Consider the following 57,671-nt stretch of genomic DNA (forward strand, 5'->3'; position numbering starts at 1 on the left):
CTCGAAAGCGCGTTTTAATTTAAATGATAACCAGTTGCCCGTTTATCGCCCCCGCTTCTTTTAAAGCTTCAAGGATTGCCATTAAATCACCCGGTGCAGCCCCAACTTCATTGATTGCACGCACAAGATCATCAAGATTAACACCTGGATTAAATACAAAAGCACGTGAGTCATCTTCGTTCACATCAATAATGCTTTGATTGGTAACCGTGGTTTCACCATCACTTAAAGCATTTGGCTGAGACACATTTTGCTGCTCAGCAATGGTGACCGTTAAACCACCATGTGTAATCGCCGCTGGCTGTAGCTTCACGTTTTTGCCAATCACTATTGTGCCTGTGCGAGAGTTCACAATAATTTTTGCTGCTGTGTCTGCTGGCTTAAACTCTAAGTTTTCAAGTGTCGACAAATAAGCAACACGTTGAGATGCATCACGCGGTGCTAATACACGCACTGAAGCTGCATCGATTGCCTGAGCACTGTCAGGGCCCACTAAATCATTAATCGTTTGCTCTAGGCGTTTTGCCGTTGTGAAATCTGGGCGATTTAAATTAAAAGTAATGTAGTCACCTTGCATAAATGGGCTCTTAATAGCACGTTCTACAATGGCACCGTTTGGAATACGACCCACTGTGGGTGTGTTAATAATTACACGGCTACCGTCTGCCCCTTCAGCACCTAAACCACCTACGACTAAGCTGCCTTGTGCAATCGCATAGGTATTGCCATCAACCCCTTTTAAGAAGGTTTGTAATAAGGTACCGCCACGTAAACTACCCGCACTACCAATAGACGAAACCGTAATATCAATGGTTTGACCGGGTTTTCTGAATGCCGGTAACTCTGCATGCACAGCCACAGCGGCAACATTTTTAATTTTAGGTTTTAAGCTATCAGGTAAAGTGATACCAAAACCATTCAGCATGGCTTTAAAGCTTTGTTGAGTAAATCGGCTTTGCTCACCTGTGCCGGGCAAACCGACAACCAAACCATAACCCACTAATTGGTTTGAGCGAACACCCTCAACCATAGATACATCTTTGACTCGCTCAGCCTGTGCAGAAAACTGCAGGCTAATTAAGCAAAGAGCGATGATGTATTTAAACCCATTCATGACTTTATTCCTCTAAAATGGGAAAAGCGAACTACTAAAGAAACGAGACAGCCAACCTGCACTTTGCGTTTCTTGAATTTGCCCTTTACCTGAGTATTGAATTCGCGCATTAGCAATACGGTTTGATGTGACCGTGTTATCTGCTTGAACATCTTCAGGACGAACTAAGCCTTCAAGGCGAATAAATTCTTCACCGGTATTCAAAGTGAGCCATTTTTCACCACGAATAACCAAGTTTCCATTAGGTAAAACACGCATCACATTGACAGAAATATCACCAAATAAGCTATTTGATTGGTTAGACTTTGAATCACCTTTAAACGATGCACCAGAACCAATACCAAACTGAATGCTATCACCACCAATATTCACCGGATTGCCACCAAGCCCAATAACAGGGTCTAAACTAGCGTCCGTTTCTTTATCGGTTTCGGTTTTAGCGGCTTTGGTGGCTTGCGTTGATTCTTGCAATTTAACCGTGATGATATCACCAGCGCGCAATGCCTTTTTATCTGAGTACAAGTCATCTGCTGAATAACTATCAAACAACGAACCCGTTGGTACCATTGGCTCTGTTGTTGGCTCCGGATACATAGGCGCATAGTAAGGGTCATCCTGAACCACATGATGATTTTGCGTTGTCATACAACCACCCAGCATTAATGCTGCCGATGTGACTAAGATAATGTTACGCATGCTGCCTCCTACCCATTAAAGCTGTTGATTGATGTAACTAAGCATTTCATCAACCGCTGAAATCACTTTTGAATTCATTTCATAAATTCGTTGCGTTTCGATCAAGTTAACGAGTTCTTCTGTTACATTCACATTAGACGTTTCAAGTGAACCTTGAACCACAGTACCTAAACCATCGATACCTGGGTTCCCTTGCACAGGTGCGCCACTCACAGCGGTTTCTGTGTATAAGTTTTGCCCCATAGGCTCAAGACCTGATGGATTAATAAAGTCACTAATTGTTAGCTGACCAATTACCACGTTCTCTGCTTGTCCTGAAATACGTACCGACACTTCACCGTCTTGCGAAACAGTAATTGATTGTGCGTCGTCTGGTACGTTCATTTCTGGCTGTAATGGAAAACCCGCACCAGAAGTTACAATGCGACCATCTTCGTCAGTGGTGAATTGACCATTACGTGAGTATGCAATGTTGCCATCTGGTAATTGCACTTCAAAAAAGCCAGGACCTGAGATCATCCAGTCCAATGAATTTTCTGTGGTAAGCATGTTACCTTGTGAAAAGTTCTTTTGGTTAGCAACCACTTTTGCACCGGCACCAAGCATTAAACCCGATGGCATTTCAGTGTCTTGCGACGAACGACCACCTGGTTGATTTATATTTTGATATAGTAAATCTTCAAATACGGCGCGGCTTTTTTTGTAACCGACCGTGCTGGCATTTGCGAGATTATTTGAGATCACCGAAATATCGGTTTGCTGGGCGTCAAGCCCGGTTTTACTGATCCATAATGCAGGATTCATAACTCTACCCTCTCAGTCATCTTAAACAATGCGTAACAGCTGATCTTGACGCTCATCGAGCTCTTCGGCTGTTTTCATCAATTTAACTTGTAATTCAAATTGGCGTTGATTGCTGATCATATCGACCATTTCATGCACTGGGTTTACGTTCGACATTTCAAGCGTTCCCGACAGTACTTTTACGTTTGGTGAAATATCACAAAAACCACAAAGGTCATTGACCAACATGTCTTCTTTTGGTCGAAATAAACCGTCATTACCTTTTTCAAGCTGAGTGTTATCAGCCTCAATCACTTTTAAGCGATCAACCACTTCCAAAAAGTTTGCTGGCGCTCCTTGTGGGCGAACCTGAATAGCACCGTCTTCACTAAACTCAACTTTCTCGATAGGTAATGGCAAAATGATTGGACCACCTTCGCCAATTACTTGACGGCCATGGCTAGTGATCAACGCGCCATCTGGAGTAATGTTTAATGTGCCAGTTTTGGTGTACGCCTCATTGCCTGATGCATCTTGTACACTCAACCAACCACGGTCACTCATCGCGATATCAAGCTCGCGGCCAGTTTCAACAAAACCACCCGATTCCATATTAGATCCAGGGCGTTCTTGCATTGCAAACACCCTAGATGGCAGACCTTCACCGAAGGCTTGCATAGAGCGAGCTTGTGCAAAATCAGCTTTAAAGCCAGTGGTGTTAGCATTAGCAAGGTTGTTGGCCTTGAGTTCAAGACCTCGCAAACTTTGCTTAGCACCCGACATGGCAATGTAGACCATTTTGTCCATAACATTGACTCACTAAAAATACGATAACTAAGAAATGCAATAAAAGTGCCAAAGTAAAATTGACGCTAAAATAGAAGAGGAAAATGAATAATTAGAATGAAAAAAGGCTGCCAATAGAGGGAGCAGCCTTCGTGTCGGATTAAGCTTAGAACCGTTAAAATTAACGGATCTGTAGGATGTTTTGCTGTAGTGTTGAGTTAACCTCAAGCGCACGTGAATTTGCTTGGAAGTTACGCTGCGCACTAATCAAGTCAACAAGTTCGTTAGTTAGGTTTACGTTTGATTGTTCAAGCGCAGATGAGTTAATTGAACCCAAGGTACCTGAACCTGGTTCGCCAGCAATAGGCTCACCTGACGTTAAACTCTTCTTCCAAGAAGTATCACCCACTTGTTGTAACCCCTGTGAGTTCGAAAAGCGTACCATGGCAACTTGACCTAAGAATGAAGTGTCACCATTACTGTATGAAGCAACAATTTTACCGTCAGAACCGATATCGATACCTGATAGACGACCTACAGTCGCACCATCTTGTTCAAGTGCTTTTACTTCAAAGTTACTAGCATATTGAGTAGGTACTTTGTTCGCTGTTGCCGCTTCATCACGCCAGTTCATCGTTACATCATCAGGGAAACTAGCACCATTAGATAGTAAGTCAGATAAACCTGTCGCAGCGCCTGCGCCATTTGGTAAAGTTAATGGGTTAAATGATGCATCAGTATTAGCAACACCATCCGTGTTAAGTGGTAAACCACTTGAATCAAATTGGAATGTAGTTAGTGGTGTATAAGGCGTTGTTGTTTGCTCTACACCACTTGCATCAAATGGTTTTTCATCCAGTGTGGCGTATACTTGCCACTCATTGTCATTACCTGTCACAGCTGCATCAGTTTTAACGAAGAAGAACTGTAAAATATGTGGCTCACCTAATGAATCATACACAGTTGTTGATGTTGAACTATTATATGTAGCACTTGATTCAGGATCAAACGGTGTCACTGTTGGCGCAGAGGCACGTGAATCTAGGTTAAATGATGAATAAACATTCGTGGTTGCACGCGGTGAACCTGAGGCATCAGGAATTTGTAACGCCGAAGATGTACTTAAGCTTACAGAAGTGGTATCACCGGTTGCTTCATCAACAGGGAAACCTTGTAAGTAGTTACCGCTTGCATCAACAATGAAGTTATCCTGGTTTAATTTAAACGCACCTGCACGAGTATATGTGAAGTCTTGCGCACCTAGGTCATTCGCCATTGCGAAATAACCTTCACCAGTGATCGCTAAGTCAAGAGAGTTATTTGTGAAAGATAACGAACCTTGGTGGAATTGCTGTGCCACCATTGTCGTTCTTACACCGTCACCATTTTTTGTTTTACCAGAACTAAATACTGATGATGCGTATACATCAGCGAACTCTGCACGAGACTCTTTAAAGCCCGTAGTATTAACGTTAGCAATATTATTTGCTGTAACGTCTAAATCTTTTTGCGCGGCTGCTAAGCCTGTTAATGCAATATTGAAGCTCATAACTCACCTCTAACCTATCTCTTAGCCTAAGCTAACCCAAACCTTTTTTTACTTATGCGATTTCAGCTATATCAGTTAGCCTAACCGCACCCTCTTTTGTATTTACGATAATGCCGCTTGCGCCATTAATATTGACACTCTCAATATTCTTAAAGGTCGCCATAGGCATACTGCTGTAGTCTCCATTGACAAAGCCTTCAGCACTGATGTCATACTCACCTTCTGGAAGTACATTGCCATCGTTATCTTTGCCATCCCACTCAAAACGAAGTGCACCCGCTGATTGCGAACCAAGTTCCATGGTGCGTACTAACTGACCCGATGAATCCGTGATCCTCAACGTTAAAGATTCAACAGCAGTCTCTGCAACCACAGAACCTTTTGCGAGATTTTCACCGTCAAAATCAATGGTGTCAGACTCAAGTAACGCTTGCTTACCAACGAGCGTTGAAGCCTGTAACGCAGAGTTAGATGTCATTGATGCAGTCAGTGATTCAAACTTCTCATTTAAGTTTGAAATACCCTCAGCCATAGTGAAATTCGTCATCTGCGCAATCATTTGATCATTATCAGCTGGCTTGCTTGGGTCTTGAAACGACAACTGTTGTGTTAAAAGTGAGAAGAAGTCTTCTTGCGTTAAAGTATCATCTTTCTCTTCTGTTTTATTTTGATTGTCTTGCCAACGTAAATTATCTAAATACGTGGATGACGCACTGCTGATGTCGTTACTCATAACTTATCCTCGGTTACCGCTGCCCAAGCAACAGTGTTTTACTTAACATTTGCTTAGCTGCATCAGCAACTTGCACATTTGTTTGGTAAGAGCGAGAGGCTGAAATCATATTTGCCATTTCTTCTACAACATTAACGTTAGGTTTGTAGATATAACCATTTTCATCCGCACTTGGGTGGTTCGGGTTATATTCAATTTGAAGAGGTTTATCGCTCTCTACAACACCTAATACTTTAACGCCAACAGAAGAGCCCTGAGGATTGCTTTGTGATGATGACGCTTTAGTCAGCTCTGCAGCAAAAACAGGATGGCGCGCTCGGTATGTCTGATCTTGGCTAGAACTAATCGTATTCGCATTCGAGATATTACTGGCTGTGGTATTTAAGCGAACATTTTGCGCACTCATACCGGTTGCTGAAATATCAAAAACATTATACAAACTCATGATTAAGCTCCTTGACTACCGAGGGCTTTTTTAAGGCCTTTAATTTTACTACTCATAAATTGCAGGCTTGCCTGATACTCTAATGAGTTCTGTACATACAAGTTTCGTTCCACTTGTATATCAACCGAGTTACCATCACCTGTATCTGCTTGATTTGGCGAGCGAAACATTTCTGCACTGCCAACAAAACGACTGCCCCCGGCAATATGTTTAGCATCGGTTCTTACCATGCTATTGCCGCCTTGTTGGTTGCTTTTTGCCGCTTTTAATGCCGAGGCAAAATCGATATCTTTCGCTTTATAGCCCGGCGTATCAGCATTAGCGATATTTGTCGCTAATAACTCAGCGCGTTGTGAACGGATCAACATCGCATGAGGATGAACACCAAATGCTTTATCAAAACTGATAGCCATAACCATCTCCAAAAAATTGACTCTGTAGTGCTTAATGCAAAAGCTAAGCCAAAAATTTAGGAGTGATTTAATTTATATAAGAGACTGAAAAATAGGTAAATTTAGCAACCTAAGAGCTAGGTTGCTAAGGAGAGTTTACTTTTTCTGATAGATGATACCGGGGTTACAACGAACCATATCAAAGCTATCACTTAAGCCCGCCATTGATTCTGACGCACCTAAAAACAGGTAACCTTTCGGGTTTAAAGCTTGAGCAAATTGCGAAATGATTTTAGCTTTTACTTCTGGTGAGAAATAAATCAACACATTACGGCAAAATATAATGTCAAACTTGCCCATTAGGGCATATGAATCGAGTAAGTTTAAGTGTCTAAAGCTCACCATTTTGCGGATAGGGTCAACTACCTGAGCCATTCCATTGCCACTGTCTTTAAAGAACTTTTGACGACGCTCCATCGACAAGCCACGAGCAAGTGCTAGCGAGTCATATTCAGCATTCTTACACATATCAAGCATAGTATTAGAAATGTCAGTGCCAATAATTTGCGCACCCATCTTTAATACACCTGGATTTTTTGACTGGAATTCGGCAACCGACATGGCAATAGAGTATGGCTCTTGTCCTGATGAACTTGCCGCTGACCATATTTTTAGTGGCCTACGTACATCTTTAAGTTCAGGAAAGAGTTTCGTTTTCAATAACTCAAACGGATATTGGTCACGAAACCAAAGCGTTTCATTGGTCGTCATCGCATCAACCACAGCGGCACGAAGCTGCCTCTCATGAGGACTCAGTGTTTTACTTACCAACTGTGATAAAGACTCAACATTAAAACGAGCCATAAGTGGCGCAAGGCGGCTTTTAACTAAATAAAGTTTATTATCGCCTAGCACAATGCCACATTGCTGCTCTAAAAAAGAGCGGAATTGATCGTATTCGCTTTGTTGTAAGTGCTTATTTTCCAAAGTAATACCACCTATAAATAATTAATCACAATGAACCCACTTTTTCACAGCTGTCGCTAATTCATCTGGGTTAAATTTTGCAATAAAATCATCGGCACCCACTTTTTCGATCATTGCTTGGTTAAACACCCCACTTAACGAGGTATGCAAGATCACATGCAGAGGTGATAATTTTGGGTCTGCCTTAATTTCAGCGGTTAGTGTATAACCGTCCATTTCTGGCATTTCTACATCAGATATTAAGAGGCCAACGCGTTCGGTAATATCATTTTGACAATCAAGTTTAGCAATCTCACGTAGGCGTAATAATGCTTCTTTACCGTTTTTAGCAAGCTCAGTCTGAACACCAAGCGGCTCGAGTGCACGCTTGACTTGATTTCGAGCTACCGCAGAGTCGTCAGCAATAAAGACAATACGCTCACCTAAATCACGCTGAATTTCGCCTTCGCCAACTACTTCAGCGCTCACTTCAGTGTTAACCGGGCAAATTTCATTCAAGATTTTTTCTACATCGAGAATTTCAACTAACTCGTTTTCAATTTCAGTGACCGCAGTTAGGTAAGAATAACGTCCGGCTCCCGAAGGCGGCGGCATTATTTTTTCCCAGTTCATATTCACGATGCGTTCAACACCACCAACTAAAAACCCTTGCACTGAACGGTTGTACTCAGCAATGATGATAAAACTGTCTTTGATATTTTCAATTGCAGGGCCACCTACAGCCATCGATAAATCAATAACAGAGATAGTTTGACCGCGGATATGCGCAACACCGCGAATGTACGCATTTGATTTAGGCATGTTAGTAAGTGGTGGACATTGCAGAACCTCTCTTACTTTAAACACGTTTATACCAAAGCGTTGTCGCCCTCTGAGTTTGAATAATAGTAATTCAAGGCGGTTTTGCCCAACCAACTGAGTACGCTGGTTAACTGAGTCTAAAATGCCTGCCATTTCAATCTCCTAAAGATAAACAATCAGAGCTGGAACAATAATTGCCTTCTTTGTGTTAAAGCTACATAAGGTTACAAAGCGTCTGTTTTTTGACGCAAAATATTTATACCTTGTTTTCAACCATAAGCATAGTCGAAACAATATGAGTTTGTTAAAAAAAAGCCGAAGATACAGTGTTTTTTATTTTCTTACTAGCCTGTTGTTTACAACACAACTACGGGCAGAAGTTTATAATACCGAGCAACTTCAACAAATCGCCATCGATTTTGTTAGCGAGCAGATCCCTGATCTGGACACCACACCTCAAATTAGTGCTTTACCATTAGATAGTCGCATTCCTGAGAGGTTATGTGAGTCACCAATTAACAAAGAGTTACCAACAGAGCCTCCTTTTAATCGGCAGGTAACTGTACAACTTAAGTGCCAAGACTTAAATAGTTGGACCCAATACGTTCACGTGCGCATTATTAAACTTGAACCTGTGGTTGTGGTTACTACCAACCTTGCTCGTGGTGAAGTCATTCGCCCAGAACATTTACGCATTGAAATGAAGCCAAAGCAATTTGTTAGAACGCGATACGTACAAGATGAGGCTATACTTATTGGCAGTCGCAGTAAGCGTAACTTGCGTGATGGTAGTCCGATTGTAATGAGCCAGGTTTGTATGGTGTGTAAAGGCGATAACGTAACTATTTTTGCTTCATTACGCGGCTTAAGAATTAAAACCACCGGAATTGCTCTAGAAGATGGCACGTTAGACGAATTAGTACGTGTAAAAAACAAAAAATCAGGTAAAGTATTAAATGCACGTGTGGATGGGGTCGAGTCTGTACAAGTAAATATTTAATTTTTTATATTTATGCTAAAGTATCCGCTGTGCCCGCCGATATAAAGGCATATGTTGGGTAATGTATAGGTCAAAATTATGGTAAGCAATGTCAATAATGGTCAACAACAGCCTTCTGTGTTGACAAATACCAAGCAAAAAAAGCTTGATTTACAAAAAGATAATGCTAATGCAGCCGCTGCAAAATCGGCCGCACCAAAAGCAAGTGCAGATTCTGTGAGCTTAACTCCTCAAGCTAAACAGCTAAAATCTTTGCAAGAAAAAGCAGAGCAATCATCTGGCTTTGATAGCAATAAAGTGGCTGAGCTGAAAAAAGCAATCAGTGAAGGTAAATACCAAATTGATGCTGAAAAGCTAGCAAAGAACATCGCTGCATTCGAGTTTGATGTCTATGGCTGATCATAATCATTTAATAGCTAGCAAATTAACACAACAAGTTTCGTGCTTGGAGTCTATTGCTGCGCTGTTAGATGATGAGTTGACAGCCATTGCTGCAAAGCGTGGTGACGGATTAAAGAGTATTGCCCAACAAAAAATCTCTTTGCTCCAACAAATTCAAACCATTGATAAAGAAGTGCAAAAGCTTGTTGCGCACAACGAATCGCAAGATGACGAAGTAAGTGCACTCATTAAGCAAGTAAATACTCTCCTAGCAAGCTGCAAGAAGAAAAATGATGTAAACGCTCACGCGGCCCATCAAGCACAGTTGAGTGTTAAGCAACTTAAAGATATTTTAATCGGTGCACCATCATCGATGACCTACGACCAAGGTGGCAGCGTGATTCAAGGCGATAAGAAAATCGTTCACAATTTGAAAGCCTAAATACTATTTCATTAAAAAAGCGCGATAACTAAGTTATCGCGCTTTTTTAATGCTTGCAGAATTTGCTGGACTTATGCGGCAAGCCAATAGGTTACAACTAGACTAAGTTGCACCTAATAATATGTTACTTTTTTCACTTGGCGCGGTTTTACTTCGCCGATGTATAAATCGTGCACTCGCTTCATATCAAGCTGTAATTCAGTTGCGTAGGTATCCCCTACTGCATAGGTTTTAATAACCTGTGCACCTTTGATCACACCTTGTACTTGGCTTTGTAATTGATCATTATGAGCAATGCTATTTTGCACTGTAGTGCCTGCGGAAATTCTTTGCCCGTAAACTTGCTCAGCAAGCTCCCGGTAAGCTTCAAGCTTTGAGGCTTTAATCGCAAGTAGAGTACGCTGCGATTCATTGCTACCTGGTTGAGCACTAATTGGCGCATAACCCACGGCTTTTAACACTGGGTAGCTATCTGGCTCAATGTAAGTGTATTCTACATGTTTATCAAAAATACTACTGCAGCCGGTTAATGCTGCGCAGGCAACCAGCCCACCGAATAGAAGTGCTCGCATAATTTGCTTCCGCTTAAAACTCTTTGGCTACAAATATGCACGTTTAATGCCACTGTGGTACAGTCCTTGCTCATTTAGGTTATTCATTGGTTTTAATGCTAGGTGTCAGCATGAAAAATAAAACAATAGCCAGCTTAAAAGGCCTTGGCTTAGCCTTTACAATTTTGTTTTCTAACAATAGCTTAGCTCAGTGGTTTGAATCTACAGGCCATGCAGTTGTAAAAAATAGCGATACGAGCCAAGCCAAATCTGCCGCAATTAAAGACGCCATAACTCAGGCTTTAGTGTTTTCTGGCGCTCGAGTAAGCTCTGTACAGACCTTAGTTGACGGGGTTTTGACGCAAGACCAGCTGAAAATAAGCAGCCATGGTGAAATCCAGAAAATAGAATTGATCAGCGAAGACCGCCATAACGACACCTATGCCATAACTCTTCGCCTCGATATTTTTGCTCAAGCAGAAGAATGCCCTGCAAACCAATACACCAAATTTATTGCCGTGACACAAAGCCAACTCGCCAATCGCGAGCAAGCGCGTATGGGCCAAATTTTTGACGTAAACAAAGCCATTAGTGAACACTTATATGCCAACTTAAGTAATACGCAAATGGCAGCTAAACCGACAGCCTATTACAATATGCCGTTGCGAGTAGATCATTTTTTCACTCAGCAATACGATTACAGTAATGCACTACTTGAAGAGATCACTAGCCGCAGTAACTCGCAATATGTATTACTGAGCCGTATTCGTGATTTATCGGTTAACCATAAGATCAACAACGATTATGCATTTTGGCAAGATGATAGTTTCAAGCGTGCATACAAAGTAGATTACGTCTTATTTGATGGCACCACTTACGAAAAGCTCTGGCAAAAAAGCTACCAAACAGAAGGTATTTGGCCGTATAAAAAGACTGAGATCATCGATGTATATAGCGACCGATTTTGGGCAACTGACTATGGCCAAGCTATTAGCGATATAAACCAAACCCTAACCTATGACTTACAAGCAGCTATGGCTTGCTTACCCACGCAAGGTAAAATACTGCATATAGAAAACGGCAGGCTAATCATCAACTTGGGTAAGGCGCATGGGCTTGAGCAAGGGCAAATTTTAAATATTGCCCATCATAATTACCTAACAGATGCACAGGGTAATAAGCTCCCGCACAAAATCACTACACTTAATCAGGTAAAAGTGACTCAGCTTTATCAGCAATCAGCGGTTGCCATGAGTATAGATAAGCAACCACTGCCTAACATTCAAATTAACGATATTGTTGAATTAGCTGCTAGTGAGTAAATGAGCTTGTAGGCCTTGATGAGCATTTAGCCAACTAGCTAATTGCTCAACGCCTGCTATATGTGGGTAGTGTTTACGAGTTGCAATGACAACTTGGCGTTGCTGATTAGGTGTTATAGCTACGTACTTCACTCCTTCACGTGGTGTACATGCAAGCTTAGGAACAAAGGTTATCCCATCATCCATTGCCACCAACGCGAGTAAGGTTTCAATACTGTTACCTTTATATTGGTTCGAGACTTCAACCCCAGCTGAAAAACAAAATTGCTCTGCTTGCTCTTTAAAGCAATGCCCTTCGTTTAACATTAATAAGTCACATTCATGTAATTGAGCCAACGCAACTTCAGTATGTCTTGCTAAAGCGTGTTGCTCAGAAACTGCAACTAAGAAGTCTTCTTTATAAAGCGGTGACACATAATAAGGCGCTAAATCAGCCACATCAGCAACAATTGCAATATCAATCTCACCATTATCAAGAGCCACCAGCGTTTGCGCTGTTTGCATTTCTATAAATGAAAACTGGGTTTCACTAAAGGCCTGCTTCATAGAAGTTAAGAGTGTTGGCAGTAAATAAGGTGCAATGGTAGGAATAATACCGACATTGATTTTACCCTTTAGTGGGTCATGTGAGCTGGCGGCTATTTCTTTAAGCACTTGGGTTTGATCTAGGATCAGTGTGATCTGCTTAAGAAGTTGTTCACCTTGCACAGTCAACGTGACCTGCTTTGTTGAACGGTCAAAAATAACAACCCCCAGCTCTTGTTCAAGCTTTTTAACTTGCCCGCTTAATGTCGGTTGGCTGACATAGCAAGCATCAGCTGCTTTTCTGAAGTGCTTGTATTGTGCAACCGCTTTTACGTATTCAAAGTCTTTTAAATTCATATCACACCACCAATAGCTTTTACCTATCATACTAATACAAACAAACGATTGGAGCTATCATAAATTAAATCGCATAATGGCACTCAACAAATCAAGAGGAATCAAAACAATGTTAAACAATATCGAAGGCCAAAAAGTACCAAACGTTACATTCGCAACACGTGTAGACGAGCAGTGGAAATCAATGACCACTGACGAAATTTTTAAAGGTAAAACAGTTGTGCTATTTGCATTACCAGGTGCATTTACACCAACATGCTCATCAACTCACTTGCCACGTTATAACGAGCTTGCGGCTGTATTTAAACAAAACGGTGTTGATGACATTGTATGTATTTCTGTAAACGATACCTTCGTAATGAATGCATGGGCACAAAACCAAGAAGCGCAAAATATCACTCTATTACCAGACGGTAATGGCGAATTTACCGACGGCATGGGTATGCTAGTCGATAAAAACGACTTAGGTTTTGGTAAGCGCAGTTGGCGTTATTCTATGCTGGTAAAAGACGGCGTTATCGAAAAAATGTTTATCGAGCCACAAAAGCCTGGCGACCCGTTTGAAGTATCTGATGCAGATACCATGCTCGAATACATTAACCCAGCACAGGTAAAACCAGAATCAGTGAGCATTATCACCAAGCCTAATTGCCCGTTCTGTACAAAAGCTAAAGCGTTACTAGACGCAAAAGGTTATGTGTACGAAGAAATTGTATTAGGTCAACACGCTTCACTAACTAGTTTAAAAGCGATTTCTGGTCGTGAGACAGTGCCGCAAGTATTCATAGGCGGTGAGCACATTGGTGGCTCTGACGATTTAGAAAAACACTTTGCATAATTTTCAAGTTGGGGCTGCTAATTGCAGCCCTTTATTATTTTAAAACCACAACACATTGATTAAATTATAAATTATATAACTGGTCTGCTCTCGCCATCACCCGTATTTATATTCAAAATACCAACATCTTAGTTACCAATTTGTTACATAAAGCAAAGAATGAATCTAAAATGTCTGCAGCTACATTTACTTAAACCGTAACGAAATTAAGATGATTTAATTGGAATATACAATGAAAAAACTAACACAAGGATTGCTCCTTTCCTTGCTATGTTTCGGTGGCCAAGCTCATGCTGCGTCAACTGGTACTATCGATTTACTCACCCACCCTGTTGGCATTATATGCCTTATTATTTTTATCTTTGCTTATGTGCTCGTCATACTCGAAGAAAAAATTCACTTACGCAAATCAAAACCCGTATTGGTTGCAGCCGGGATTATTTGGACCCTTATTGCTTGGCAGTACAGTGCACAAAACTTATCTGATCTTAGCACCGACGCATTTCGTCACGCCTTGTTAGAATTTTCGGAGTTAATGCTATTTTTGCTCGTTGCGATGACCTACATCAACGCCCTAGAAGAGCGTCGTTTATTTGATGGCCTAAGAAGCTGGCTGGTTGCGAGGGGCTTTAGCTACAAACAATTATTTTGGATAAGCGGTGTACTGGCATTTTGTATTTCACCTGTAGCCGATAACTTAACTACCGCCCTACTTTTATGTGCAGTGGTAATGAAGGTAGCAGCAAATGATAACCGCTTCATTGCTATGTCGTGCGTCAATATTGTAATAGCCGCAAATGCCGGTGGCGCATTCAGCCCATTTGGTGACATCACAACACTGATGGTTTGGCAAGCCGATGTTGTTGCCTTTACCGAGTTCTTTGTTTTATTTCTACCGGCTTTAGTCAGCTATATTATCCCTGCATTTGTTATGTCTTTATTTATCAATAACCGTCACCCAGATACGGCCGATGAAGATATTGAACTTAAACGCGGTGCGCTTCGCATATTGTGTTTATTCTTACTGACAATACTCACCGCCGTGGTTCTAAAAACCGCCTTTGGTTTACCGCCGGTTGTGGGCATGATGATGGGCCTTGGCTATTTACAATTTTTTGGTTACTTCTTACGCGTGACACTCCCCGGCTCTCTTGCCAGAAAACGCGCCATGGCAGAGCGTGAAGGTGACAAAGAGCGCTTATCTCGCTTAGGTAATGTTGTTCCTTTTGATGTATTTAGCCGTGTATCGAGAGCCGAATGGGACACGCTCTTGTTCTTCTATGGCATCGTTATTTGTGTTGGAGGCTTAGGGTTTATCGGCTACTTAGCGCTGCTTTCTGACTTACTTTATAACAACTGGTCTGCTACCGGTGCGAACATTATTCTTGGTTTAATGTCAGCGGTAGTCGATAACATTCCAGTGATGTTTGCAGTGTTACAAATGATGCCTGATATGTCGCACGGTCAATGGCTGCTTATCACGCTAACAGCCGGAATTGGTGGTAGCCTGTTATCCATTGGCTCTGCGGCAGGAGTTGCACTAATGGGTCAAGCGCGAGGGATCTACACCTTTAATAGCCACTTAAAATGGTCGCCGGTCATTTTACTAGGTTACTTTGCTGGAGTATTAACTCATTTATATCTCAATACAGCCTACTTCGGCTAAACCTTAATAAAGTAAAAACCCTTATCACTTTGAGGGTTTTTACTTTAAACCTTCCACAATGAGCAGTTTATAAACAGACATGTCGTAATAAGCTGTGTTTTTGTCGTAAAAAGTCAAGATTAAGGCAGGCGCTTTACTTTAGTCTAATAATTCACAAATAAGGTGAATTGAGGACACACATATGAGCCAAATGAATTCTGTTGCCATGCAAAATGGCAAGCTGCATGTAAAACAAATTGATATCCCTACTCCTGGACCCGGCCAAGTACTGGTAAAAAGCCTTGCTTGCGGTATTTGCGGTTCTGATATTCATATAACCCGCCACACCAGCGATGTATTCGATATCTATAAAAACCTTGGCATCATGGCTAAAGATGCAGGCGATGACCAAGAAGTGTTATTAGGCCATGAATACGCGGCAGAAATCGTTAGCTACGGCCCAAATACTAAAGGCGAATTAGCTAAAGGCACCCGCGTAACCTCAGTGCCTATTTTACTTTCTGCTGGCGGCGCTGGCGTAGGTGTAACCCCTGGACTATATGGTGCCTATTCTGAATACTTTATTGTTGATGAAGCCTTGCTATTACCTATTCCTGATGCTGTTCCATCAGAAGCGGCAGCCATTACAGAACCACTTGCTGTTGGCCTGCACGCAGTGAACCGCGCACAAATGCATAATGATGATGTTGCCATTGTGGTTGGTTGTGGCCCAATTGGCCTTGCCGCGATTGCCGCGTTAAAGCTTCAAGGCGTAAAACACATCGTTGCCTCTGATCCACAAGAGAGCAAAAAACAAATTGCCCTTGAATTTGGCGCCACAGAATATGTTAACCCTATGGATGATGATGAAGTTGCTACAGCCGCAGCACTTGCGGGTAACAACAAGGTCGTTATTTTTGAATGTGCCGGTGTAAGCCGCTTATTGAACGACTACATTTTACGTGCACCAGCAAAAGCAAAAATCATTGTAACAGGTGTACATACCGCACCAATCAACGTTAACTTTGCCTATGCCACAGTGAAAGAGTTAGACCTTATTTTCTCTTATTACTACCAGCCAGAAGAGTTTGCACAATCACTTGAGAACATTGCGTCAGGCAAAATTGCATGGCAAAAAATGCGTACTGGTAAAGTCGGCATCGACGGCGTACAAGGTGCGTTTGATACCTTATTTAAACCTAACGACCATATCAAAATCATCATTGAACCATGGCGCACAGGCGAGCTTGAAAAAGTAACAGGTTAATTTAATTGGGGGTTGCTGAACTAACTTGGTAGCCCCTACAGGAATCGAACCTGTAACTGCCCCTTAGGAGGGGGCCGTTATATCCATTTAACTAAGAGGCCACTCAAAAGCTGAGGTAAAGCTTGCAGCTAAAATTATAACGGTCTAAGGCTTTGGTAATCAAGAGAATAAACCAATCGACTTGTTAGTAAGCCGATTGGCAAAGTAATGAGGCTAGTTAACGCGAGCTGTTGCTGATTTGATTGACTCATTCTTTAAGACAAAATAAGGGATCACTTTTTGTGCGCTGGCAATAACCAACTTTGAGTTTAAATTAATTACTCGAGCATTCACTTCAACACCATTTGGGCGGTATATCAGCGTGCCTGTAAGTACATGGCTCGCGATGCGACGCTCGGCTAACTCTTCTACATCTCGAGACATCACAAAATCACCACGTGAGGTCACACTAATGATATCCATCGCTTTAAAATCAACAACGCCAAAGCCAAATTTTTGCAGCTGGTGCATCATTGTTTCAGAGAGTTGATTACCAAGTTGAGAGCTATTTTTTAGGCTCGCATCTAAATCAACAAAGCTAGTTATGGCTATTCCTAACTCGCTTTCTTGTTGCATGGTATCCACTAACTCAAGGGCCATTTGCTCGACATAATTAACAACGGTTTTATGATGTTGATAAGGCACAAATAAACGATGGTTAGCGTTATCCTGCTGCATATCATTTTGTTCAAGCGCTTGTAGCATAGCAACGTAATCGACTTGAGTACTTGCTGATGCAGGTACATTTTGAGCTGTATTTTGCGGCTCTGCTGATTGCTCTGGCAGCAATTGGCAGCCAGATAGTGCGAGCGTTAACGATGCTAAGATAAAATCTTTCATAGCTTACTCACTTGCTTGTTTTAGTGTAATACCATCACTGCGGTTGGTACTATCAAGGGCATCAACCACTGATTGCGGGATAAAACCTTGCGCTGACCCTACAACTGCTTTGCTTGCTAAACCAACAATTCGGGCATTAACGAGCACACCACTTTGATGATTAACCAAAGTACCTGCCAATACATAATTGAAGTTTTGATCTTGGCTTAGCTCTAAATAATCACGACTGAAAACATAGTCACCAGTTGGCGTGACACGCATATAATCAGTGGTTTTAAAATCAATGACAGGTACACCAAATGCGTGAAGCTCATGAATGAAACTTTCGGCAATTTGATTACCTAGCAAATTCGTTGAGTTGTAATCTGCATCAAGGTATATAAAGCTTGAAACAGCAACCGGCGTGCTATCGCTTACATATTGCAAGTTTTCAACAAGATCCTGCATGATGCCACGCACATAGTGATTAATATTCTTACGTGTTGGTGCTGCTGTAAAGGTGCTGTTATTCATCACCGCCTGATTGGTTTGAAACACACTGTCGTTACTATGTGGCGCGGCGACTTCTCTTTGCGCAGCTAACTGAGGATCATTATCGTGTTGTGTTACATCACCAGTTAACATTGATGAGCAACCAAAGCCAAAAGGCAAACATAAAGTTAAAATTAAACGTTTCATTAAATGAGTTCCTCTTAATATTCGCTTCGATACAACTGGCCATCACGTTGCTGAACTTTTTCAGCGCCCCACATCACATTGATAGGGATCTCGGTGCTTGCTGCTGATACTATTCGCAGATCTTTGGTATTTACCAATCGGGCGTTAACTATGTAGGCATGTTGTTGCCGCGTCAGTGTGCCGGTAATAACAAAGTCAATATTCTGACGTTGACGCAAGGTATTTACATCACGACTAAGAACACTATCGGCCGATTGCTGCAAATTTAAAGTCTTTTCTAATCGATACTCTATGGTATGAAAACCAAGCTGAGTAAATTGCGTTAATAAACTTTCTTGAATTTGCTGACTCAAGCCACTGCCCTGATCTTCTGCTAAATCAGTACCTAAGCCATCAGCCATATAGAAACTGGTCACAGCAATACGTGCATTGCCTTTGTAAGGGCCTTGAATACGGCTCAGCTGACTACTTAGATCAGCAACGTATTGATGCACCGTATAAGGTGCCATCGGCGATTTTGGGGTTTCTCTAGGGGGCGCTTTTTGTGGCTCTTCAGTTAAGCTACAACCCACCAACACTAAAAAAACTGAATAAAATAACAGGCGCATAATTGCCATCCTCACTAAACTTAGTAAGTACAAAGCAATAATTATGCCTAAGTATTATTGTTGCTGAGATAAATCAAGCGGATTCTGTACATAATGTGATACCAAGCATGCCACCCCGACTGATGCTAACTTTTTACAATCATTAGCTGCTTGCTGCTTTTGTTGATATGCACCAATTTTCAAACGATGAAAAGTGCTGCCATTCACTGTTACGGACTCTACATTAGCAATAAACTGGCCATTAAATAGCGCCGGCGCTTGTTTTTTAATTTCAGCAAGGCGAGCTGTTAGTCGAGGTAATTCTGTTACAGAAGCAAGTTGTAGTGCAAATTTGGCTGTAGGCTCAGCTATAAACTGAGGTGTGGTTACAGATGACTCTTTAGTCTTTTCAGGCTCAGTTTGCTGCGCATTTAGCAAAGTAAGTTGTTCAGTGAGTAAGGTTAACTCACTTTCTATTGTCAACAAGCGCTCAAGCTCTGGCTTCATCGCTTGGAATTGTTGATGCGACTGCCTCAGCTCTATAAGCTCTTGCTGGCTAATTTTTACTAAGTTTTCTTCACTCACTTGTGGCTCTGACATGCTTTGGCAACCAATGATAGGAGTAACCAGTAAGACTAACCATACTTTCTTCAGATTTTGAAAATTAGTAAAAACCATAATTTGCTCCTTGCTAGTGTTGAGCATGCTGTTCTGTTACATGACATTTAATTGCTTGTGATATTAGCTGCACACATTGCTGCTCAAGCTCGTTTGCAGACTGTGGGTCAAAGCCAATCGCAAGTGTGTAGTTTGCATTTGCTTTATCGTAAATATAAAAAGCGTTCTGTAACCCTTGCTGTAACAAACGCTGTTTCACCAATGAGTAATACACTTTTAATATTTTCAGTGAATTAAACTTGCCAATACTCGCTATATATCCTTGGCGCTTTTCGAGTGGCCGCAAAGTAATATCAACCCCCACCAGCACATCACCTTTAGGCGATAATTGTATTTTGTGTGTTTGAGCACTGGTCAGTGATTTTTGCTCTTGGTATTGCTTATCAACAACCGCTTTATACTTACCGGGTTTAATATCAGTAAACAAGTAATAGCCATCATAAGCCGCTTGCGTAGTAGCTACATCATTACCTTGTTCATCCACTAAAGTAATTTGGGCATAAGGTTGAACATTAGACCCTTGCTCTGTTTGCTGATAAACAGTACCTTCTATTTCGCTGGCATTATTTACTGGGTAATCCATGTACTCAACAAAACCTGCTCGTGGTGTTATGGAGAAACCATCGTGGGCGGGGATCATAAAAGGGTCAGCGAAACTATCACGATCTAGCACTATATCTGTTGTGCGATTAGCTGGCATAGCTGAAAGAATCGCAATACCTTGTTCATCGGTAATAGCTTGGCGATAATTTTGTAAGCCTTTTACTTTAACACCCGCCAAGCCCTTTTCATTGTAGTCTTTAAGGCCATTATCATTTTCATCTAAAAACACATTAACCATCAAACTACCAGTATTGGTCAATGTTCGATTACTCATAAACGGCTGATTATATTGACTATCAAAGCCAAAACTAAATCGACTATTTAAGCGAATCTGCCATTGATCATTGCTGTCGTAATTAACATTACTGCTTAAGTTAATCCTGTCATTTTGCCACGTTAATCCTAATTCGGCAGACTGAACATCGTAATCTAGAGAATCCCTTAAAGTTAGTTCTGTTTGTAAGCTTGGTCCTAAACTTCTGCTAAACTCAGCTTCATAACTCACTATTTCACTAACCGGAGAGAGTCGATAATTAACCCCAAATCGACTATACACTCTACCTAGGCGTGTTTGTAAACGCGTCGTACCATCAACACTTTCTTGCCCAACACTTAAGTCTTGCCACTGCAATAAATTATTTATAGAGACGTTTGCATAGCTGTAATTTAAACGGTTATAAATTTGCTTTAAATCACCACTTTGTGCATGTTGAATCAGAAAGTTGTTCTGATAATTAAGCCGCCCAAAATCATTTTTCACCAGCTCACCAGACATATCAAACTGATAGCTTTTCAGCGTTATATCTCGACCATTCTGGTTATCAGTACGGTTCGTTGCGCTGAATAGCAAAGACTGATCAGCCAATTTAGTTCTTGTTGTTAATTCAAATTCTCTTTGTTGTTGATTGTTTTCTTCATATTCCAGATTAACCAGAAACCTGTCTAACAAGCTAAGGTTCGTTCCAAGAGCAACATGATATAGCTCATCTTGCTCTCGTTTTTGCGCCATGAAGCCTGAATACATGGCAATGTTATCACTCACACCATATTGGTACCGCCCTGCAGCAACCCAGCCCTTGTTGGCACTGTAGTTACTGCTGCCAAGTAACTGCTCACCTTGCTCTGAAACAGATAGCTCATAAACAGCTTCCCCTTGCTCAAGCTGCGTGCCATCAATGTAGTAATATTCAGTTTTTCGCTCTACTTGTCCTTGTGGGCCATAAAAGATTAACTCAAAGCTGTTTTCACCAAACAGTAAATCAATATCAGCAAAAACATAGCGACCATCAGTCAAGCTCAGTTGCTGATCAATTAAAATGCCATTACGATATAATTCAACATCCCAACCTGGCTGTACTGCACCAGTTAGATTCACCCGATTATTATCAATAGCTTGCCCTAGTTGATAATTCGAAATTTTAACCCCGCGACCGTATTGGTTGTTATAACGGCTGCCAACTTGCGTAGCTGTGACATCACCTACTTCAATAAGACTTGCAGCAAGTGGACCTAACAATTGATTATTCACATCTTGCTTGGAGAAAGTTAGCCTTGAGTTATTCAATAAATCACTTTCACGACCCGATAAAAAGTATTCCATCGTTAAATATGCAAAATCTTGCGAGCCAAGTAATGAGTAACTAGCCTGACTGCCATCATTATCTTGGGTGTAATTCAATTGTAAGTCAGCCACAGGGACAGATAAGGCCTGATATGGGCTTGGTTTCCAGGGTAAGGTTGCTTGTTTTTGAGTACTATAGCTTTGCAGTTGTTTTTTATGCCGCTGCGCTTGAGCGATAACCGGATAAACAGAGTCAGTTTCAATATGTAGCTCTAAGCTTGCGTAGTCAGAGCGGTGCTTAAATTCTAAAGCCTCAGCAAGTACTGCTGCCTCAATATAAATATCATCGTCAACACTAATCTGTTGCTCAGTAAGCTGCCACTTTTTGTTATCTGTAATCAGCTCTTTTTGAGCTGTTAATTGAAATGTTTTATTTGTGTTGATGAACCAACCTTCTGCACTCTCGGCTGATAAATCGACATTGATTGCTAATTGTAAGATATCAACTAGCCCTGAAAGCCCCAGCAATATGTCTTGATCAGACTTAAGGGCAAAAACCTCACCGAGGTAATTTTCATTTAAATAAATTGAAAATAGCAAAAACTCCCCAGTCGCAATTCGCTGCTGGGTGTCCAATGTGTCTGCAGAATGGTTGACAGCAGGTGTATGCTTTGATTGTGGAGCATGAAGCTGTTCGCCATTTAGCTTAGCCTTTATGGCATTGAGTCTAGCTAGTACATCCTCTGTACTCACAGTCGAATTAGCAAAGCTGATAGGACTTAATAGCATAAGCCCTAACGCAAATAAGCGATTCATAAATTTTTCGCATTAATCCCTAATGTCGAATAGCAAATGAATATGAGTCAAAAACTATACCTTCATACTCATCAGCACCTTCATATTTAATCTCAATAGGCCCTTTCTTCGGTAGTTTTTTATCGGTAAATAGAGCTAGGTAAGCTGTTGTTTCATTGACTTCAGGGTACAAACTCAAGTTACCAATTTCAGCGATTTTCTCTTGTTTACCCGCTGTATTAGTTACATACGCACTGAGCCGCCCATAACTACTAAAGCCTTGGCTTTCGGTTAACTTAACTGAAAGACTAAGTTTTTTATTAATAGAGTCTTCAACCAGCTTAACGTCCCTAATTTTAACATTCGGTTGTTCGCCTTGCTCACGATATACAACTGGAATACTAAAACTCATTATCATGTTCACTTTAATACCTGGTTTAGTGCTTTTCACTTCATTGGGTAATGCTTGAAACAATAAGTGAGAACGATACTCCCCTTTAGCCAAATTCTTAGGCTTTCTAATCGCTATTTTAACCGTTTGCCTTTCGCCCGGTGCTAAGCGAATTTGCTTTGGGGATAAACGCGTCATTGGTGAAAGGCTGCTTGCTACAGGCTCACTCAATGTTTGATACCCCCCACTAGGAAGCGCTAATTTTTCGCTCCATACCACGCGATATGTTCTATATTCATCTGAGCTATTAATGACGGTGACTTTTGCGCTACGTTGGCGCTCATCAAATGAAACTCGAGTTGGTGAAATAAGTAAATTTGCCGTTGCGTATTGACTGAATAAAACAAAAAAGAGTCCACATAAAAGACGTTTTGCGAACATATCTATCCTTAGTAATCGACTGATATTTCTAAATAAGTTGAAGAAGAGTAATGACCATCTGCGTATGCTTTAGCGCTACGATCTGTTGTTAAAATACCGCCAATAAATACTTTTGCCTCACCAAACTCATTGGTGATCACATATTTAGGAAAACCATTAAGGCGCACAGAAAACTCAGCACTCGTGTTGCCGTCTACATCATGTATTAAGTCAACTGGAGCAACTAGATTCATAGTTAGTTGGGTTCTGGCAGGAAAGTCAGTAAGTAATAATTCTGCAGGGTGGCCATTTTCAAGTACATAAACTGAGCCCTGAGTATTGATACTGCCATCATCTTTGACAATTACAGAGCTGGTATTTGTATTAGCTAAAATAACAAGAGTGCCAAAATCAAGCGCTTGTTGCTCTGTGCTCGCTGCTTGTAGAGGCAAAGAGAAAACAGAAAATAGCACAGTGGCTAAAAGCAAAAAGCGCATAAAAATTACCTAAAATAATTAATAAGCGACTTCGATTTGAAAAGTCCCCGCATAAACACCATCAGCATAAGGCTTTGTGGTAGTACGATCTGATGTATCTAGGCTTGCGCCAATATTGAATGACACAGTACCGTCTTGCGCAACCTGTAAGTTAGGTGTACCAGAATTGTAGTTCGCATTTGCGTTTGGCCCGCTAGTAATAACGAATAACCAATTACCAATTTCAAAGTCAGGACGGTCAGTATCTTGTCCATCTTCAAATTCTAATTGAGTCTGAGTAGGCTCAGTAATCGATAAAATAGCATTTGGAACAGCTTCAGACACAGTAAACGCTGCAGGCTCGCCATCTTCAATGACAGCAAATAAAGCGTTTTCGGTATTATTGCTACTTACTGATATTGGACTAGCATTTGGAGTCGCATTAACTGTAAGTCTTGCTCGATCGGTTCCAGATGGGTCTGCAACAGCACGAACAGTCCCAAAATTAAGGTCACTATCTTTGGTCAAAACAACAGTGTTTTGAACTGTAACTTCAGCACGAAAAGTTTCAGTAGCAGAAAAGGCAGTTGATGAGGCGAAAATAACACTAAGAGAAAGTAAAGAAAGAGGTAATTTCATATTAAGTCCTTATAATTAAATGGCTAAGCCATTTTTCTGTATCTTAAGCTTTATCGACCTCTAGAACAAATACTTTAAGATTAATTACCTAATTTTTAAGAGGAAAGATGCTTAAAGCATCTCTCCAATAAACGGTGCCGTCACACAGGTTTGCCCCATTCTTTTGGCTATCTCACAAAATGCAGTAGCCTGAGTATAATTTGCAAATGGACCAGCCCTTAACCCATACAAGGTTACGCCTTTTTGCTCTCGTGTTTTAAAACGAAAATCAAGGCCATTTAAAACAGCAGGATAATCACGTTTGAGCTTTAAGACCTGATAACTAACTTTTTTCGGCGTTAAATATAAACCTAATTGCACACCCGCTTCAGCGGCTTTGTTTGCTGCAATAATCGCCTCAAGTGAGTCTGTTGATGATGCTTTCAGTACTTGCGTTTGTTCGCTTTGATGAATAATCACATCATTTTGTGGCTCTGCTGATTGCAGCGCAGTTAAATCACTATTAGCTGATAGCACTTCGATTAACAACGCAAGGTCTTTTTCCATGGCTGAAAGGCGCTCAATGCTCGGCTGTTGGTTTTGCCACTCGGCAGCAAATTGCTGTACTTGCTGCTCAGTATAAGCTGGCTGAGTTTGCTCTTGGCTCATCATACATGCTGTCAAAGCAGTTAAGCTGATGGTTATCAGTAGATATTTAGAAAAAATAGAAAAATGCATGGTGACGTCAATTCTAAAAAACAGACTTAAATCTTAGCAATAAAAATGCCACCTTTAGAGTGAATATTTGACGCTAAAAATAAATTCGGTTGTCAGTGTAGTTACTTACCCAGCAATCAATGCCTTGTCGTTTAATCGCTTCACAATCAGCTTTCGCGTTTTTCAAATACTTATAGCCACCAAACTTAAGTCGATAGTAGGTATGCTCATTTACATCAGCGACTTCAACATTAAGTATCGGCTTTCCTTGAAAAATACTGGGTGCTCGTTTAGCCATTTTCTTTAATGTATAAGCAAGACCTTGTTCCGTATTAACAGACGCTAACTGTAGAGCAAACGCATATTCAGGTTTAACAGAGTCTTTAGAGTCGCTTGATAGTGCTTGAGAAGTATCAGCCTGATCTAGCACTGTACTGACAGGTTCACTTTGGGTTTGCGCCAACAAAAATGAGTTTTGCATTAGCGTTACATCGCTAAGGTACTGAACAACATTGAAAACAGGAAGCTTGTTAAAAGAGATATCAGGAAATGCCTTATTACTGCAACCAGACACAGTCAATAACACCAACAGGTATATACTGTAACGCAAAGGTTTTGAGCAATATTTCATAAGTAGGATTCTTAAACGTACCATTAAAAATTTGCTTCTTTTTAAAGAAGTCTATCTGTTAGCACTTACCTATACAAAAACCATAAAAGTGATTTACGACATTGCATAAGAAAACTCTAACACATTATTTGTTATTATAATATTTTCAGTACAGTGCTTAACTAACTGCAATAAAAACTTAATGACACCCTAATACTTAAGTTTTCATATTAGACAACCTAAAGCAATAAAAATCCGTCTTTACATAGGTATTTTTATAAGTATAGCTGAGTTTAACTATCCTACAGGGGTAAATAAGCATCTCACTGATCTTTAATCTTAACAATGCGTTAAGACTTAGGTATATCAGAAAAATCCTTTATTGGGTAATAATCGACAATTGGGAGGAACATGTAAATAACAAAAAAGTGCCATATAGACACTTTTTTTACATAATTTTCAACTAGGTAATTTGAATTGCTTATTTAACCAGCGACTTTATGAAGTCTGTAAGCTCACCTTTGAATTCATCACGACGTAGTGCAAACTCAACTATGGCTTTTAAATAACCAATTTTGCTACCGCAGTCATGGCTTTTACCTTTCATTGAGTAAGCATCAACAATCTCTTTTTCCATGAGCATTGCAATGGCATCTGTTAATTGGATTTCATCGCCTGCACCGGCTGGGGTTTTTGCAAGTAATGGCCAAATATCTTTGCTCAATACATAGCGACCCACAACAGCAAGATTTGATGGTGCTTGATCAACTGGAGGCTTTTCAACCATATTTAAAATAGCTGCGCTTTCACCTTGATTGATTTTTACATCACCTAAGTCGACAACACCGAACTTGTCTACTTCGTTTTGCGGCACAGGCTCAACCATAATTTGGCTCTCGCCGGTGGTTTCAAAACGCTGGATCATTTCAGCTAAGTTATCTTTTTTAAGGTCGCTTGCTACATCATCGATGATCACATCCGGTAAAATAACAACAAACGGTTCATCACCTATGATAGGTGCAGCACAGTTAATCGCATGACCAAGACCTTTCGCTTCACCTTGGCGAACATGAATAATTGTTACATCTTTCGGGCAGATTGATTGTACTTCTGCGAGTAACTGACGTTTAACACGCTTTTCAAGCGTTGCTTCTAACTCAAAACTGGTATCAAAGTGGTTTTCAATTGAGTTTTTACTTGAATGCGTTACTAAAACAATTTCTTTAATTCCTGCTGAAATTGCTTCATTCACAACGTACTGAATCAACGGGCGGTCAACAATAGGAAGCATTTCTTTAGGGATTGCTTTTGTTGCAGGTAACATACGTGTGCCAAGACCAGCAACTGGGATCACTGCTTTCATTGATTTCTCCTTAAATTTTATTGTTCTTAAACTGAAAACGGATACTTAATTGCATCGTGACACTGATAACCTACTACTTCAAAATCGTCTTTTGTAACCCAGGTTTCAATGTCTTCTAGTGATTTAATATTTGGGTTTATTTTTAATTCTGGCGACGCGAATGGCTCACGCTTAAGCTGCACATCACGCATCAACTCAAGTTGGTTTTCATAAATATGCGCATTCGCTATTTTATGATACGCCTTACCCGGTTTGTGGCCGGTGATTTGTGCAACTAAAGCAAGTAACACAAAACATTGAATTTGATTAAAGTTCAAACCCAGCGGCACATCGCAGCTACGTTGGTATGATGTTAAGTATAGAGTATCGCCCAACAAAGAAAAGGTGTGCGTGTGCATACAAGGGCGTAAACAGCCTAACTCAAACTCACCTGGGTTATAAAAAGTGACGATTTCACCGCGATCATCAATCCCTTTTGATAAGTTATCGATAACTTTTTTAAGTTGATCAAGGTGGCTGCCATCCGGACGTTGCCAACTGCGGCCTTGCACACCATACACTCGACCCATATCATCTTCACCACGACGATGTGGGTTTTCTAGCCAAGCTTTGTTTTCGTTTGCGTTAGCATTCCAAGTCATACAGCCGATATCACGAAACTGTGCAGCGCTGTCGTAACCACGTAAATAACCAAGTAACTCCGCTATCGCAGCTTTGTAAAAGCTCTTGCGCGTTGTTATAAGCGGAAACTTATTATTTGCCACATCATATTCAAGATCGGCATTAATAACGGTTAAACACTTGGTACCTGTGCGTTTGTTCTCAACCCACACACCTTCGTCAACAATACGCTGACATAAATCTAAATACTGTTTCATTGATTTGCTCTTGTTATGCTTTGCTTGCCACGCTGTGTTGCGGCTTTTTATAGGCCCATATTAACAAACCAAGGCCACCAATTACCATCGGCAATGACAGTATTTGCCCCATCGAGATAAAGCCTGCGAATAAACCTAAATGAGCATCTGGTTCACGGAAATATTCAACGATAAATCTAAACACGCCATAGCCAAGTAAGAACACCCCTGCAACACTTCCCGCTGGACGCGGCTTTTTGATAAACCATTGTAAGATTAAGAACAGCACCAAACCTTCTAAAAAGGCTTCGTATAACTGTGATGGATGACGAGGCTCTGGGCCACCTGATGGGAAAATAAACGCCCAAGGTACATCAGTCACTCGGCCCCATAGTTCGCCATTAATAAAGTTACCAATACGTCCGGCTAGTAAACCAAGCGGTACGAGTGGCACTACAAAATCGCCCACTTCAAATAATGATTTTTTACGTGTCCAGGCAAAAATAGCAATGGCTGTAATCACACCTAGCGTACCGCCATGGAACGACATTCCACCTTGGTCAATTCTGAATAAGTACAGTGGGTTTTCAATAAAGTAGCTGAACTGATAAAACAATACATAACCAATACGGCCACCTAGTATTACCCCGAGCATGCCGTAAAATAATAAGTCACTAACTTGTTCTTTTGTCCAACCTGAGTTTGGTTTTTCTGCTTGACGATTAGCAAGCCACATCGCCAAAGCAAAACCAATTAAATACATTAAACCGTACCAACGTACGCTGAGCGGGCCTACCGAAAAAATAACCGGATCGATATCTGGAAATTGAAGAGCCATAAAAATAAAAACCTTTAACTAAACACCATTTTAAGCGCAATTATGACAAGTAATAGCGCGAATACTTTTTTTATTGTTGCCACAGGCAAGTAATGCGTGGCTTTGGCACCTATTGGCGCAATGAGCGACGAGGTAACCACAATCCCGACTAACGCAGGTAAATACACAAATCCGGCAAATCCATCACTGAAAGATGTTAATTGCCACCCGGCAGATACGTAACCCACCGAGCCGAACAGCGCAATGACAATACCACATGCAGCAGCACAACCAATGGCCTTTTTAATATCAACAGAAAAATAATGCAGTAGCGGCACAATAAGCGCCCCGCCGCCAATACCAATTAGCCCCGACAGCGCCCCCATTATGGCACATAAAAAGCCAAGAATAGGCCCTGATGGAAGCGGCTTTTCACTGGCGGCTTTTTTTCGTGTCGATAACACCATTCTGAGCGCGATAAACACCACGCTACCGGCAAAAACAAAGCGCAGTAGCTGCTCGGGGATAAAGCTTGCTGCAAAGCCACTGATCAATGCGCCTAGGCCAACGCCAGTCATAACCCATGGGGCAATTTCCCAAGGCACGTTAGCATTACGATGATGAGCAAGGGCTGAAGAAGTCGAGGTAAAAATAATGGATGCTAACGAGGTTGCTATCGCGATAACTAATACATGGCTTGGGTCGGCAACATTGAACGATACTAATAGCGCACTAAGCACCGGTACGATAATAAGACCGCCACCAATGCCTAATAACCCAGCTAAAAATCCAACCACGCTGCCCAAAATTGCGCAGTACACCATTAAAAGTATTACGTCATGCATAGCACACTCATATATTCAATTTGTTATATACATATACTAAACTAATATATAGGTGCTTCACAGCACAATTTTCCCTCATGATTGGCCTTGGCTTGGGGTGTAAAATAGCTCGCCGAGTTGATGTTCAATCATAAAGTTACGCGTTAACCTAAGTACATGTTTTGCAGTGGGTTGTAATAAACACTCTGCAAGTAACTTTTCCATATCACTGACATTTAATCGCCTAAGCACAAACTTAATTTTACTAATCGAAGCGTAGTTCATACTCAAGCTTCGATAACCCATCGCAATAAGCAGTAAAGCGCCTTCAGGGTCGCCCCCTAACTCACCACATAAACTAAATGGCAACTCATGTTGCTGACACTCTTGTGCTATTTTTAATAGCACTCTAAGTACACTTGGGTGATAAGGGTTAAATAGCTCAGCAACACGGGCATTAGAGCGATCAACTGCCAGCATATACTGGGTTAAATCGTTGCTACCTACAGAGCAAAAATCGACCTTTTGCGACCACTCTTCAAGCATAAATACACTCGAAGGTACTTCTAACATCAAGCCGATTTCAGGGCGCTCAATGGCTTGTTCAGGATATTGTTCACTTAACTCAAAGTAGGCTTGTTCGAGCAATTTTAACGACTCATCGACTTCCTCTGAACCACTGATCATCGGCAGCATGATTTTTAAATTACCCAAACCAATATTGGCTTTTAACATTGCCTTGAGCTGATCTAAAAATAGCTCTGGGTGATCTAAGGTAACGCGAATACCACGCCAACCTAAAAATGGATTTTCTTCGGTTATGTTGAAGTAATCTAAAACTTTATCGCCACCAATATCGAGTGTACGCATCACCACAGGATTAGGATGGTAACTAGTGAGCACTTCGCGATACCAGCTTTCTTGTTCTGACTGTGAAGGAAATTGGCCTTTTTGCATAAACCAGGCTTCGGTGCGATAAAGGCCTACCCCATCGCAAAATGGCTTATTGTCATGCTCGGTATTTAATTCAAGACCCGCGTTAAGTAATAAGCTAATGTGTTCGCCATCTTTAGTGACGGCATCTAGGTTTTGCTCTGCCACAAAACGGTCGGTCAATAAGGCTTCTTGATATTTGAGCTGACTGTATTCCTCTTGCAGCATTTGTGAAGGAGAAATATATAAACGCCCTGCATAGGCATCTAAAATCATTTGCTTGCCTTCAAACTGCAATAACGGCACATCTTCAATGCCCCAAATAGCAGGGATCCCCATAGCACGAGTTAATATAGAAGCATGACTATTTGCCGCACCATTAACACTCACAACCCCAGCAAGGTGCCCTTTAGGTACTTCAGCAAGCATTGCAGGGGTTAATGTACCGGCAATTAAAATAGTGTCTTTAGGGTAAGGTTTTGCCGCATGTTCGGTATTTACTAAATGGTGTAATACCCGTAAACCGATATCTTTTACATCAACAGCACGCTCTTTAATATAAGGGTCTTGCATGGCATTGAATTGAGTCACCAATTTCTCAATAACAATTTTCAAGGCACTTTTAGCGTTCCAGCCTTGTTGTAATTGCGCTTCAACATTTTGACCAAGACTTTTGGCATCAAGTAACTGCTGATAAACATCAAATACCGCCAGTGCCTCTTGCGGAATAGAGTCACTCAGTGTCATAGATAAGGTATTAAACTCGTTCCGCGTCGCAGCCACTGCTTGGGTAAATAGCTTACGCTGGGTGCTCACATCATCGTCTTTTTGCAGTTCAATAGAGCTAAAGTCGAGCTTAGGGATCACAACAAAGGCTTCACCTATGGCAATACCTGGTGCACTTGATACCCCTTTTAATACTGAGGTTTGGTGTGAAAACTCATCGACACGTAATATTTCTTTTATTTCTGCATGAGCTAACTGAGAAGCTAGCTGCGCCGAGAGCGTAATTAAGAATGACTCTTCGTCAGGGCTAAAAACACGGGCTAGTTTTTGCTGAACAACAATAACGCCTAAAACTTTTTTCTGGTGCACGACTGGCACAGATAAGAACGCGTTATAGCCTTCTTCATTAACTTCAGGTGAGAGCTTAAAACGTGGGTGAGACTTAGCAAAAGCAATATTGATAGGCTCTTCACGCTGAGCAACAAGACCAACGAGACCTTCGGTAAAACCTATACGAAACTTACCGACCGCATCTGGGTTGAGGCCTTGGGTGGCCATCAATACAAAGTTATCTTGGCTATAATCTGCAAAATAAATCGAGCAGCACTGTGTTTGCATGGCATCTTTTACCATTTGCACAAAACACCCCAGCGCACTGTTTAAGTCCGCCTGTTGCGACACTGCCTCAGCAATTGATCTGAGCGTGGCTAACATGATGCTGCTCCTTTGATTTAAATAAGGTTGCCCTTATCGTTTATGTCGCCAATGATCTTTGTGTTGCTCTCGTTTATTAAACGGCATTGCAAACGGAGCAAACTCTTTCATTACTCGACGATATACATCGCGCTTAAACGAAACAACTTGCCTAACCGGATACCAATAACTCACCCATCGCCAATCATCAAACTCGGGGTGATGAGTTTTAAGTAAATCTACATCTTCATCTTTACAACGAAGTTTCAGTAAAAACCATTTTTGTTTTTGCCCAATACACACAGGACTTGAGTCTCTGCGAATTAAACGCTTGGGTAATTTATAGCGTAACCAATGTTTAGAACTTGCGACGATCTCAACGTCTTCAGGAAGCAAGCCCACTTCTTCGTGTAATTCTCTGTACATGGTTTGCTCTGCTGTTTCGCCGTCATCAACACCACCTTGGGGAAATTGCCAAGAGTGCTGACCATAGCGACGAGCCCAAAATACTTGTCCCTGATTATTGCAAATTACAATTCCGACATTGGCACGAAAACCTTCGGCATCAATCACCTTAGTGCCTCATTTGTAAGTCGATTTTTATTGATTGTTCCACATAACCTGCGATACAGCAAACACTTTACACCTAAGCCTAAATTAGATTGAAAAATTATTTTTTAACAAACATGTTTAATCAAGGTGTTACGAAGTAATTATTATAAAAATGTGCTGTTTGATTAAAATAACTATTTACAACCGTATTTTTATCACCTTACCCACAGCTTGTGCATAACTTTTGTAAACCATGCCTAAATTGCAAACAAATCCACAATCCACAGTTGAAATATCCACTTTCTCCACAGAAACTGTGGATAAACATGTTTATATATCTGTATTTATACAAACAACTGTTTAATTAATGAAATAGAAACAACATAAAAAAACAGTAAAACAATTAAATATCAGTTAGTTAGACTAGAACATCCAAAAGTAAAACTGATTATTTTTAGCCCACACTTAACGTGCGCAAAAAACACCCAAACACAAAGATATCCACTAAGGCACGCATTTGCTATCATGATACGGTTAATTAGACAATCAAATAAACGCCTTATGCGACCAATAAAACCCGCAACTATAAACGAATTAATGCAACGCGTTGATGCTATTGCTGGCCTCACCCTAGGGCAGCTAGCCGAGCAATATCAGTTTAAAACCCCTGACGATTTACTACGTGAAAAAGGCTGGACCGGGCAACTTATCGAATATGTACTTGGTGCAACAGCAGGCTCAAAGCCAACACCTGATTTTGAAGAGTTAGGCATTGAGCTAAAAACCCTACCTATTTCATTTAAAGGCAAACCCCTCGAAACAACCTTTGTTTCGGTAACACCGCTATTAAATGTAACCGGAATGACTTGGCAGCAAAGCACGGTTCGTAAAAAGTTGAATCATGTTTTGTGGTTACCGATTTTAGGCGAGCGCGAGATACTGCCTTTTCACCGTACCATAGGCAGTGGCTTTTTATGGCAGCCAAGTGCAGAGCAAGATGCCCTTTTACAGCGTGATTGGGAAGAACAAATGGAGCTAATCGCCCTTGGTCGCGTGGATGAAATTTCTGGGCATTTAGGCGATGTAATGCAAATAAGGCCAAAAGCAGCCAATAGCAAAGCGCTGACAGATGCAATTGGCCCAAATGGCCAGATAATACAAACCTTACCTCGCGGCTTTTATCTAAAAACCAGCTTTACTGGCGAAATCCTAAAACAACAATTTCAGCTATAAAAAAACCTCCCGAAGGAGGTTTTTTAAAGTCTTGATGAGCTAAGCCAGATTACTGACCTTTAACCTCTTTAAGACCGTTGTAAGGTGCTTTCTCACCTAATACTTCTTCAATGCGAAGTAATTGGTTGTACTTAGCAATACGGTCAGAACGGCTTAATGAACCCGTTTTGATTTGACCAGCTGCAGTACCTACTGCTAAATCAGCAATTGTCGCATCTTCAGTTTCACCTGAACGGTGTGAGATAACAGCAGTGAAGCCAGCGTCTTTAGCCATTTTGATAGCAGCAAGCGTTTCAGTTAATGAACCGATTTGGTTGAACTTGATTAGGATTGAGTTAGCAATACCGTTATCAATACCACGCTTTAAGATCTTCGTGTTAGTTACGAAAAGGTCATCACCTACTAATTGTACTTTGTCGCCAATTAGTTGTGTTTGGTGTGCGAAACCATCCCAATCAGACTCATCTAAGCCGTCTTCAATTGAAACAATTGGGTATTGCTCAGTAAGGCCTTTAAGGAAGTGGTTGAATTCTTCAGAAGTGAATTTTTTACCTTCGCCTTTAAGGTCGTAGATATTAGCTTCTTTGTCGTAGAACTCAGATGCCGCACAGTCTAGAGCTAGAGTGATATCTTTACCAAGCTCATAACCTGCATTTGCAACAGCTACCTTGATTGCAGCAAGTGCCGCTTCGTTAGATTCAAGGTTAGGAGCAAAACCACCTTCATCACCTACTGATGTAGAGTGACCTTCAGCTTTAAGTACTTTTGCTAAGCTGTGGAATACTTCAGCGCCCATACGTAATGCTTCACGGAAGTTTGTAGCACCAACTGGCTGGATCATGAACTCTTGAATATCAACAGAGTTATCAGCGTGCTCACCACCATTGATGATGTTCATCATAGGTAATGGCATTGAGTAAACACCTGATGTGCCGTTTAGGTCTGCAATGTGCTCATAAAGCTCAACGCCTTTAGAGTTAGCAGCCGCTTTAGCTGTTGCTAAAGACACAGCTAAGATAGCGTTAGCACCTAGTTTTTCTTTGTTTTCAGTACCATCTAAGTCAAGCATTACTTGGTCAACAGCTTTTTGATCAACTGCGTTTTGGCCTTTAAGAGTTTCAGCGATTTCGTTATTGATATAGCCTACTGCTTTTAAAACACCTTTACCTAGGTAACGTGCTTTATCACCATCACGTAATTCAAGCGCTTCGCGAGTACCTGTTGATGCACCAGATGGTGCTGCAGCACGGCCCCATGAACCATCAGCTAAATGTACATCAGCTTCAACAGTTGGGTTACCACGCGAGTCCATGATTTCGCGACCAATCACTTTTACGATTTCTGACATCTTGATTCCTCTTTTCCCGAAAATGGTGAGTTAGTGCCAATTTTATTAATTATCCTTAATGCCATTGGCTTATTAAAACAAATAAGCCGTGCATAAAGCACGGCCTATTTAAATTACGATGACGCTTTTTGGTGAGTGTGTGCAGCTGCAACAAACCCTTCAAACAGCGGGTGACCATCACGTGGTGTTGACGTGAATTCCGGGTGGAATTGCGCGGCAATAAACCAAGGGTGATCTTTATTCTCGATAATTTCGACTAGTTTCTTATCTTCAGATAAACCAGTGAAACTTAAGCCTGCTTTTTCAAGCTGCTCTACAAAGTGGTTATTCACTTCGTAACGGTGACGGTGACGTTCAACAATTTCGTCACTACCGTATACTTCACTTACTTTAGAACCCGGTGTTAAGTGACACTTCTGTGCACCTAAACGCATAGTACCACCTAGGTCAGATTGCTCATCACGGATTTCAACGTTACCGTCAGCATCTTGCCATTCAGTGATTAAACCAACAACTGGGTGTGCTGATTTAGCGTTAAACTCTGTTGAGTTTGCATCTTCAAGGCCTGCAACGTTACGCGCATATTCAATAAGCGCTACTTGCATACCTAAACAAATGCCTAAGTAAGGAACTTTATTTTCACGAGCATATTTAGCCGCTAAGATCTTACCTTCAACACCACGGCCGCCGAAGCCACCTGGAACTAAGATAGCATCAAGGTGAGAGAGTAACTCAGTACCTTTGCTTTCTAAGTCTTGTGAATCAACGTATTCGATGTTCACAGTTAAACGGTTTTTCAGACCTGCATGCTTTAATGCTTCGTTTACTGATTTATATGCATCTGGTAGTTCGATGTACTTACCAACCATACCAATTGTCACTTCACCTGTTGGGTTAGACTCTTGGTATAACACTTGTTCCCACTCAGATAAATCTGCTTCTGGGCACTCAAGATAGAAACGACGACATACGAAGTTATCTAATTCTTGTGACTTAAGTAACGCAGGGATCTTATAGATGCTTTCTACGTCTGGTAATGAAATAACAGCTTTCTCTTCAACGTTAGTGAAAAGTGCGATCTTCGCGCGCTCGTTATTTGGTAATTTACGATCAGAACGACAGATCAAGATATCTGGTTGGATACCAATCGAACGTAATTCTTTTACTGAATGTTGTGTTGGCTTAGTTTTAACTTCACCTGCAGGGCCTAAGAATGGCACTAGCGTTAGGTGGATAAACAATGCGCGCTCACGGCCAATTTCAGTGCCAAGCTGACGAATTGCTTCTAAGAATGGTTGTGACTCGATGTCACCAACTGTACCGCCAATTTCAACGATTGCTACATCGCGACCTTCAGCACCGTCGTATACACGTTGCTTAATGTCGTTTGTGATGTGTGGAATAACCTGAATTGTTGCACCAAGGTACTCACCACGACGCTCACGTCGTAATACATCTTCATAAACACGACCTTGTGTGAAGTTGTTGCGGCTAGTCATCTTGGTACGGATGAAACGCTCATAGTGACCTAAGTCAAGGTCAGTCTCTGCACCGTCTTCAGTTACAAATACTTCACCGTGCTGAATTGGGCTCATAGTGCCTGGGTCAACGTTAATGTAAGGATCCAGCTTTAAAATAGTCACGTTAAGACCACGTGCTTCTAAAATAGCGGCTAATGACGCTGCTGCAATACCCTTACCCAACGAAGAAACAACCCCGCCAGTTACGAAGATAAATTTTGTACTCATGCGAACCCTAGAATATCAGGAATTAAAAGGAATAATATAGAATCAAGACGGGGCGATATTATAGCAAAGGGGCTGCTATCAATCCAGATAAAATTAGCAAATAAGTGCACAAAAAACGAGCTTGGTTACACTGTACCCAAGCTGTATCATGAGTGACTTAGTTTGCTTGCTTTTTAATGGCTTCCCATGCGTTGTCCATTTCTTCAAGGCTAGCCGTTTCTAAACTTTGGCCACGTTCACCTAAGTAAGCAGCCACTTTTTCAAAGCGTGTAGCGAACTTAGCATTGGCACTTCGTAATAACTGCTCAGGATCGCGCTTAATATGACGGGCAACATTCACTGTTGCAAACAGTAAATCGCCAAGCTCTTCTGCACTGTGCTCTGAATAAGGATCATAGGCGAGCGCTTCTTTTACTTCGTCTACTTCTTCAGCAACTTTATCGAGCGCACCATGATAACTTGGCCAATCAAACCCTAGGCTTGCTACACGCTGTTGAATCTTCTTCGCTTTTGATAACCCTGGCATAGCATCAGGAATGTCTTGCCACAGGCTCATTTGTGGTGAAGCTGCTTTTTCTGCTCGCTCCTGTGCTTTAATAGCCTGCCACTGCTCAGAAAGCTCAGCGTCAGTCAGCTCACTTTGCTCTGCAAAGACATGGGGATGACGACGAACTAATTTATCATTAAGCGTATTAGCCACATCGGCAAAATCAAATAATCCTTGCTCTTTGGCAAGTTGAGCATAAAAGATGACTTGAAACAGTAAATCGCCAAGTTCACTTTTAAGCTCAGTAAGCTCACCTTTTTCAATGCAATCTGCTACTTCGTAAGCTTCTTCAAGGGTATGCGGCACTATTGACTTAAAGTCTTGTTTTAAATCCCACGGGCACCCAGATTCTGGGTCCCGTAGTTTGGCCATAATAGCAAGCGACTGCTCAATTGCCTGTTTATCACACATTACGAATGACCACGCTTTGCATCATGTACACCTTCGATTTGATGTAACTTAGACAATAAGCGGTTGGTGCTTGATAAGTCATGTACTTCAACCTGCATTGAAAACAGCGCAAGCTGCTTATCTTCAACCGTGTTGACGTTCATGTTCAGCACATTCACTTTTTCGTTTGCAAGCACTGAGCTGATATCTCGAATAAGGCCTGAACGATCGGTCGCTTCAACTTTAATCGTTAATGAGTAAGAGCCATTGACATCGTCTGACCAACTTACTGATATCACCCGCTCAGGATGCTTTTCACGAAGTTTCTCAAACGAATCGCAATCTTCACGGTGAACTGCAATCCCTCGGCCTTGCGTAATGTAGCCAATAATTTCATCGCCCGGCACAGGTCGGCAGCATTTAGCAACATGGCTCATTAAGCTACCTACCCCATCAACAACAATACCATTCTTATCGCCGGTGACACTTTTTGGCTTTTTAAACTTAATTTGTGGTTCGTCATGCTCACGGTCACTAATGAAGTTTAATAACTGGTTTAAGCGAACATCTCCAGCACCTACCGCAACCATAAGGTCGTCAAGGCCTTTAAGGTTAAAGCGCTCGATTGCTGGCGCTAGATCTTTGGTTGTTAAATCTAGTTTTTGCAGCTCAGTTTCGAGTATTTCTTTACCGGCACTTAAGTTTTTATCGCGATCAAGCTGCTTAAACCAATGATGGATTTTAGAGCGTGCTCGTGAAGACTTAATATAACCTAGCGATGGGTTTAACCAATCACGACTTGGGTTAGGTTGCTTTTGAGTTAAAATTTCAACCTGATCGCCGGTGCTTAATTGGTGAGTAAATGGCACAATTTTGCCAAACACTTTTGCGCCAATACAACGATGCCCTACATTTGAGTGAATGTAATAAGCAAAATCAAGTGGTGTTGCACCCAGCGGCAAATCGAAAATATCCCCTTTAGGCGTAAACACATAAACACGGTCTTCTACTACTTGGTTTTTAAGCTCTTCCGCTAGGTCACTGCCATCAACAACTTCTTCTTGCCATTGCAGTAACTTACGTAACCAACTAATTTTTTGTTCGTAGCCCGAACCACGTCCTGGCAATGCACCTTCTTTGTACATCCAATGGGCAGCAACACCTAGCTCAGCATCTTGGTGCATTTCGCTCGTACGAATTTGAATTTCAACGGTTTTACCTTCTGGACCAAATACCACGGTATGAATTGACTGATAACCGTTTTGCTTAGGTGTTGCGATGTAATCATCAAATTCTTTATTTAAATGGCGCCAGTTAGTATGCACGATACCTAATGCCGCGTAACAATCTTGCAGGCGCTCTACCACTATGCGCATAGCGCGAATATCAAAAAGCTGGTCGAACTCGTAGTTCTTCTGTGCCATTTTTTTGTAGATGCTGTAGATATGCTTAGGGCGGCCATACACCTCACCTTCAATACCCGCTTCGGCCAAGCGTGTTTTGACTAAAGCAACCATGTTCTCCATGTATGCTTCACGGGCAAGGCGCTTATCATCAAGCTGTTTGGCGATATTTTTATAGGTATCTGGGTGCAAATAACGAAACGAAAGATCTTCAAGTTCCCATTTAAGCTGACCAATCCCTAAACGGTTAGCTAGGGGAGCAAAAATGTCGCGTGTTTCTTTAGCGGCAATGACGCGCTCTTCTTCACTGGCGTCTTTCACATCACGCAGGTGACACACTTGCTCTGCAAGTTTAATCACTACGGCGCGCACATCTTCAACCATGGCTAACAGCATACGGCGAATATTATCGATTTGTACTGTGCCTTTACCTTGATGGGCTAAGGTGCTGATGGTAGCCATTTGACTTACGCCTGTTAGTAATAGCGCAACGTGATTACCTAGCTTTTCGGTGACTGTCTCAATTGAGATTTTTTCGGCTAAAAAATAAGGCGTTAAAAAAGCAGTGGCAAGTGAGTCTGCATCTAAATTTAGCTCAGCTAAAATCTCCACCATTTCAATGGCTGTGTTTTCACGTTTTGCATCATCGCAGTGCAGGCACAGTTGGTGAGCCTGCTCTAATAAGGTATGTTTGTCTTCTGTTAGCGCTAACAGCTCGATACGGCTGGCAAAATCACTCGGCTTAGTTAGCTGATGTGACTGTCTAGTGGCTACCATGTGCGCTTTACCTCCTGTGAAATAACGCCATCGTTTCAATATGCCCGGTATGCGGGAACATATTCATAAGCCCAATTTTTTCAATGCTAAAGCCTGCTTGTAAAATAATTGCACTGTCACGGGCTAAAGTAACAGGATCACAAGAGACGTATAAAATCGTTTTAAACTGAGTAAGTGGTAACTGCTCTAAAATAGCCATTGCGCCAGTACGTGATGGATCAAGTACTAACACGTCAAGTTCGGCACTAAACCAAGCAGCTGATTGCATTGATTTTGTTAAATCAAAACAATAAAAATCGGTATTCGACAATGAGTTAGTTTGCGCATTTTGTTTTGCTAATGCAACCGCAGAATCGACCCCTTCAACACCAATAACATATTTAGCATACTTTGCAATCAATAATGAAAAGTTACCAATACCACAAAATAAATCCAATACCTGCTCATGACCTTGTAAATCAAGCCACTGTCTTGCTTGATGCAGCATAGCTTGGTTAACTTGTGGGTTAACTTGAATAAAGTTTTCAAGGCCAAACTCAAAGCGTAAATCATAAGCTGGTATCTGGTAGTACGGCATTGGATGGTCACTGTGATCAATTTCACCACTTTGTGATTGCCACACAACACGCCAGCTATATTCATCACACGCCGCTACGACTATGGCTTTTAACTCTGCATTAATAGCTTTGGTATGCCTAATAACCACAAAGGCCGCATTATCAGCTTCACATAATTGTAAGTGACTAATACTACTAAGACCTGAATGGCTGTTGATAAGAACATCAAAAACTGAAAAAACGTCTTTAAATGTACCGCTCAGCACATCACAGCTTTCAATACTCACCAATTGCTTAGAACCCTGAGCTCGATACCCTACACGCATTTTCTTTGCAGCTTTGTCATGCATTACAGCAATACGCGCAGAGCGACGGTAATGGCGCTCTTCACTAAGCAGAGGTGCTTGCCAATTTAAGTCATCAGCTTTGGCAAACTTACTAAACAGCTGACTAACCGCAGCTTGCTTCTCAACCAATTGTTGCTCTGCATTAAGGTGCTGTAGCTGACAACCACCACAAACCTGATAATGCTGACAAAAAGGAGTAACCCTATGCGCTGAGGCTGATAGTACTTTTTTACAATCAGCACTGGCAAAACGTGCCTTATCTTCAATCAATAACGCTTTTACTTCTTCACCCGGCAAAGCACCATTAACAAAACAGACTTTATTTCCCTGCTTAGCAACGCCCCGCCCTTGGTGATCCATAGCAGTGACATTGAGGGTTAGCATTTTTTGCGAAACGGATTTCTTTTTGGCTTTGAAAATCTGTGCCATCGGGCAACACCTTAATTATTGATAAAGCGGGAGTAAGTATATACTCTTAAACAACGATAATAATGATAACAACATTCTTTATGACTAAATTTGGCTTACGTGACTCAGTCTTAACCCTTACACTTATACCGACTGTGATCATAGGCTTGTTGCTGGGCGGTTATTTTACAATAAATCGTTACATTGAGCTCGATGAAATTTTGTATCAGCAGGGCGTGACTATTATTGAGCCCCTCGCCATTGCTGTTGAGCAACCATTAATAAAGCGTGATAAAGCCTTATTAACTCGCTTAGTTAGTCATACACATAACAAACACTCCCCTGCTATCCAATCAATTGCTATTTTTGATGAAAACAATGAGTTAGTGATTTTTAGTAAATACCAAAGTGAATTCAAAGAAATTGTTAGCAGCAATGCAAACAGCATGGATGGCATTCAAGTACAAAATTCTGAGCACTATCTAACATTCTCTACTGCCATAATTAATCATAGCCGCCAAGATATGATTTGGAATCATCACAGCTACCAAGCATCGCTAGGCACTGTGGTGATCATGCTCAACAAACAACAAGCCATTATTGGCCAGCAACGGGCATTATTAGTCAGTGGCGTGGTAATTTTACTCGCGCTCATACTTGCCACCGTATTAGCGTTTAGATTAACCCGCATGTTTATTCAGCCTCTTAATAAGTTAGTACTAGCTACCGACAAGCTCATTGAAGGTAAAGTAGATACCGGACTTGATCAAAAAATGTTTGGCGAGTTTGAGCTCTTACGCACAGGTTTAAATACCATTTCAGAAACTATGGTTGTGCAACGTGATGAGATGCAAAAACATATTGACCAAGCAACCTCTGATTACCGCGAAACACTCGAACAATACGAAACCCAAAATATTCAGTTGAGTATTGCTAAAAAAGACGCGCAAGATGCGAACCGAGTAAAATCAGACTTTTTAGCTAAAATGAGTCACGAATTACGCACACCTTTAAATGGTGTAATAGGTTTCACGCGTCAGCTTTATAAAACCCCGCTGAATAAGCATCAAAAAGATTACCTAGATACCATTGAACTGTCGGCCAATAGCTTACTTACAATTATCAGTGATATTTTAGACTTTTCGAAATTAGAAGCCGGTGCCATGGAACTTGAGTCAATGCAATTCCAGCTCCGTGACAATATTAATGAAGTTATGACCTTGTTGGCACCAAGTGCCCACGAAAAGCAACTTGAGCTTTCAATATTTATCCATCCGCAAGTACCAGACAACCTAACTGGCGACCCGACCCGCTTTAAACAAATTTTGATAAACCTATTAAGTAATGCCATTAAATTTACTGAAAAAGGCTCAATCAAGGTTGATGTTGGCTACCGCTTATTAGATGAAGAGCGCGCCTCGATTTTGGTGTCTGTCACCGACACCGGTGTGGGTATCCCAATGGATAAGCAAGATGCGTTATTTACACCATTTGGCCAAGCAGACTCTAGTATCACCCGTAAATTTGGTGGCACAGGTCTTGGTTTAATCATCACTAAACATATTGTTGAAGCGATGAATGGCCGCATTACTCTAAACTCAGCACCTGGTAATGGTACCTGCTTTACGTTCAATGCCGTATTCAGAACGCCAAGTAACTCAATTACTAGTGACTTACCGACTCAATCTCTGATCAATAAACGTATTTTGTATCTTGAGCCTCATGAGCATACCCATCAAGCAACGTTATCGCTACTACATGAATGGCAAACTCGCGTTACCGCCTGCATGGATGAAGAAAGCTTCTTAAATGAGATCAACAAAGACTTCAGCTACGATATTTGTATTATTGGCCATACCGCTACTATTGACGATATGCAGCAACTTAAGAGTTATGTAAAAGCAGTGCGTCCTGTCACTGATTATTTATACATAATGCTTAATACGGTTTCGCATAATATGCGTGAAGCCTTTGTCGGTAGCGGTGCAGATGCTTGTTTAAGTAAACCGCTTAACCACCGTAAATTATGTGAGGTACTTGCTGCACCTTACCGCCTTGACCATCCAGTGCATAACATTGAGCAAGGTGATGAAAAATTATTACCACTTAAAGTACTGGTTGTTGACGATAACGATGCCAATCTAAAACTAATTTGCACCTTGCTTGAAGAACAAATTGAGCTAATTGATACCGCACACAACGGTTCACAAGCTTACAGCTTAAGTAAAAGCCATAAATATGACTTGATCTTCATGGACATCCAAATGCCAATTATGGATGGTATTACTGCATGTAAACTTATTCGCGAGTCATCTCTCAATGAAGATACCCCCATCATTGCAGTGACTGCTCACGCCCTCGCAGGTGAAAAAGAGCAGCTTCTTAAAGATGGCTTTAAAGGTTACTTAACTAAGCCTATTGATGAGGACATGCTAAAACAAATAATTAGCGATCATAGCCCGCAATCGCCAATTAATCGTGAACGTAGCAAAACTGCCGCAGTTGACTCTGAACCTCCATTTGAAAGTGCCCGCCTCGATTGGCAATTGGCACTTCAACGCGCTGGCGGTAAAGAAGAACTAGCACTAGAAATGCTCAACATGCTATTACTCAGCGTGCCTGAAACCTTGCGCCTACTCAATGAGGCTATCGAAAAAGAAGATTGTGAACATGTACTTAGCATAGTGCACAAGTTCCATGGCGCATGTTGTTATACCGGCGTACCAAAACTAAAATCACTTGCCGAAACACTCGAGACAGCTTTAAAAGGCGATTGCGATTTAAATTACATTGAGCCTGAGTTATTTGAGCTTGTTGATGAGCTGAATAATTTGTTGAGTGATGCCGGTATGGTTGAGCAACAACGATAAAAGAACACTCAATAAATTATATAAAGGAATATATTAATGAAAAACTATTTAATGCTAGCTGGCAGTTTGTTTGTCTTTGGTTGCGCATCAACCGAAGAAAAACCAGTAAAATTAGAATATGCGGATTTAGCTGTTAGCTCTAATGAAATGGAGTCAGCAAAATGGCAACAGCTTGAACGCTTTCCTGCCAGATACCCAAAAAAAGCAGTTATCCAAGCAAAAGAAGGTTGCGCAACTATTGAGTATGTCATTACGCCACAAAATGAAATTAGAGATATTCAGGTAGTTGCCTCAACTAACTCTGTATTTGCCGACGCAGCAAAAGATGTAATCACTAATTGGCACTGGAATGAGCTGGCGAAAAATATTACTGATAAAGCGGTGAAAACCCAAACTCGCTTTGACTTTTGTTTTGACACACCTGAGCAATCTTGCAAAGAGCTAAAACCTAACTATTCATGCCCTAGTTCAGATATTATTTATTCCACGGGTACACGCATAGTGAAGTATTAAAGGGAGCTTGCTTTGTATTTTATCTTACTTATCGTCTTTAGTGCTATTTCACTCACTTGGTTTTTCCTCCGCTATAAAAAACTAAGTATAGAAGCTAATAATTACGTAAAAACCAATTACACAGAGCAGTGGCAAACATACGAAAGCCAAGCCCGTTTGATGAAGGCAAAACCTAACTCGATGGTTTTTCATTCAATTAAAAAAGGTGAATTGTCGGCCGTAGATGATGATGTTTTAAAAAGCTTTAAGAAAAAGCATCAATATTTAGTGGCCCTACTCTGCCTTTCGCCTTGGCTATCTTCATTACTTGCACAATTTATTGTTTATCTAAGTAAATAAAAACGCGGTGGATATCAAATCCACCGCGTTCAGTATTCAAATTTGCCAGCGTTTATAAAAAGCCGGCAGTTCAAAGTCTTGCTTCAATCATTAAACGTTTCATATCGCTGACTGCTTTTTCTAAACCATCAATCGCTGCACGGGCAATAATCGCATGACCAATGTTTAACTCATAAATTTCTGGCATTGCCGCTATGGGTTTTACATTGTGATAATGAAGACCATGGCCGGCATTAACGATTAAACCTAAGCTATCAGCATATTGTACGCCGCTACGAATACGCTCAAGCTCAGTGTGAAGCTCTTCGTCATTTTCAGCATCAGCATAAGCACCTGTGTGAATTTCAACGTATGGAGCATTACACGCTTTTGCAGCGTCAAGTTGCGCATTGTCGGCATCAATAAATAACGAGACCTTAATTCCCGCAGCTGTTAGCTTTTCTGTTGCTGCTTTTACTTTGTCAAAATTACCCACAACATCAAGGCCACCCTCAGTGGTGAGCTCTTCACGCTTTTCAGGCACTAAACAAACATAAGCAGGTTTCACTTCAAGGGCAATGTCGATCATTTCATCGGTCACTGCAATTTCAAGATTCATACGTGTTTGAATCGTTTTTGCCATCACATATACGTCGCGGTCTTGAATATGACGGCGGTCTTCACGCAAATGAATGGTGATACCATCTGCACCAGCATGCTCTGCAACAGCTGCAGCATGCGCAGGATCTGGGTAACTCGTGCCACGCGCTTGGCGTAAAGTGGCAATGTGATCAACGTTTACACCAAGAAGAATATCTTTCATTTTTTTACCTGTTTAAAACAACGATTCAAGGCTGAATAACAGCCTACTTAATAAATAACTCACGGCTTTTTAATGGCTTTTTACCAAGTAAAGGCTTGAGTAGGTATCGACTTAATTGCTTTGCCATATATAACACATCAGGGGCGCTAAAGTCATGAGCTGCTATGGCATTTAATTGCTTTCCTGAAAAGCCTCTATGGGGGTCGTCATGCAGCAAGAAACCGTATTCAGCAAAGTACTGGTAATTTGCTGCATCGTTAATTTCATCACCTTCGGCATCAACACTAAAATCAACGCCATAACCAAGCATCTCAAGTAACTGAAACTCATAAGAGCGCAGCACAGCTTGTAGGTTTTTAGTGGTTGATAACTCGTCTAGATGCTGTTTATAAAGATGATATACACTTTCCATCGGCTCATTGATAGGTACGATACGATTGGTTAATTCGTTCATATAGAAGCCGCAATAAAGCTCGGTACCCTGCAACATAGTTTGCCCGCCATGGGGCTCAAAACGATTGATGTATTTTAAATCAGACTTGCCGCTATATTGTACGAGCAGAGATTGGAAAGGTTGTAATTGTGCTTTGTGTTTAGTGGCCTGGCGACCACTAACACGGGCCAGCATTCTCAACTGACCTACGCCTTCTACCAGCATATCGAGCATGACTTGCGAGTCACTAAATGGACGTCGGTGCAGCAAGTATGCTGTGTAGAATTCGCTATCCATGGCGTGTAAGGCTTTACTTAGTCTTCACCATAGCCAAGGCTACGTAGCGCACGCTCATCGTCAGCCCAGCCAGACTTCACTTTTACCCAAAGTTCTAAAAACACTTTGTTATCAAGCATGTCTTCAAGGTCTTTACGGGCTTCACGGCCAATGACTTTCAGCTTTTCGCCTTTATTGCCGATCACCATACGCTTTTGCGTTTCACGCTCAACGAGGATCAAACCGTTAATTTGCCAAACACCGTTCTCTTGCCATTTAAACTGCTCGATCTCAACGGTGACTGAGTATGGCAGCTCTTCACCCATAAAGCGCATCAGCTTTTCACGGATCACTTCTGCCGCCATAAAGCGCATTGAACGATCTGTTACGTAATCTTCAGGGAAGTAAAACTCACAAAGCGGTAAACGCTTTTTCACTTCATCTTTGATTAAATCAATATTTTTACCCTGCTTAGCAGAGACCGGCATAATAGCCACAAAGTCAAATTTACCACCTAAAAACTGCATGTGCGGTAGCACTAAATCACGGTCTTTAACTTGATCAATTTTATTCATAACTAATAACACTGGACGACCACTCTGACGTACTTTATTTAGTACCATCTCATCGTCTTCATTCCAGTGTGTGCCTTCAACCACAAAGATAATCAGTTCTACATCGCCAATTGAGCTTGATGCAGCACGGTTCATTAAACGGTTAATAGCGCGTTTTTCTTCGACGTGTAAGCCTGGTGTATCCACATAAACAGCTTGGTATTTACCTTCAGTATGAATACCCATGATACGGTGGCGTGTGGTTTGTGGCTTACGAGAAGTAATAGACACCTTTTGCTCAACAATATAGTTAAGTAAAGTTGATTTACCTACATTTGGGCGGCCAACTATGGCAACCATACCGCAGTGCGTGTCTAGCTCTGCAGGTTCTTTGCTAATTAAATCATCAAGATTCATTTTTAAGTATCTTTAAGGCTTTTTCAGCGGCTTTTTGCTCAGCTTTACGACGTGAGCTACCTACTGAGATAATGCTATCCATCCCTTCAACAATACATTCAACCGTGAATGTTTGATTGTGCGCTTGGCCTTTTGTATCAATTACAGTGTAGCCAGGTAACGATAATTTGCGCGCTTGTAAGTATTCTTGAAGTAATGTTTTTGGATCTTTTTGATTTAAGCCCGGTGAAATTGCGTCAAGACGCGACTCGTACCAGCTTAAAATTAACTCACCACATTGCTCAATGTTTGAGTCTAAGAATACCGCACCAATAATCGCCTCAACGGCATCAGCAAGGGTTGATTCACGGCGAAAACCACCGCTTTTAAGCTCACCTGGACCTAAGCGCAAGTAATCGCCTAAGCCAAATTCTAGGCCAAATTCAGCCAACGTTTGACCACGAACTAGGGTCGAACGCATGCGGCTTAAATCACCTTCGCGTGCTTTAGGGAATTTAGTGTAAAGCGCATTAGCAATCACAAAGCTCAAAATCGAATCGCCCAAAAACTCTAAGCGCTCGTTATGTTGGCCTTTATGACTACGGTGCGTCATTGCCTGTTCAAGCAAAGCTTGATCAGTAAATGTATAACCTATTTTGTTGTATAACTCTGTTACGTTTTTTTTCATCGTTACTGAATATTACCTAGGCGTTCAAAACGAACACCAGTTGGAACCCAGCCTGGTAAAAAGTCATCTGGGCCATTCTCAAATTCAAAACTCATCCATATAAAGACGGCTTTACCTACCAAGTTTTCTTTAGGTACAAAGCCCCAAAAGCGACTGTCTTGGCTATTATCACGGTTATCACCCATCATGAAATAATGATCGGCAGGAACAACCCACTCGTCTGAGCGTGTACCTGGTTGTTGATAATAACGGCCTTTCATTTCAGGAGCTTGCGGGTTAATTAAAATATTATGATTCAATGTGCTTAGGTTTTCTTCTAAACGCACTAAATTCATCGAACCCTGCTTGAACTCGTCACTATTGAGGATTTCCATATCAATTTTGTTGTACTCGTTACACAGCAAATCACCTTGCTGCGTTACACCTTCGGCACATTTTGGCTGAATATAAAGGTGCTTATTGCGATATACAATTTTATCGCCCGGTAAACCAATCGTACGTTTAATGTAATCTACGCGCTCGTCTAATGGGTATTTAAATACCACAATATCACCACGCTCAGGTTCATCAACATCAACTAACTGGCTACGCCAAATAGGATCTTTAACGCCATATGAGTACTTCTGCACTAAAATGAAGTCGCCCACTAATAGAGTTGGCATCATTGAACCTGATGGAATTTGAAACGGTTCAAAAATGAAAGAGCGAAAAATAGTGATTGCTGCAATCATCGGAAAAATTGACTTTGCCGTTTCAGTGATACTTGGCTCAGGCGCAATTAATGCAGCGGTTTCTTCGTCTAATTCACCACCTGCTGCGTTTTGAGCAAGGGCAATGCGTTGCTGACGCTTTGGCGCAAACATAAAGTGGTCAATTAACCAAATTAATCCTGAGCCTAGCGTTAACAACACTAAGAAAATAGAAAAGTAACCCGCCATGCATTAATTCCTTTATTTACTTCTAATTATTTACCAACTTTAAGGATAGCTAAGAATGCATCTTGAGGTACTTCAACGTTACCTAGTTGCTTCATTCGCTTTTTACCTTCTTTTTGTTTTTGTAGCAATTTCTTCTTACGGCTCACGTCACCACCGTAACATTTCGCGATTACGTTTTTACGTAATTGCTTAACTGTTGTACGGGCAATAACATGCTGACCAATCGCTGCTTGAATTGCAATATCAAACTGCTGACGTGGAATTAAGTCTTTCAGTGCTTCAGCTAACTGACGACCACGTGATTGTGCAATATCGCGGTGTACAATAATCGCTAACGCATCAACACGCTCACCATTAATCAATACGTCAACACGTACCATGTCTGAAGCTTGGAAATGCTTAAAGTTATAATCAAGCGATGCAAAACCACGGCTTGTTGATTTTAACTTATCAAAGAAGTCCATAACTACTTCAGCCATCGGTAATTCGTACGTCACCGCCACTTGCTTACCATGGTAGCTCATTTTAGTTTGTACACCACGCTTTTCAACACAAAGCGTAATTACGTTACCTAAAAACTCTTGCGGAACTAGTATGTTAGCTTCAACAATTGGCTCACGGATTTCAAGAATATTATTCACCGGCGGTAAGTCAGACGGGTTATCAACCTGTTGAGTTCCATCTTTTGTCTCTACTTCGTAGATTACTGTTGGCGCAGTGGTAATAAGGTCAATGTCGTATTCACGCTCAAGACGCTCTTGAATGATTTCCATGTGTAGCATACCTAAGAAGCCACAGCGGAAACCAAATCCTAGTGCTGTTGAATTTTCTGGCTCGAAGAATAACGACGCATCGTTCAAGCTTAATTTATCAAGCGCATCACGGAATGACTCATAGTCATCTGATGAAATTGGGAACATACCTGCATAAACTTGCGGTTTAATGCGTTGGAAGCCCGGTAAACGCTCTGGAGCAGAATTACGTTGTAAAGTGATGGTATCACCTACAGGTGCACCATGGATTTCTTTAATACCCGCAATAACAAAGCCTACCTCACCGGTTTTTAAGAGGCCCGTGTTAGTTTGCTTTGGTGTGAAAATACCCACTTTATCTGCGATATGAACTTGATCATTCGACATGATCTTAATTTTATCGCCCGCACGTAATTCACCGTGCTTAATACGTACCAATGATACAACGCCTTGGTATGGGTCAAACCATGAGTCAATGATAAGCGCTTGTAGTGGCTCATCTTTGTCACCTTCTGGTGGCGGAATATCTTTAACAATGATTTCGAGTACTTCTTCAATACCAATACCTGTTTTAGCACTACATTGCACAGCATCTAGGGCATCGATACCAATGATGTCTTCAATTTCTTCTGCTACACGAAGTGGATCGGCTTGTGGTAAGTCGATTTTATTTAGAACTGGAATAACTTCTAAGTCCATTTCGATTGCTGTGTAGCAGTTAGCTAAAGTTTGAGCTTCTACACCTTGACCCGCATCAACAACTAAAAGTGCACCTTCACAGGCTGCAAGTGAACGTGATACTTCGTATGTGAAGTCAACGTGTCCTGGCGTGTCGATAAAGTTTAACTGGTATGTTTCGCCGTCTTTAGCTTTATAATTTAGCGTTACACTTTGCGCTTTGATGGTAATACCACGCTCACGCTCAATGTCCATTGAGTCTAACACCTGCTGCTGCATTTCACGGTCTGTTAAACCACCACAAACTTGGATAAGACGGTCAGAGAGAGTCGATTTACCATGGTCAATATGGGCGATGATCGAAAAATTACGGATATGCTTCATAAACTGGATTCTAAACTTCTATATAAAATGGACTAAGTGTATAAAGCGACAATTTTACATTTAATTGGCTTTAATCACCATCTATTTGAGTGAAAGGAATAGTAATTGGGTGAATTTTTATTACTTTAATATCATGTTTAAGGCTCTTAACCCTTGATTTTGCTATCGCATAGCCCGTTAAGCCACCAATAACGGCGGCTAAAATTTGCCAGCCTTCTGCAAGCGAAAAAGCCGAAAATGCGATTAAAGCAAACCCTAAACTAAACAAAAGGGGTAGCATGTAAACAGCCATAGCGTGTTTAACTAAGTGGCTATCATCGAGTGCTAAAGTTACTTTTTGCCCTACTTGGAGCTCTTTTTCGAAGGTATAAGGAAAGGTTTTTTTAGCTGTTCCAAACAGCTTTGCAAAAACTTGCGAGCCACAACGACCATTACAGCCGGCACAGGCTTGCTTTTGTTCTGCTTCTAAATTCGCTGTCGTGCCTTTTACCGACACGACAGTGAGTGTTTGTTCAATCATGATTTAAAGAGGTCGCGCTACCGACTCAGCTATAGCTTTGGCTGTCATGGCAGGAATATTACCAACAACCGATACATCAAAGCTACCACCATTATGTACATACACAGTCGTTGCGCCTGACGTTAAAGCACCGCTTGCGCGCTTTCCAGGTAAAGGTCTTTGAATAAAAACAGACACTTCAACAAACCCATCTGAATATAAATAATAGTCAGCAAGTTCATTGTTTAAATCAAGTTTATGACGATCTGACTTTAATAACTTAAAGCCATCTGGCAACCAACCAATTTTCCAATCATTCGCTGCGCTGTCTTCATTATTGGCTAAATCGTTAGTCGCAAGCACCGCAGGAAAGTCACGATTTTGCATTTCAACTAACATAGGAGCAGGCTGCTCTGTTACGCTGATATGAGTTAACTGTAACTGCTCAAGCATCTCACCTTTATGATTCACATAGGCAGATTTAAGTAACAACGAAGACTCAGTATCTAACCAAATCCAATAGTTATATTTGTATTCATCTTTTGACTCGATGCGCACTAACTGTGCTGAGCGCCCTGCAATACGGCCTTTTCCGCCAAGCACAAAATCATAGTGAGCGCTTAGTCGGTTAATATCTTTAAAAAGTACTTCAGGAATTGGCCCAGCAATAGAGTCTGTTTTAACTGAATAAGGCTCTGAATGAGGCTCAAAATAGGTAACTTGATCGTCAACGCGCACCATTTCTAGGCCAGCGCCGTTAAGTAAACTTAGATGCTCAAGTTCAATATCACCTTGTTTTGCATGTAACCAGCGATAGGGTTCCATAGCTTGGCCTTTTACAACCACAAATGATGCGTCAAAGTTGCGAGTATGAACGGCCGTTGCCATATCATTTAATAAAGTCTTGGCGGGATTTTCGTCGCTGGCAATGGCTGGAGCCGTTAGTACCAGCGACAAAATAAAAGTAAAAACTTTCATTTAATTAGTTTTTTTCCTCGTCTGCATTTTCTGCAGTTTGCGATTTTTCTAGCGAATATGCAACACGTGCTTGACGTTGGTGCTCAAGAACTAATGCGCCAATACGCTGCTGTTGTAACTCACGTAAACCTTGCTCTGCATTTTCTAATGCAGGTTGCTCTGATGAGTAACTTACAGGAGAAGCCATACCTGTTAATGGTACTGTTTGTAATGTTGGAATATCACTTTGCGGTGACTCGGTGTTTTGTGGCAATGTTTGTACGCCCACAATCGCAAACATAGCAACACTAGCAGCAATGGCCACTTGAGCAAATGGACGACGCCAATTAAATGCTACCACGTTATCTGTGCCTGTTGCCGCCACGATTTCTTCGCTTTTTGGTGCCGTTGTTTTATTCGCGAAATCTGCGTAAACAGGTTCTTGCTCAAGTGATTCTGCCACTGCATCTGCAATGTCAAAATTAAAAGCGTTGTTATTTGCCTCAGCACGCATTACATCACCAATCATTGCGTAACGACCAAATGTAGATACATCGTCGTTTGTGATCGCTTGATCAGTTAACTGCTGCTCGCCGTCAAGTAACGCGGACAACTGCTCATTATCCAACTTGTTAACGTCTGCTTTTGTCATACTAAGACTCACCTATTAATGGATTCAATTTATTATCAATCGCCTCACGGGCACGGAAAATACGTGAACGCACCGTTCCCACAGGGCAATCCATAACCACGGCTATTTCTTCATAGCTCATACCTTCAATTTCACGAAGGGTAATCGCGGTTTTAAGATCTTCAGGCAAACTATCAATCGTATTAAAAATTACAGCACGTACTTCGTCACTTAATAACAGGTTTTCTGGCGATGCGTTTGAACGCATTGCATCTGCACTGTCATAAAATTCTGCTTCTTCGGCATCAACATCGTTAGCTGGGGGTTTACGACCCTGCGCAACTAAGTAATTTTTAGCACAATTTACGGCGATACGGTACAACCAAGTATAAAAGGCGCTATCACCTCTAAAGTTAGGTAAAGCACGGTAGGCTTTAATAAAAGCTTCTTGTGCGACATCAGCAACATCACCTTGGTTTGATACATAACGTGAAATCAAACCTGCAATTTTATTCTGATATTTTCTAACTAATAGGTTGAAGGCGTTTTTATCTCCTTGCTGGACCCTTTTAACTAGCGCTAAATCCAAATCCTGCTCGCTCATTCGAGCCGGTACTCCTCTGTTTGATTCTTGCTTGCTATTCATATACTCGCCATTGTTTACACAAACTCTGACTGCACCATGAATATAAAAGTTCAGTTTAAAATGATTTTTTTATAAAATAGCACGCAAATAAATTGAGTCATACCAATCTTATTACACGACAACTTCAATAACTGCTTAAAAATCAACGGTTATCTAAATTGAATTCACAATTAAAAACAGCTAACAATAAACTGTTTATGTGACGATAAAACTAATAAGATTGGTATAACGTATTAAAATGACTAATAGTGTTAAAGCAAATATGGTACATATACGTATACCACATAAAAATTTATTTGCTCAAACTTTTGGCACTACTAGCCGAGCATTGTAACCGCAAAGACCACAGACATGAACCAAAATAAACATCACATTACTGATGTCGCTATCATTGGCAGCGGCGCCGCTGGCCTTTCTCTTGCTTTATCGCTTGCTAATTACTGTAAGGTGACAGTACTTAGTAAAGGCGCATTAACTGAAGGTTCTACCTTATATGCTCAAGGTGGTATTGCAGCAGTATTTGATAAAAAGAATGACAGTATTGAATCTCATGTTGAAGATACACTCGATGCAGGTGGCGGATTATGTGACCGTGATGCGGTTCACTACACAGCAAGCAATGCTAAAAAATGTTTAAAATGGCTGATTGAGCAAGGCGTACCTTTTGATATGGAGTTCGATTCAAAAGGTAAAGAGCGTTTTCATTTAACTCGCGAAGGTGGTCATAGTCACCGCCGTATTTTACATGCCGCCGATGCAACTGGCCGAGCAGTGCAAACAACCTTAATTAGCCAAGTACAAGCACACCCTAACATCACTCTGTTAGAAAACTACAATGCCATCGATTTAATCACAGATAAAAGCTTAGCCAAAAAAGGCAAGCATGTTCACGGCTTGTATGTGTGGAACTGTGTTGATAAAAAAGTTGAAACTATCGCTGCTAAGTTCGTGTCACTGGCAACAGGTGGCGCAAGTAAAGTGTATTTATATACTTCTAACCCTGATGTATCGAGTGGTGATGGTATCGCAATGGCATGGCGTGCAGGGTGCCGTGTTGCCAATATGGAATTTAACCAATTCCACCCAACAAGTTTGTATCACCCAGAGCTGCAAAACTTTTTGATCACAGAAGCAATGCGCGGTGAAGGTGCGTATTTAAAACGCCCTGATGGCACTCGCTTTATGAAAGACTTTGATGAGCGCGAAGAACTTGCCCCTCGCGATATTGTTGCTCGTGCTATCGATTTTGAAATGAAACGCCTTGGTGCGAACTGTGTGTACCTTGATATTAGTCACAAAGACAAAGACTTTATCATTGAACACTTCCCAACTATCTACGCAAAATGCTTAAGTGTTGGCCTCGACATTACGAAAGAAGCCATTCCAGTGGTGCCTGCTGCACACTATACCTGCGGCGGTGTTATGACCGACTTTAATGGCCGTACAGATTTAGATAACTTATACGCTGTTGGCGAAGTGGCTTATACAGGTTTACATGGCGCTAATCGTATGGCGAGTAATTCGTTACTTGAATGTATCGTGTTTGCCCATGCTGCCGCGAAAGATATTCTGAGCAAAATCGATGCAAGCCCTGCCCTTGAAGCCTTACCACTTTGGGATGAAAGTCGCGTAACTAACTCAGACGAAGAAATCGTTATTACCCACAACTGGCATGAACTAAGATTATTTATGTGGGATTACGTGGGTATTGTACGCTCAACAAAACGCTTAGAGCGTGCGCTTCACCGCGTTGAATTACTGCAGCAAGAGATTCACGACTATTACGCAAACTTTAGGGTTACAAATAACTTATTAGAACTTCGAAACCTAGTGCAGGTTGCAGAGCTTATTATTCGCAGCGCCCTTGAGCGTAAAGAAAGTCGCGGTCTTCATTACACGATTGATTACCCAGAGCAAAACGAAAATCCAACGCCGACAATTTTAACACCTAAGTCGGTTGCTGCACTGCAATAATTGCACGCTTTAAGCGCGAGAAACTTTCTTCATCAACACTGGCTGAGCTTATAATCAGCCAGTGTGATTGATAAAACCCAGCCAATTTAAGCACCACAAAATTAGCAAACACATAACTTTTAGCTGTTATCTGACCTTGTATTTTAAGTTTGTCGTTAACAAACCTGAGCTCTTCTTGCTCTAAAATTATAAAACCCTTTTCAGGCTGTGCTTGTTGGACTTTTTTAAAACTAAGAAAGGCTAAGAAAAAGCACGCTAAACAAGCTAAAAGCTGAGCGAAAACATGCTGGTAAACAAAGCATAATATGATGGCTGTTAAGCAAAAAAAGACCACAAAGGGTTTGTGGTCTGGGGTGTTATTTGTAACGGTAAATCTATACACGAACTCGGTCTAAAATTAATGTGACCATACCGTTAAGCTCTGGGTCCTTGCACTCTTCATGACCCATGAACCATGCGAATAAATCAGGATCATCGCACTCAAGTAAGCGTTGAAAAACGGCTTGCTGTTCTTTTGATAGTGAGTCAAACGCTTCTTCAACGAATGGCATAAATAAAACATCTAGTTCTAACATACCGCGACGGCATGCCCAACGAATACGTTCTTTACTGTGAATTTCAGTCATTTTAAACCTCGTACTTATTTGTCTGCAGTTTACCAAATTGCTATCGAATAAACAGCTATTTAAATTGCTACCCTAACTAAGTTATCATTAGCGCTCATTCATATCGTAAAGAAGGTTTTTATGTCGACTGTTTACGCATGTCCTTTATCTTATTCACTTATTAGCCTAACTGGCAAAGATAAGTTGTCTTACCTTCACGGACAAATTACGCAAGATATCAACAAATTAACTGATGATAACTTCCTTTGGGCTGGCCACTGTAATGCAAAAGGCAAGCTTTGGGGTGTGTTTAGGTTGTTTTCACACCTTGATAGCTATTACCTTGCGGGCTCAAAACCTGAGGTAGAGCAATCGCTAGTCGAGTTAAAAAAATATGCGGTATTTTCGCAAGTAGAAATTCAGCAATCTGAAAAGCCGCTAATTGGCTTACTAGGTGATGACCTAACAGCGACTCTAGAAACCTTAGCAATTAATTTTGACGATGAGCACAGCGCAGTCGATTTTGCTGGCGGTAAAGCGTTAAAGCTTGCAGATAACCGCGTATTGCTTATGGTCAACGAAGAATTTAGCTTACCTGATAACGTCACAGCCCTTGATGATGACGCGTTATGGCAACAGGCAGCTATTGCCGCTGGCGAGCCATCTTTAAACAGCGACGCTATTGGCGAATATGTACCGCAAATGGTTAACTTACAAGCGCTTGGTGGTATCAGTTTCAGAAAAGGCTGCTACACAGGGCAAGAAACCGTCGCTCGTATGAAATACCTAGGCAAAAATAAACGTGCTATGTATATAGTTTCGGGCAAAGCTGAATGCTTACTTGACGAGCTTGAGCTTGAAACACAAATGGGCGAAAACTGGCGCCGTGCTGGCAAGCTTATTAGCCAAAGTTTTAATCAACAAACGCAAACCTTAATGGGTCTGGTTGTGCTTCCTAACGACAATGAAGCAGGCCAAATTTTGCGAGCAAAACACCTCCCTCAGGTAGAGTTATCTATTCAAGCTCTGCCTTACTCTCTCGAAGATGAATAAATAGGAATGACTATGATCGTAGCAGCAAACAAAGTGGTAAAAATGCATTATTCAGTATTGGATAATAACAAAAACACCATCGACAACTCTTTCGATGGCGAGCCACTAGTGTTTATCGTTGGCACGGGTTTCTTAATTCCAGGCCTCGAAAATGCGCTATTAGGTAAAGAAGCGGGCGACACATTCAGCGTAACCGTTGAGCCAGAGCAAGGCTATGGTGAGCGTCACGATGACCTAATGCAAGCAGTGCCAAAATCAATGTTTGAAGGTATGGAAATTGAAGTTGGTATGCAGTTCCGCGCTACGACAGACGCTGGCGACCAATCAGTGATGATCATCGAAATTCAAGACGAAGACGTTATTGTAGATGGTAACCACCCTCTTTCAGGTATTACCCTTCATTTTGATGTTGAGGTACTTGAAGTACGCGATGCAACTGAAGAAGAATTAGCACATGGTCATGTGCACGGTGAAGGTGGTTGTGGTCACAGCCACTAAACCATTACTATAAAAAAAGCGCCATTGGCGCTTTT

General features: G+C 41.3%; 59 protein-coding genes and 1 tRNA gene. 14 read left to right on the forward strand and 46 right to left on the reverse strand.

Going from position 1 to position 57,671, the window contains the following annotated elements; translation table 11 throughout:
• Positions 1-19: 19 nt before the first annotated feature.
• The 10 genes from MTF66_RS18860 to MTF66_RS18905 all read right to left on the reverse strand — a co-directional run bounded on the left by MTF66_RS18860 (position 20) and on the right by MTF66_RS18905 (position 8,439).
• Entirely contained in the window at positions 20-1,114 is a 1,095-nt protein-coding gene (locus MTF66_RS18860; RefSeq protein ID WP_054553304.1) for a flagellar basal body P-ring protein FlgI, read from the reverse strand.
• A 12-nt stretch (positions 1,115-1,126) separates the two neighbouring features.
• Positions 1,127-1,810 carry a flagellar basal body L-ring protein FlgH gene (gene flgH / locus MTF66_RS18865; protein ID WP_054562216.1) on the reverse strand — a complete coding sequence of 228 codons (684 nt, stop codon included), beginning with the start codon at positions 1,808-1,810 and terminating at the stop codon, positions 1,127-1,129.
• A 15-nt stretch (positions 1,811-1,825) separates the two neighbouring features.
• The gene (flgG, locus tag MTF66_RS18870) at positions 1,826-2,614 is read right to left on the reverse strand and encodes a flagellar basal-body rod protein FlgG (RefSeq protein WP_054553306.1); all 789 of its coding nucleotides are present in this window, start codon (positions 2,612-2,614) and stop codon (positions 1,826-1,828) included.
• A gap of 21 nt (positions 2,615-2,635) precedes the next feature.
• Complete coding sequence (locus MTF66_RS18875; protein WP_054553307.1) at positions 2,636-3,400, reverse strand: flagellar basal body rod protein FlgF; 765 nt, start codon at positions 3,398-3,400, stop codon at positions 2,636-2,638.
• Between the two features lie 160 nt (positions 3,401-3,560).
• The gene (flgE, locus tag MTF66_RS18880) at positions 3,561-4,928 is read right to left on the reverse strand and encodes a flagellar hook protein FlgE (protein WP_058586421.1); all 1,368 of its coding nucleotides are present in this window, start codon (positions 4,926-4,928) and stop codon (positions 3,561-3,563) included.
• Positions 4,929-4,980: 52 nt separating this feature from the next.
• Positions 4,981-5,661 (reverse strand): flagellar hook assembly protein FlgD, encoded by a 681-nt coding sequence (locus MTF66_RS18885; RefSeq protein ID WP_058586422.1) that lies wholly within the window; start codon positions 5,659-5,661, stop codon positions 4,981-4,983.
• Positions 5,662-5,674: 13 nt separating this feature from the next.
• A complete protein-coding gene (gene flgC, locus MTF66_RS18890; RefSeq protein WP_058586423.1) occupies positions 5,675-6,106 on the reverse strand; it encodes a flagellar basal body rod protein FlgC in 432 nt (143 codons plus the stop codon).
• Positions 6,107-6,108: 2 nt separating this feature from the next.
• On the reverse strand, positions 6,109-6,519 hold the full coding sequence (gene flgB / locus MTF66_RS18895; RefSeq protein ID WP_248527925.1) for a flagellar basal body rod protein FlgB: 411 nt from the start codon (positions 6,517-6,519) through the stop codon (positions 6,109-6,111).
• Positions 6,520-6,654: 135 nt separating this feature from the next.
• Complete coding sequence (locus MTF66_RS18900; protein ID WP_054562221.1) at positions 6,655-7,485, reverse strand: protein-glutamate O-methyltransferase CheR; 831 nt, start codon at positions 7,483-7,485, stop codon at positions 6,655-6,657.
• A gap of 21 nt (positions 7,486-7,506) precedes the next feature.
• Complete coding sequence (locus tag MTF66_RS18905; protein WP_058586424.1) at positions 7,507-8,439, reverse strand: chemotaxis protein; 933 nt, start codon at positions 8,437-8,439, stop codon at positions 7,507-7,509.
• Positions 8,440-8,581: 142 nt separating this feature from the next.
• Between MTF66_RS18905 and flgA the strand changes: the two genes are divergently transcribed.
• The 3 genes from flgA to flgN all read left to right on the forward strand — a co-directional run bounded on the left by flgA (position 8,582) and on the right by flgN (position 10,109).
• Positions 8,582-9,286 carry a flagellar basal body P-ring formation chaperone FlgA gene (flgA, locus tag MTF66_RS18910; RefSeq protein WP_248527928.1) on the forward strand — a complete coding sequence of 235 codons (705 nt, stop codon included), beginning with the start codon at positions 8,582-8,584 and terminating at the stop codon, positions 9,284-9,286.
• Between the two features lie 78 nt (positions 9,287-9,364).
• Positions 9,365-9,685 carry a flagellar biosynthesis anti-sigma factor FlgM gene (gene flgM, locus MTF66_RS18915; protein ID WP_054553314.1) on the forward strand — a complete coding sequence of 107 codons (321 nt, stop codon included), beginning with the start codon at positions 9,365-9,367 and terminating at the stop codon, positions 9,683-9,685.
• The gene (gene flgN, locus MTF66_RS18920) at positions 9,678-10,109 is read left to right on the forward strand and encodes a flagellar protein FlgN (protein WP_054562224.1); all 432 of its coding nucleotides are present in this window, start codon (positions 9,678-9,680) and stop codon (positions 10,107-10,109) included. Before flgM ends, flgN begins: the two co-directional genes overlap by 8 nt.
• Positions 10,110-10,222: 113 nt before the next feature.
• Here the strand turns inward: flgN and MTF66_RS18925 are convergent, their stop codons facing one another.
• Positions 10,223-10,681, reverse strand: coding sequence for an LPP20 family lipoprotein (locus tag MTF66_RS18925; RefSeq protein ID WP_054562225.1), 459 nt, complete (start codon positions 10,679-10,681; stop codon positions 10,223-10,225).
• Between the two features lie 110 nt (positions 10,682-10,791).
• On the opposite strand from MTF66_RS18925, the gene MTF66_RS18930 reads away from it, so the two are divergent.
• Positions 10,792-11,982, forward strand: coding sequence for a flagellar assembly protein FlgT (locus MTF66_RS18930; protein ID WP_248527929.1), 1,191 nt, complete (start codon positions 10,792-10,794; stop codon positions 11,980-11,982).
• On the opposite strand, the gene MTF66_RS18935 is transcribed toward MTF66_RS18930, so the two are convergent.
• Entirely contained in the window at positions 11,965-12,864 is a 900-nt protein-coding gene (locus tag MTF66_RS18935) for a LysR substrate-binding domain-containing protein (RefSeq protein WP_248527932.1), read from the reverse strand. The two genes, MTF66_RS18930 and MTF66_RS18935, sit on opposite strands and share 18 nt — an antisense overlap.
• Positions 12,865-12,973: 109 nt before the next feature.
• On the opposite strand from MTF66_RS18935, the gene MTF66_RS18940 reads away from it, so the two are divergent.
• The 3 genes from MTF66_RS18940 (at position 12,974) to MTF66_RS18950 (ending at position 16,614) form a co-directional block, all read left to right on the forward strand.
• Positions 12,974-13,702, forward strand: a complete 729-nt coding sequence (locus MTF66_RS18940; RefSeq protein WP_058586429.1) for a glutathione peroxidase — start codon at positions 12,974-12,976, stop codon at positions 13,700-13,702.
• 232 nt (positions 13,703-13,934) lie between these two features.
• The gene (gene nhaD / locus MTF66_RS18945) at positions 13,935-15,368 is read left to right on the forward strand and encodes a sodium:proton antiporter NhaD (protein WP_082665671.1); all 1,434 of its coding nucleotides are present in this window, start codon (positions 13,935-13,937) and stop codon (positions 15,366-15,368) included.
• Positions 15,369-15,549: 181 nt separating this feature from the next.
• Positions 15,550-16,614 (forward strand): zinc-binding dehydrogenase, encoded by a 1,065-nt coding sequence (locus tag MTF66_RS18950; RefSeq protein WP_248527934.1) that lies wholly within the window; start codon positions 15,550-15,552, stop codon positions 16,612-16,614.
• Between the two features lie 26 nt (positions 16,615-16,640).
• On the opposite strand, the gene MTF66_RS18955 is transcribed toward MTF66_RS18950, so the two are convergent.
• The 17 genes from MTF66_RS18955 to rppH form a co-directional block, all read right to left on the reverse strand.
• Positions 16,641-16,715, reverse strand: a tRNA-Arg gene (locus MTF66_RS18955).
• Positions 16,716-16,827: 112 nt separating this feature from the next.
• Positions 16,828-17,493, reverse strand: coding sequence for a FlgO family outer membrane protein (locus MTF66_RS18960; RefSeq protein ID WP_058586440.1), 666 nt, complete (start codon positions 17,491-17,493; stop codon positions 16,828-16,830).
• A gap of 3 nt (positions 17,494-17,496) precedes the next feature.
• The gene (locus tag MTF66_RS18965; protein WP_058586441.1) at positions 17,497-18,171 is read right to left on the reverse strand and encodes a FlgO family outer membrane protein; all 675 of its coding nucleotides are present in this window, start codon (positions 18,169-18,171) and stop codon (positions 17,497-17,499) included.
• A gap of 14 nt (positions 18,172-18,185) precedes the next feature.
• On the reverse strand, positions 18,186-18,779 hold the full coding sequence (locus tag MTF66_RS18970) for a FlgO family outer membrane protein (protein ID WP_058586442.1): 594 nt from the start codon (positions 18,777-18,779) through the stop codon (positions 18,186-18,188).
• Positions 18,780-18,833: 54 nt separating this feature from the next.
• Positions 18,834-19,436, reverse strand: coding sequence for an SPOR domain-containing protein (locus MTF66_RS18975; RefSeq protein ID WP_248527937.1), 603 nt, complete (start codon positions 19,434-19,436; stop codon positions 18,834-18,836).
• Positions 19,437-19,449: 13 nt separating this feature from the next.
• On the reverse strand, positions 19,450-22,416 hold the full coding sequence (locus MTF66_RS18980) for an MSCRAMM family adhesin SdrC (protein WP_248527939.1): 2,967 nt from the start codon (positions 22,414-22,416) through the stop codon (positions 19,450-19,452).
• A gap of 19 nt (positions 22,417-22,435) precedes the next feature.
• Positions 22,436-23,227: a molecular chaperone gene (locus MTF66_RS18985; RefSeq protein WP_248527942.1), complete on the reverse strand. Its 792-nt coding sequence runs from the start codon at positions 23,225-23,227 to the stop codon at positions 22,436-22,438.
• A gap of 8 nt (positions 23,228-23,235) precedes the next feature.
• Positions 23,236-23,703 carry a DUF4402 domain-containing protein gene (locus tag MTF66_RS18990; protein ID WP_062566766.1) on the reverse strand — a complete coding sequence of 156 codons (468 nt, stop codon included), beginning with the start codon at positions 23,701-23,703 and terminating at the stop codon, positions 23,236-23,238.
• 18 nt (positions 23,704-23,721) lie between these two features.
• Complete coding sequence (locus tag MTF66_RS18995) at positions 23,722-24,321, reverse strand: DUF4402 domain-containing protein (protein ID WP_248527945.1); 600 nt, start codon at positions 24,319-24,321, stop codon at positions 23,722-23,724.
• Positions 24,322-24,432: 111 nt separating this feature from the next.
• On the reverse strand, positions 24,433-25,038 hold the full coding sequence (locus MTF66_RS19000; protein ID WP_248527948.1) for an SPOR domain-containing protein: 606 nt from the start codon (positions 25,036-25,038) through the stop codon (positions 24,433-24,435).
• Positions 25,039-25,111: 73 nt separating this feature from the next.
• The gene (locus MTF66_RS19005) at positions 25,112-25,648 is read right to left on the reverse strand and encodes an SPOR domain-containing protein (protein ID WP_248527951.1); all 537 of its coding nucleotides are present in this window, start codon (positions 25,646-25,648) and stop codon (positions 25,112-25,114) included.
• Positions 25,649-26,108: 460 nt separating this feature from the next.
• Positions 26,109-26,990, reverse strand: a complete 882-nt coding sequence (galU, locus tag MTF66_RS19010) for a UTP--glucose-1-phosphate uridylyltransferase GalU (RefSeq protein WP_248527953.1) — start codon at positions 26,988-26,990, stop codon at positions 26,109-26,111.
• Positions 26,991-27,016: 26 nt separating this feature from the next.
• Positions 27,017-27,868 (reverse strand): thymidylate synthase, encoded by an 852-nt coding sequence (locus MTF66_RS19015; RefSeq protein WP_054562236.1) that lies wholly within the window; start codon positions 27,866-27,868, stop codon positions 27,017-27,019.
• Between the two features lie 13 nt (positions 27,869-27,881).
• The gene (gene lgt / locus MTF66_RS19020) at positions 27,882-28,685 is read right to left on the reverse strand and encodes a prolipoprotein diacylglyceryl transferase (protein ID WP_054562237.1); all 804 of its coding nucleotides are present in this window, start codon (positions 28,683-28,685) and stop codon (positions 27,882-27,884) included.
• Between the two features lie 14 nt (positions 28,686-28,699).
• A complete protein-coding gene (locus MTF66_RS19025) occupies positions 28,700-29,509 on the reverse strand; it encodes a sulfite exporter TauE/SafE family protein (RefSeq protein WP_055020682.1) in 810 nt (269 codons plus the stop codon).
• Positions 29,510-29,584: 75 nt separating this feature from the next.
• Positions 29,585-31,861: a phosphoenolpyruvate--protein phosphotransferase gene (ptsP, locus tag MTF66_RS19030; RefSeq protein WP_248527956.1), complete on the reverse strand. Its 2,277-nt coding sequence runs from the start codon at positions 31,859-31,861 to the stop codon at positions 29,585-29,587.
• A gap of 33 nt (positions 31,862-31,894) precedes the next feature.
• Positions 31,895-32,413: an RNA pyrophosphohydrolase gene (gene rppH, locus MTF66_RS19035; protein WP_054562240.1), complete on the reverse strand. Its 519-nt coding sequence runs from the start codon at positions 32,411-32,413 to the stop codon at positions 31,895-31,897.
• A 540-nt stretch (positions 32,414-32,953) separates the two neighbouring features.
• Here rppH and mutH point away from each other — a divergent pair.
• A complete protein-coding gene (gene mutH / locus MTF66_RS19040) occupies positions 32,954-33,625 on the forward strand; it encodes a DNA mismatch repair endonuclease MutH (RefSeq protein ID WP_248527958.1) in 672 nt (223 codons plus the stop codon).
• A 49-nt stretch (positions 33,626-33,674) separates the two neighbouring features.
• On the opposite strand, the gene eno is transcribed toward mutH, so the two are convergent.
• From eno to rlmD, 5 genes are all read right to left on the reverse strand, one after another.
• Positions 33,675-34,973 carry a phosphopyruvate hydratase gene (gene eno / locus MTF66_RS19045; protein WP_248527960.1) on the reverse strand — a complete coding sequence of 433 codons (1,299 nt, stop codon included), beginning with the start codon at positions 34,971-34,973 and terminating at the stop codon, positions 33,675-33,677.
• Positions 34,974-35,086: 113 nt separating this feature from the next.
• A complete protein-coding gene (locus MTF66_RS19050; RefSeq protein WP_054562242.1) occupies positions 35,087-36,721 on the reverse strand; it encodes a CTP synthase in 1,635 nt (544 codons plus the stop codon).
• A gap of 157 nt (positions 36,722-36,878) precedes the next feature.
• Positions 36,879-37,679: a nucleoside triphosphate pyrophosphohydrolase gene (gene mazG / locus MTF66_RS19055; protein ID WP_248527962.1), complete on the reverse strand. Its 801-nt coding sequence runs from the start codon at positions 37,677-37,679 to the stop codon at positions 36,879-36,881.
• Positions 37,679-39,838, reverse strand: coding sequence for a GTP diphosphokinase (gene relA / locus MTF66_RS19060; protein WP_058586455.1), 2,160 nt, complete (start codon positions 39,836-39,838; stop codon positions 37,679-37,681). Before relA ends, mazG begins: the two co-directional genes overlap by 1 nt.
• A gap of 7 nt (positions 39,839-39,845) precedes the next feature.
• Positions 39,846-41,171, reverse strand: a complete 1,326-nt coding sequence (rlmD, locus tag MTF66_RS19065) for a 23S rRNA (uracil(1939)-C(5))-methyltransferase RlmD (RefSeq protein WP_248527965.1) — start codon at positions 41,169-41,171, stop codon at positions 39,846-39,848.
• A gap of 80 nt (positions 41,172-41,251) precedes the next feature.
• Here rlmD and barA point away from each other — a divergent pair, with 80 nt between their 5' ends.
• The 3 genes from barA to MTF66_RS19080 are packed head-to-tail and all read left to right on the forward strand — an operon-like array spanning position 41,252 to position 44,872.
• The gene (gene barA / locus MTF66_RS19070; protein ID WP_058586457.1) at positions 41,252-44,020 is read left to right on the forward strand and encodes a two-component sensor histidine kinase BarA; all 2,769 of its coding nucleotides are present in this window, start codon (positions 41,252-41,254) and stop codon (positions 44,018-44,020) included.
• A 36-nt stretch (positions 44,021-44,056) separates the two neighbouring features.
• The gene (locus MTF66_RS19075) at positions 44,057-44,533 is read left to right on the forward strand and encodes an energy transducer TonB (protein ID WP_248527968.1); all 477 of its coding nucleotides are present in this window, start codon (positions 44,057-44,059) and stop codon (positions 44,531-44,533) included.
• A gap of 12 nt (positions 44,534-44,545) precedes the next feature.
• Positions 44,546-44,872 (forward strand): hypothetical protein, encoded by a 327-nt coding sequence (locus MTF66_RS19080; protein WP_062566754.1) that lies wholly within the window; start codon positions 44,546-44,548, stop codon positions 44,870-44,872.
• Positions 44,873-44,942: 70 nt separating this feature from the next.
• Here the strand turns inward: MTF66_RS19080 and pdxJ are convergent, their stop codons facing one another.
• From pdxJ to rpoE, 10 genes are all read right to left on the reverse strand, one after another.
• Positions 44,943-45,674: a pyridoxine 5'-phosphate synthase gene (pdxJ, locus tag MTF66_RS19085; RefSeq protein ID WP_248527971.1), complete on the reverse strand. Its 732-nt coding sequence runs from the start codon at positions 45,672-45,674 to the stop codon at positions 44,943-44,945.
• Positions 45,675-45,717: 43 nt separating this feature from the next.
• Positions 45,718-46,404, reverse strand: coding sequence for a DNA repair protein RecO (gene recO / locus MTF66_RS19090; protein WP_248527973.1), 687 nt, complete (start codon positions 46,402-46,404; stop codon positions 45,718-45,720).
• A gap of 17 nt (positions 46,405-46,421) precedes the next feature.
• On the reverse strand, positions 46,422-47,354 hold the full coding sequence (era, locus tag MTF66_RS19095) for a GTPase Era (protein WP_248527976.1): 933 nt from the start codon (positions 47,352-47,354) through the stop codon (positions 46,422-46,424).
• Complete coding sequence (gene rnc / locus MTF66_RS19100; protein ID WP_054554337.1) at positions 47,344-48,021, reverse strand: ribonuclease III; 678 nt, start codon at positions 48,019-48,021, stop codon at positions 47,344-47,346. Before rnc ends, era begins: the two co-directional genes overlap by 11 nt.
• A 2-nt stretch (positions 48,022-48,023) precedes the next feature.
• On the reverse strand, positions 48,024-48,959 hold the full coding sequence (gene lepB / locus MTF66_RS19105) for a signal peptidase I (protein WP_054562250.1): 936 nt from the start codon (positions 48,957-48,959) through the stop codon (positions 48,024-48,026).
• Positions 48,960-48,985: 26 nt separating this feature from the next.
• Positions 48,986-50,773, reverse strand: a complete 1,788-nt coding sequence (gene lepA / locus MTF66_RS19110) for a translation elongation factor 4 (RefSeq protein WP_058586461.1) — start codon at positions 50,771-50,773, stop codon at positions 48,986-48,988.
• A gap of 70 nt (positions 50,774-50,843) precedes the next feature.
• Positions 50,844-51,293 (reverse strand): SoxR reducing system RseC family protein, encoded by a 450-nt coding sequence (locus tag MTF66_RS19115; protein ID WP_054554334.1) that lies wholly within the window; start codon positions 51,291-51,293, stop codon positions 50,844-50,846.
• A gap of 3 nt (positions 51,294-51,296) precedes the next feature.
• Positions 51,297-52,250 (reverse strand): MucB/RseB C-terminal domain-containing protein, encoded by a 954-nt coding sequence (locus MTF66_RS19120; protein ID WP_054562253.1) that lies wholly within the window; start codon positions 52,248-52,250, stop codon positions 51,297-51,299.
• A gap of 4 nt (positions 52,251-52,254) precedes the next feature.
• On the reverse strand, positions 52,255-52,881 hold the full coding sequence (locus MTF66_RS19125) for a sigma-E factor negative regulatory protein (protein ID WP_054562254.1): 627 nt from the start codon (positions 52,879-52,881) through the stop codon (positions 52,255-52,257).
• Between the two features lies 1 nt (position 52,882).
• Positions 52,883-53,464 carry an RNA polymerase sigma factor RpoE gene (rpoE, locus tag MTF66_RS19130; RefSeq protein WP_036969086.1) on the reverse strand — a complete coding sequence of 194 codons (582 nt, stop codon included), beginning with the start codon at positions 53,462-53,464 and terminating at the stop codon, positions 52,883-52,885.
• A 393-nt stretch (positions 53,465-53,857) separates the two neighbouring features.
• Here rpoE and nadB point away from each other — a divergent pair, with 393 nt between their 5' ends.
• Positions 53,858-55,480, forward strand: a complete 1,623-nt coding sequence (gene nadB / locus MTF66_RS19135; protein ID WP_054562255.1) for an L-aspartate oxidase — start codon at positions 53,858-53,860, stop codon at positions 55,478-55,480.
• On the opposite strand, the gene MTF66_RS38660 is transcribed toward nadB, so the two are convergent.
• Together MTF66_RS38660 and MTF66_RS19140 are read right to left on the reverse strand one after the other, a co-directional pair.
• Positions 55,455-55,862: a protein YgfX gene (locus tag MTF66_RS38660; RefSeq protein WP_374237564.1), complete on the reverse strand. Its 408-nt coding sequence runs from the start codon at positions 55,860-55,862 to the stop codon at positions 55,455-55,457. The genes nadB and MTF66_RS38660 overlap by 26 nt on opposite strands.
• On the reverse strand, positions 55,855-56,106 hold the full coding sequence (locus MTF66_RS19140) for a succinate dehydrogenase assembly factor 2 (protein WP_054554329.1): 252 nt from the start codon (positions 56,104-56,106) through the stop codon (positions 55,855-55,857). Before MTF66_RS19140 ends, MTF66_RS38660 begins: the two co-directional genes overlap by 8 nt.
• 120 nt (positions 56,107-56,226) lie before the next feature.
• Between MTF66_RS19140 and ygfZ the strand changes: the two genes are divergently transcribed.
• Together ygfZ and MTF66_RS19150 are read left to right on the forward strand one after the other, a co-directional pair.
• Positions 56,227-57,138, forward strand: a complete 912-nt coding sequence (gene ygfZ, locus MTF66_RS19145; RefSeq protein WP_248527979.1) for a tRNA-modifying protein YgfZ — start codon at positions 56,227-56,229, stop codon at positions 57,136-57,138.
• 12 nt (positions 57,139-57,150) lie between these two features.
• Positions 57,151-57,636 carry a peptidylprolyl isomerase gene (locus MTF66_RS19150; protein ID WP_054554327.1) on the forward strand — a complete coding sequence of 162 codons (486 nt, stop codon included), beginning with the start codon at positions 57,151-57,153 and terminating at the stop codon, positions 57,634-57,636.
• Positions 57,637-57,671: the final 35 nt, after the last annotated feature.

Source organism: Pseudoalteromonas sp. 2CM39R (genome assembly GCF_023161845.1).

Bases quoted from the DNA above. Each gene is read 5' to 3' on its own strand.
- MTF66_RS18860 (WP_054553304.1), bottom strand. From the start codon at position 1,114: ATGAATGGGTTTAAATACATCATCGCTCTTTGCTTAATTAGCCTGCAG.
- MTF66_RS18965 (WP_058586441.1), bottom strand. From the start codon at position 18,171: ATGAAACGTTTAATTTTAACTTTATGTTTGCCTTTTGGCTTTGGTTGC.
- flgB (WP_248527925.1), bottom strand. From the start codon at position 6,519: ATGGCTATCAGTTTTGATAAAGCATTTGGTGTTCATCCTCATGCGATG.
- MTF66_RS19125 (WP_054562254.1), bottom strand. From the start codon at position 52,881: ATGACAAAAGCAGACGTTAACAAGTTGGATAATGAGCAGTTGTCCGCG.
- galU (WP_248527953.1), bottom strand. From the start codon at position 26,990: ATGAAAGCAGTGATCCCAGTTGCTGGTCTTGGCACACGTATGTTACCT.
- MTF66_RS19050 (WP_054562242.1), bottom strand. From the start codon at position 36,721: ATGAGTACAAAATTTATCTTCGTAACTGGCGGGGTTGTTTCTTCGTTG.
- flgC (WP_058586423.1), bottom strand. From the start codon at position 6,106: ATGAGTTTGTATAATGTTTTTGATATTTCAGCAACCGGTATGAGTGCG.
- flgA (WP_248527928.1), top strand. From the start codon at position 8,582: ATGAGTTTGTTAAAAAAAAGCCGAAGATACAGTGTTTTTTATTTTCTT.
- ptsP (WP_248527956.1), bottom strand. From the start codon at position 31,861: ATGTTAGCCACGCTCAGATCAATTGCTGAGGCAGTGTCGCAACAGGCG.
- MTF66_RS19000 (WP_248527948.1), bottom strand. From the start codon at position 25,038: ATGCATTTTTCTATTTTTTCTAAATATCTACTGATAACCATCAGCTTA.
- lepB (WP_054562250.1), bottom strand. From the start codon at position 48,959: ATGGCGGGTTACTTTTCTATTTTCTTAGTGTTGTTAACGCTAGGCTCA.
- MTF66_RS19005 (WP_248527951.1), bottom strand. From the start codon at position 25,648: ATGAAATATTGCTCAAAACCTTTGCGTTACAGTATATACCTGTTGGTG.
- pdxJ (WP_248527971.1), bottom strand. From the start codon at position 45,674: ATGAAAGATATTCTTCTTGGTGTAAACGTTGATCACATTGCCACTTTA.
- MTF66_RS18875 (WP_054553307.1), bottom strand. From the start codon at position 3,400: ATGGACAAAATGGTCTACATTGCCATGTCGGGTGCTAAGCAAAGTTTG.
- MTF66_RS18905 (WP_058586424.1), bottom strand. From the start codon at position 8,439: ATGGCAGGCATTTTAGACTCAGTTAACCAGCGTACTCAGTTGGTTGGG.
- MTF66_RS19075 (WP_248527968.1), top strand. From the start codon at position 44,057: ATGAAAAACTATTTAATGCTAGCTGGCAGTTTGTTTGTCTTTGGTTGC.
- relA (WP_058586455.1), bottom strand. From the start codon at position 39,838: ATGGTAGCCACTAGACAGTCACATCAGCTAACTAAGCCGAGTGATTTT.
- recO (WP_248527973.1), bottom strand. From the start codon at position 46,404: ATGGATAGCGAATTCTACACAGCATACTTGCTGCACCGACGTCCATTT.
- nadB (WP_054562255.1), top strand. From the start codon at position 53,858: ATGAACCAAAATAAACATCACATTACTGATGTCGCTATCATTGGCAGC.
- MTF66_RS18985 (WP_248527942.1), bottom strand. From the start codon at position 23,227: ATGTTCGCAAAACGTCTTTTATGTGGACTCTTTTTTGTTTTATTCAGT.
- eno (WP_248527960.1), bottom strand. From the start codon at position 34,973: ATGTCAGAAATCGTAAAAGTGATTGGTCGCGAAATCATGGACTCGCGT.
- flgM (WP_054553314.1), top strand. From the start codon at position 9,365: ATGGTAAGCAATGTCAATAATGGTCAACAACAGCCTTCTGTGTTGACA.
- ygfZ (WP_248527979.1), top strand. From the start codon at position 56,227: ATGTCGACTGTTTACGCATGTCCTTTATCTTATTCACTTATTAGCCTA.
- MTF66_RS18930 (WP_248527929.1), top strand. From the start codon at position 10,792: ATGAAAAATAAAACAATAGCCAGCTTAAAAGGCCTTGGCTTAGCCTTT.
- MTF66_RS18980 (WP_248527939.1), bottom strand. From the start codon at position 22,416: ATGAATCGCTTATTTGCGTTAGGGCTTATGCTATTAAGTCCTATCAGC.
- MTF66_RS19150 (WP_054554327.1), top strand. From the start codon at position 57,151: ATGATCGTAGCAGCAAACAAAGTGGTAAAAATGCATTATTCAGTATTG.
- MTF66_RS18925 (WP_054562225.1), bottom strand. From the start codon at position 10,681: ATGCGAGCACTTCTATTCGGTGGGCTGGTTGCCTGCGCAGCATTAACC.
- mazG (WP_248527962.1), bottom strand. From the start codon at position 37,679: ATGTGTGATAAACAGGCAATTGAGCAGTCGCTTGCTATTATGGCCAAA.
- flgE (WP_058586421.1), bottom strand. From the start codon at position 4,928: ATGAGCTTCAATATTGCATTAACAGGCTTAGCAGCCGCGCAAAAAGAT.
- MTF66_RS18970 (WP_058586442.1), bottom strand. From the start codon at position 18,779: ATGCGCCTGTTATTTTATTCAGTTTTTTTAGTGTTGGTGGGTTGTAGC.
- barA (WP_058586457.1), top strand. From the start codon at position 41,252: ATGACTAAATTTGGCTTACGTGACTCAGTCTTAACCCTTACACTTATA.
- lgt (WP_054562237.1), bottom strand. From the start codon at position 28,685: ATGGCTCTTCAATTTCCAGATATCGATCCGGTTATTTTTTCGGTAGGC.
- MTF66_RS18885 (WP_058586422.1), bottom strand. From the start codon at position 5,661: ATGAGTAACGACATCAGCAGTGCGTCATCCACGTATTTAGATAATTTA.
- MTF66_RS19025 (WP_055020682.1), bottom strand. From the start codon at position 29,509: ATGCATGACGTAATACTTTTAATGGTGTACTGCGCAATTTTGGGCAGC.
- rlmD (WP_248527965.1), bottom strand. From the start codon at position 41,171: ATGGCACAGATTTTCAAAGCCAAAAAGAAATCCGTTTCGCAAAAAATG.
- flgN (WP_054562224.1), top strand. From the start codon at position 9,678: ATGGCTGATCATAATCATTTAATAGCTAGCAAATTAACACAACAAGTT.
- flgG (WP_054553306.1), bottom strand. From the start codon at position 2,614: ATGAATCCTGCATTATGGATCAGTAAAACCGGGCTTGACGCCCAGCAA.
- MTF66_RS19140 (WP_054554329.1), bottom strand. From the start codon at position 56,106: ATGACTGAAATTCACAGTAAAGAACGTATTCGTTGGGCATGCCGTCGC.
- MTF66_RS18940 (WP_058586429.1), top strand. From the start codon at position 12,974: ATGTTAAACAATATCGAAGGCCAAAAAGTACCAAACGTTACATTCGCA.
- MTF66_RS18960 (WP_058586440.1), bottom strand. From the start codon at position 17,493: ATGAAAGATTTTATCTTAGCATCGTTAACGCTCGCACTATCTGGCTGC.
- MTF66_RS18975 (WP_248527937.1), bottom strand. From the start codon at position 19,436: ATGGTTTTTACTAATTTTCAAAATCTGAAGAAAGTATGGTTAGTCTTA.
- MTF66_RS18950 (WP_248527934.1), top strand. From the start codon at position 15,550: ATGAGCCAAATGAATTCTGTTGCCATGCAAAATGGCAAGCTGCATGTA.
- flgH (WP_054562216.1), bottom strand. From the start codon at position 1,810: ATGCGTAACATTATCTTAGTCACATCGGCAGCATTAATGCTGGGTGGT.
- nhaD (WP_082665671.1), top strand. From the start codon at position 13,935: ATGAAAAAACTAACACAAGGATTGCTCCTTTCCTTGCTATGTTTCGGT.
- lepA (WP_058586461.1), bottom strand. From the start codon at position 50,773: ATGAAGCATATCCGTAATTTTTCGATCATCGCCCATATTGACCATGGT.
- MTF66_RS19115 (WP_054554334.1), bottom strand. From the start codon at position 51,293: ATGATTGAACAAACACTCACTGTCGTGTCGGTAAAAGGCACGACAGCG.
- era (WP_248527976.1), bottom strand. From the start codon at position 47,354: ATGAATCTTGATGATTTAATTAGCAAAGAACCTGCAGAGCTAGACACG.
- MTF66_RS18990 (WP_062566766.1), bottom strand. From the start codon at position 23,703: ATGCGCTTTTTGCTTTTAGCCACTGTGCTATTTTCTGTTTTCTCTTTG.
- MTF66_RS18935 (WP_248527932.1), bottom strand. From the start codon at position 12,864: ATGAATTTAAAAGACTTTGAATACGTAAAAGCGGTTGCACAATACAAG.
- MTF66_RS19015 (WP_054562236.1), bottom strand. From the start codon at position 27,868: ATGAAACAGTATTTAGATTTATGTCAGCGTATTGTTGACGAAGGTGTG.
- MTF66_RS18995 (WP_248527945.1), bottom strand. From the start codon at position 24,321: ATGAAATTACCTCTTTCTTTACTTTCTCTTAGTGTTATTTTCGCCTCA.
- rpoE (WP_036969086.1), bottom strand. From the start codon at position 53,464: ATGAGCGAGCAGGATTTGGATTTAGCGCTAGTTAAAAGGGTCCAGCAA.
- MTF66_RS19120 (WP_054562253.1), bottom strand. From the start codon at position 52,250: ATGAAAGTTTTTACTTTTATTTTGTCGCTGGTACTAACGGCTCCAGCC.
- rnc (WP_054554337.1), bottom strand. From the start codon at position 48,021: ATGAAAAAAAACGTAACAGAGTTATACAACAAAATAGGTTATACATTT.
- mutH (WP_248527958.1), top strand. From the start codon at position 32,954: ATGCGACCAATAAAACCCGCAACTATAAACGAATTAATGCAACGCGTT.